Genomic DNA, 57,671 nt, shown 5'->3' with positions numbered 1-57,671 from the left:
ACTGATTCGACAGCGATATAGTAATCTCTGCCTGCGTCTACCGTCACATCAAAATACTTATTTGGGTTATCATACGTAATTGTTGCAACTGTTCCCACTCCATCACCACGTAAAGTCAATTCATAATATTGCGAAGAGGAATGAGAAAAAATAAAACGATATTTTCCAGAGGTCAAGGGAGTAAATTTAAACCAGTCCGCGGCATCATCCCTGCCCAATGATCCAGAAATTTGACTTCCGTCAGCTATAACAAACAGATTAGCGTCTGCTCTTTTGTTGTTCGGCTCCCTATCCAAGAAGATCGCTTGTGGTTTGATAACAGCATTAGTCGTGGACTCACTTGCTGAGGCAACAACGGCTACACTAGAGGCTAATGCCACGCTGAGAAGGCTGAAAACTACTTTTTTCATTCAGGACCCTCCTAAAATTTGGTATACCCTATTATTACCATTTTGTGATTATGCTGTAAACTAAAAAGCTAAATTTCATATAATGTTCATAATTGTTTGGTGTTCTATCTTTACAGACTAGTTAATATTTGGTAGTAAAATGCCAATAAATTCTTAGAATTCAATATAAGTATGGGAGAGAGCTGCTTAGCTGTCTCATACTACAAATGAAAGAAAGTTAAAAAGCCTCCACCTTTAGGTGAAGGCAAGCTATTAATCGGCTGGGTTTTCGTTTTCCGCTGCACGCTCCCCAGGAGCCGAGAACATTTGATTTTGTTCTCGTTCAATTGCAGCAGATTCGTCTGGAGAAGTGCTTTGAATGGCTTCAGATGCTTGATTAATGGTCATAGCTGCAGGTGTTTCTCGTTCATCTCGTTTTACCATGAATTGGTCACCTCCTCAATACCATTAATGTGCACAGGTGTGTGGAGGAGTATCCAAACGGCGGCATCGATCGATCAAGAAAAGCTGGAAAACCTTTATGGGGCGGGCAAGCACAATTTTGAGTGGGATTTCTTTTATCGTCCATGCTCTGCTGCGGCGGAAAATATGGGGAGAGAGGATCTAGTTTGTGAAAGGTCTCGGGTTTTTCTCGTACGCGATAGCCGGAATGGAGGGAGAAAAAAGTGGTGCCAGCGACCAACCTGGATCGGAGGGTAACAGCCTACTGTGGATAACGCTTCCCATGATCTCCAAACAGCTCCCGAACAGCGTTGTAATCTCTCATATGCATATCACTGAATACAATCGCCACTTCACCAGGTGCCAACTGCAATCGAACGGAAGGCTGTTCAATACGAAAAGGCAGTTCCATGGCAATCAAAGCTTCTTTCAAAAAGGCAACGTCACCCCAAGGGACCGGATAGTAAAATGATTTTTCCAACACAATCACTCCTCTAGTACAGAGTACACGAGTGAGCGAACAGAAAAAAGCCGGGAATAGAATCTCAATTACGTTCCATTGACTCTTTTCCATCATGGTGACTCTGTACATGAGGTTTAGCATGTTTGAAGCTATATAAAGGTCGTATCAAGAGTTGGGAAGCTATTAAAGATAAGAAATACGTAATAGATGGATCAGAGGTTGTTAAAGCATTGGTGACGATCCAGTACAAAAAAATAGAGCAAGAAAGGGTAAAGAACAAGTATTCAAGTTTCATGGTTGCCCCCTTTATGGATGTAGTCTTTAATCTTTTCAAACTGCTGATGTAGCAAAAAAGGATTCGTATAAGGATATTTCAGCGGACTTATTACAATGAAGTCATATATGTGCTATGAAGGACACGGTTTACGTACATTATTCGTTTGCCCCTAATGATGTCGTCACAGACATGCTTGTTCGAACAATCTCTATAGTTCCTTAGCAAGTCCCCAAATAAAAGATGCCAACAAGATTGCGAAAATAACAGTTATGGTTACAAAAACAAGTTTGGTCTTAATATAGGAGCTTATAAGCAGGCTACATAATGCTATCCCGATATTTTCACGGTTATATCGAGTAAGCCTGTATTTGTTGAGTCTGTATAGTAAGACGGTAAGCATAAAGCTAACCAACAAGGGTGGAAAAACATCCATAAAATCATCCTTTAACTCAAGATCATTTCGACCAAATTATACCATGTATAGACGATGCCCAGTATCCTATCTTAGGTAAATCAATACAGACGCGTATTATTTCTGTACGATTGGATGTGCATCAATAGGTTCAACTGTTGCAGGAAAAGTTTCCCACAGCACTGGTAGCTGTCATGAAACATAACAATCGATGTACTAGATTGGTCTATAAGGAAGTGAATCATCATTAATCATTGTTCTAATTTTATCGGCAAAGTTGAAATTATGTACTTTTCATAGGTTGAGGTTTTAAAAGTTCCTATATTCCACTTTTTTTCGTTTTGCAATTCCATAGCCAAGCGTCTTATTGACGAGAAACTGAGTATAAAAGTAATAAGAGGCCGTCCAATGGACAACCTCTTACTAACATAATTTTTTATGGAGTGGTAGCAGTCAGTGTGATAGCTGTTTTGCCATATTGTCTACTTGATACCTTCACATAATAGGCTCCGACAGGCAGAGGCTCTCTACTTGTGAATTGGAAAGAACCATTTCCTTCAAATCTAGCTCCTCCCCAAGTAGTAGACCAACCAGCAGCTTCATCTCTTACAATTAAATAAGTAACACTTGAGTCATAACTTTTATTATTCTGAGTTGTATTAAATACTACAGTTCCAGGTGTATTGACATAGAAGTAAACTGATTCAGCAGATGAATCTTTAGTGAGTGAAAATACTTCTAAAATTTTGACAGTAGTAGAGGCGGGAGTCACCGTGTCTGAGGTCGATTGATTGTCGGTTGCAAGTGCATTAGCCGGGATTAATAAAGATGCCGACAGCAAAGCAGTCGCCGTAAACCTTGAAAGTTTCTTCACATTCATTACCTCCTTTTTTACCATAACCTATTATTACCATTAATGTTTATGAAAGTAAACTAATAAGGTTAATTTAACAGAATATTCAAATATTTGTACATAATTGTATTTACATAATAGAGATTATATGGTAGAGGTTATTTTTGGTTGTAAAAAAATCGAGTGTTATACTGATCGGCAAAAATCGGCAGCCCTCTTTGGGTGAAAATGCTTATGTTTGCACCTTTATGAAAGTTTCGCATGTTACAAGAATAGAGGGACTCGACATGATGGAAATCGAATCGTGACACACTATAGCAGGAGGTGTGCCGACAATGGAACAATGTATAGAAGTGAACGGAAGGGAATACCAGTTTGCCGCTACATATGACGGAGACGCCCAGTACAATGTTCAGGTGCTGAGCGGAGACAAGCTGATCACGATGTTTAAAATCGCTGCGGATTCCGAGGAGGATGTATTTAAAGCGGCAAAAGCCCATTTCCAGGCTGACGTGGAACTGGGTCATATCGATATATAGCGTCAAGGTAAAAATGACTGGCAGCCGCTCTTCGTGAGTCAGGCTGTCTTTCTCTGTTTCCACGACCTGTATCAGTACAATTCAGCAGACAATATCAAGGAATAAAGCCTTCCAAAGGTTCCTGTTCTTTTCACTTTGCTCAAAATATGATACAACAGGAGGTGAAACTGATTGTACGGATGGGAGAGGACCTTCGATGCAGCAACAGAACGTACCGGACAGTCTGAAACAAATATGGATGTGGCGGGACCAACCTCATGATACAAAAGAAGTGACAGAGGGTGAGCTTCTGTCCGCGCTGCAATTGGTCGAGGATTTGCGAAAAAACGGTCAATTTGCTCGTACCAGCGAAGCGGAAGCGGTCGTTCTGACATTGCTTGCCTCCAAGCGAATGAAAAAGCCGGGAGGCCATACGCTGGCGGCGGAGTGGCTGGACAGAGCGATCTCGCTGGATCCCTCCTTTGAATTGGCTCTGAAATGCCGTCTTCGGCTGTACGAGCTGCAACTGAAAGAACATCGGTTTCAGCAAGGCTATCCATCTGTGCGCGAGACTGATAACGCTGTCAGCCGACGCAAAAACTTGGAAATTCTCCAGGAAGCAGGCCGAGCAGAGCTGGTGGAGCTGGACGGGTGGCGCAAACTGGCGGCTGAAGCCGGGGAAGCTGCAAGACGGGTCGGGGAAAGCGAAACGGCTGAGAGATTGGCCGTACTAGGGGCTTTGTACGCAGAAAGAAAGCGGCTGCTAGAGGTAATGCTGGAGCGTGCAGAGGAGTACGCTGCTTCCCTGCGCGGGCTGTTTTATTCCGGTGAATCACTTGCGTCTCTGCAGGAAGCGATACGGGCATTGGCTGCTCAGAACGAAAAGAGGGCGGCACTGTTTGATACAAATAACGAGGCTGATGCCGCTGACGAGCCGGTAGGGAAACTTTCTGCGCTGGAAGAGCTGGAAGCTTTGATCGGTTTGCAGGAAATCAAGGATCGGGTCCGCTCGCTGGCAAACTTTCTCCGCTATCGCCAAATGCGGGAGGAGAAAGGTTGGCATATGCGGGACCAAATTCCGCTCCACCTCGTTTTCATGGGCAATCCGGGAACGGGGAAAACGACTTTGGCCAGACTCATCGCCAGACTTTATCACGAGCTTGGCTTGCTGGAGCGCGAAGACGTCGTCGAGGTGGACCGCTCTCATTTGGTGGGGGCATACGTGGGACAGACAGAGCAGAAGGTGATGGATGCCGTAAAACGGGCGGAGGGCGGCGTCTTGTTTATTGATGAAGCTTACAGCCTGAAGCGGCCGGACAGCTCCGGCAGCGATTACGGGCAGGCAGCCATCGATACGCTGGTTGCAGCGATGACCGGCGGCGAGTACGCAGGCCGTTTTGTCGTCATGATGGCCGGCTATCCCGAGGAAATGCGGCAGTTTCTGTACGCTAATCCCGGACTCCGCAGCCGCTTTCCGGAAACAGGACATTTTCTTCTTCCCGATTACAGTACGGAAGAGCTTCTGCTCATTGCCGAGCAAGTCGCGAGCCGCAATGATTTTACGCTGACAACAGAAACTCGCACTGCTCTCCGGGAGCGTATCGAACAGGCTCAGGTAGACCATACCTTTGGCAATGCCCGTACGGTTCAAAACATTGTTCTGGACGCCATTTTTGCCAAAGGACGAGAGGTGGATGGTGAAAAAGAGCTGGATTGGCATGATTTTACCATTCTCAGCCAGGAGGATGTTCTGCCCAAGCGGGGCGAGCAGAAGTCTGATAGTGCCTGGGAAAAGCTATCCAATTTGATCGGCTTGGAGCAAGTAAAGGCGGAGCTGTTGAAGATTTCATCGTTTGTGGACGTTCAGCGCAAGCGCAGTGCGATCGGGCTGCCTGCCTTGCCTATTGAACTCCACGCGGTATTCACGGGGAACCCGGGAACCGGAAAAACGACGGTTGCGGCCTTGTATGCCGAAAGGTTGAAAGAAATCGGCTACTTGAAACGCGGACATCTGGTTACAGTTGGCAGGGCTGATCTGGTTGCCGGATATGTAGGCCAGACGGCGGCATTGACCAGGAGGAAGGTCCGCGAAGCGTTGGGCGGTGTCCTGTTTATCGATGAGGCTTACGCTTTGGCCGAAGGAAGCGAAACGGATTTTGGCCATGAAGCGATCCATACGTTAGTGGAGGAAATGACCAGACACCAAGAAAATCTGGTGGTCATTCTCGCAGGCTATCCTCTGGAAATGCAGCGATTTATGGCAAGCAACCCGGGACTTTACTCGCGTTTCAAAAAGTACATTCCGTTCCCGGATTACACTACGGATGAATTGGTGCAAATGCTCCGGCTGGCGGTATATCAAAGGGGCTATCTGGTTCACGACAAAACGGTGGAAACGATCCGGACTTATTTGGAGCGGGCAGCCGCAAGCCATCAGCTGCACGGGAACGGCAGGCTCGTCCAAAATCTCGTTCAGGAAGCGATGCAAAATCAAGCGGTAAGATTAACGAGCAAGCAGGCAGCGGAATGGACACGCGATACGCTGAGCATGCTGGAATGGGAAGACTTTGCCCCGTTGTTTTTAGCGACAGGGGATGCAAACGAAAACATAGAGTGATTCATTGCGAGGGACTTTCGTCTCTCTTTTTTTTCTATTTTTAGCCCCAAAGGACACATTTCTACAAGACATATTTTTATCAACAAGAATATCCTTTCTGATTTCCAGATTATAGCTTATAATGGAAATGTTATGAGAAAATTCAAAAAGGGGGAAATTAAGTGAAGAAAAGGTCTTTTTCTCTATTCTTGTGCTCCCTGCTTACCGGGGCACTGCTTCTGTCCGCTTGCACCCAGCCTGCAGCACAGCCGACGGAACAAAATCAGCAGCAACCGAACCAATCAGAGCAAAACCAGCAAGAGCAAACGAAAGCCGGTGAAAAGAAAGAGCTGGGCTATATCAAGGCGACAGATCCTTCGAAAGTGCCGGATTCTGCGAAGCAGCGCACAGATACGATGGTGCTCGGCATCACAGACCCGCAAGGCATTTTCAACTACTGGTTTTACAACACAGTCTATGACCGGTATGTGATTGAAGCAGTAACCGAACGATTGCTGTCGGTAGCAAAAGATGCCACTGTGATTCCGGGACTTGCGGAAAAATGGGAGATTTCCGACGACGGATTGACATATACGTTCCATATCGACAAACGAGCAAAATTCTCCGACGGCAAGCCCGTAACGGCAGAGGATGTCGCGTTCGCCTATCACGTCCTGTTGGACCCCAAATACGACGGCAGGTCGAACCTGTCAAAGGCCAAAATCAAAGGCGAAGACGCATACAAAAATGGAAACGCAACCAGCCTCGAGGGCGTAAAAGTAATTGATCCACAGACGATTCAAGTTCAGGTGGAAGAAGCAAACGCAACGACTTTGCTGTTGCTCGGCACTGAGATTTTTGTCCTGCCCAAGCACTATTACGGAAAAGATTTCGCCAAAGGAAATCTGGAGTATATCAAGAGCTTGCATCAGAAGCCTATGGGCAGCGGGCCATATATTCTGAAGGAGTTTATCCCTGGACAGGAAGTCCGTCTCGTAGCGAATGAAAACTACTGGAAGGGCGCTCCGAAAGTCAAAAATCTGATCTTCAAGTCAACGACGGCGGAAACGCAGATTCAAAGCCTGAAAACGGGTGCAACCGACTTTGACGCCTCGATTTCCGTAAATGCAGACAACGTTGAAGCATTGAAGGAACTGGGATTTGTCGATCTTGACATGCTCCTGAACAATGGATATGGCTATATTGCGATCAATCACAAGCTGCCGAAGTTCCAGGACAAACGCGTCAGACAAGCACTGATGTACGGATTGAACCGCGAAGAAGTGGTGTACGCGTATTCGCAAGGGTATGCAGAAGTCATTGACGTGCCGCAATCCAAGCTTTCGTGGGGTTATCCGGACGAGTCCAAGCTGACGAAGTACAGCTACGATCCGGAAAAAGCGAAACAGCTCCTCGATGAGGCAGGCTGGAAGCTGGAGAGCGACGGCTACCGTTACAAGGACGGCCAAAAGTTCACGATCCAGTTCTCCGCATCGACTCCAAATGAAGTGAATGATGCCCTGATTCCGATTGCGGTAGAGAACTACAAGGAACTGGGGATTGAATTTATCGCCGAACAACTGGAATTCAACGCTGTCATCGACAAACGCAACAAGGGAGAGCACGAAATGGCGTTCCTGGCCGTTGGACTTTCCACAGACCCTGATCCATACGGCTTGTTCCACTCCAAAGGCGGATCGAATAAAGACGCCTACTCCAACCCCAAAGTGGATGAACTGCTTGAGGCTGGTCTGAAAGAATTTGACCAGGCCAAGCGCAAAGCGATTTACCAGGAAGCATACGAGATCATCAATGACGATATTCCGGTGCTCTTTATGTACCAACGCTACAATTTGAATACGATCAGCTCCAGACTTTCCGGCTTTGTGATTTCTCCTTATAAATACTTCTCAGAGTCACTAAACGAAGTTCAAATTAACTAAAAATTTTTGATAATTTCACCAATTCGCAATATGCTCGGCGCTATGCTGAGCATATTGCTTGCATAAGAGGGGAGGAAATCATGAAGCAGCTCCTTATCCGCAGACTTATCCAAAGCATCCCGACCCTGATCGGCGCCTCTATTCTCGTCTTTCTCGTCTTTACCTTGGCACCTGGCGACTTTGTCACCCAGATGTCGGCTGACGCCAATATGACCCAGGAGCGGCTCGATGAGATACGCGCCCTGCACGGGCTTGACCAACCTCTCTACAAGCAGTATCTCACCTGGATGGGCAATCTGCTCACGGGAAATTTTGGCGAATCTGTCCTGCATCGCCAGCCCGTGACGAGCGTGATAAACACATTTATGTGGAATTCCTTTCTGATTGCCATCATCGTTCTGGTGCTGCAATGGATCATTGCATCCATCGTCGGCATTATGGCCGCGCTGAGACAATATTCGATTTACGATTCTGCAGTCACGCTGATTGTTTTTATGGCGATGTCTTTTCCATCCTTCTTTTTGGGATTGCTTATGCTGAAGTTCTTCGCCGTCGATTATCAGATATTCCCGCTGGGCGGCATGCGGTCGACAGGGAGCACCCTTACCGGCTGGGCCGATTTTTGGGACGTGATGAAACATCTGGCATTGCCGGTCATTGTTTTGACCTTGCTGAATATCGGCTCGCTGACCAGATACTTTCGGACCAATATGCTGGAAGTCATCAGGCAGGATTACGTTCGTACAGCCCGAGCCAAGGGATTGAAGGAGCGCGTCGTCATTTTCAAACACGCGCTGCGAAATGCATTGCTGCCTTTGATTACCCTGTTTGCCCTCGAAATTCCCGGTTTATTTTCCGGGGCGATCATTACCGAACGCATCTTTAACTGGCCAGGCATCGGCCGGGTTGTGCTGGACGGAATCTTCCAAAGGGATTACCCGCTCTTGATGGGCTTTACGATGCTGCTGGTTGTACTGACGATCGTTGCCAATATCCTGGCTGATCTGATGTACGGCGTAGCAGACCCGCGGGTCCGGAACAGGTAGGGGGGATAGAGATGAGCCACAATATTGCTGACGTCCAAGTCGAACTCAAAGCCAAAAAGATCAAACCCGATTCCCCGTGGCGCAGTGCCTTCCGCCGTCTGTTCAAAAACAAGATGGCTTTGGCCGGGATGATTGTCCTTACGCTGATGTTTCTGTTTTCGTTTATCGGTCCCTATTTTTCTTCTCATCTGGACGCGAAGATTTCGGTCAGAAACGCCAATCTTCCGCCGAACGAAACTCATTGGCTCGGGACGGACAAGCTCGGCCGGGATGTGCTTTTGAGGACAATGGAAGCTGGAAGAGTATCCTTGCTGGTGGGGATCGTCGCCGCTTCGATCATCGTCTTGGTCGGCGGGACGCTGGGAGCCATTGCGGGCTATTACGGCCGTTTTGTCGATTCGGTGATCATGCGCCTGGCAGACATTCTTTATGCGATTCCCACGCTGCCCATCCTCGTGGCGCTTGGCGCTATTCTGTCTGATTTGAAGTTTCCGCCGGACAAGCGGATTTATCTGGTCATGTTCATCGTCGGAATGATCGCCTGGATGAGTCTTTCGCGTCTCGTCAGAAGCCAGGTACTCAGCTTGAAGGAGCAGGAATTCATGCTGGCCAACGAAGTGCTCGGGCTGAGGGACAGACGGAAAATTTTCAGGCATTTGCTGCCCAATACGGTACCCATCATCATCGTTGCGGCGACGCTGGGTGTAGCAAACTCGATCCTTCTCGAATCTACGCTTAGCTTTCTCGGTCTTGGCGTAGTACCGCCTACCCCGTCCTGGGGACAGATGATCTCGGCAGCAAACAATATGATTGACTTCCAGAACAGGCCCTGGCTCTGGGTTCCGCCTGGGGTGTGCATATTGCTTACCGTCGTTTCGATCAACTTCATCGGTGACGGATTGAGGGACGCCTTTGATCCCAAACAGAAAAGGTAGGAGAAGCTGCATATGTCGAGTACACTTGTTGAATTTCGCAATTTGAAAACGTATTTCTACACAGAAGCCGGTGTCGTACAAGCTGTGAATGACGTCAGCTTTTCCATCCGAGCTGGAGAGACGGTTTGCATCGTCGGTGAATCCGGGTGCGGAAAAAGCATCACCGCCATGTCATTGATGCGGTTGATCGCTTCCCCTCCAGGGAAGATCGTGGGCGGAGAAATCTTGTTTGAAGGCCGGGACCTCCTGAAGATCAAGGAAAGCGAAATGAGAATGATCCGCGGCAATGAGATCGCCATGATTTTTCAGGAGCCGATGACGTCGCTGAATCCGGTTCTGACAGTAGGGGACCAGATCATGGAACCGCTGATCGAGCATACGCTTCTATCCAAAAGCGAGGCCCGGAAAAAAGCGATCCAGCTCATCGAACAGGTGGGAATTCCCCGTGCCGACCAGATTATTGACAGCTATCCGCATGAACTGAGCGGGGGGATGAGGCAGCGCATCATGATCGCAATCTCTCTTAGCTGCGATCCGAAGCTGCTGATTGCCGACGAGCCGACGACAGCCTTGGACGTCACGATCCAGGCGCAAATTCTCGATTTGCTCCGGCAATTGAAAAAGGACCGGAACATGTCGCTCATGCTCATCACCCACGATCTTGGAGTTGTTGCGGAAATGGCCGATTACGTGGTTGTGATGTACGCGGGCAAGGTCATCGAGGAAGGGCCGGTAAAGGAGATTTTCAAGAATCCGCGTCATCCTTATACAAAAGGCTTGTTGCTCGCCAAACCGGTAATCGGACAAAGAAAAGAGCGCTTGTTCACGATCCCGGGCCAGGTCCCCAATCCGATCGGTCTGGGTGAAAATTGCCACTACAGCGACCGCTGCGAACATGCGATGGACATTTGCCGTGCAAGTCAGCCTGCCTTACAGAAGGATGGGGCTGACAGCAAAGTGGCTTGCTGGCTGTACGAAGGTGAGGGAGCGAAATGAGCGATGTCATCCTGGAAGTGAAAGACTTGAAAAAGTATTTCCCGATTCGCTCCGGAGTGTTTCAGCGGACGATCGGGCACGTAAAAGCGGTTGACCAGATCAGTTTTACCATGAAAAGAGGAGAAACCTTGGGGCTTGTCGGTGAGTCCGGTTGCGGAAAAAGCACAGCCGGCCGGACGATTATCAGGCTGTACGACAAGACCGAGGGCCATGTCCTGTATAATGGTCGGGATATCCATCAGCTGCCCCCTAAAGAGCTGCGCAAGTTGCGACCCAAAATGCAATATGTGTTCCAAGACCCGTTCAGCTCGTTAAATCCACGGGTGAAAGTCGGGGAGGCGATCGGCGAGGCTGTCGTCGATCACGGGCTGTGCTCGAAGGCAGAAATTCGCGAGAAGGTGTTGGAGGTGCTGAATATTTGCGGCTTGGCACCGTACCACTACGACCGCTACCCGCATGAATTTTCCGGCGGGCAAAGACAACGGATCGGGATTGCCAGAGCGCTCATCCTGCAGCCGGACTTTATTGTGCTGGACGAGCCTGTTTCTGCTCTCGACGTGTCGATTCAAGCGCAAATCATTAATTTGCTCTCTGATTTGCAGCAGCAGCAAAACCTGACCTACCTGTTTATTTCTCACGATTTAAGCGTGGTAGAGCACATCTGCTCATCGGTGGCCGTCATGTATCTGGGCTCGATAGTGGAGATGGCGTCTCGCGACGAGCTGTTCAAAAATCCTCTCCACCCCTATACCAAAGCGCTGCTGTCGGCTGTACCGATTCCAGACCCTACGATAACGAGAGAGCGAATCTTTCTAAAAGGAGATATTCCAAGCCCGGCTAATCCTCCACAAGGCTGCAAGTTTCATACCCGTTGTCCGGTTGCTGCGGATAGGTGCAGGACGGAAGTGCCGGTTTACCGCGAAGTCGGCCCGGAGCATCATGTGGCATGTCATTTGGTATAACCGAGCGAGACTCGCAGTCTTTTTGAGTCTTTCTCAACGCCCACGGTGAAAAGAAAGCAGGAAGCGCACGATCCAGCAGGGATTGCTGCGCTTTTTTGTCCGTCTGAAGCTTGGGACACTTTTACAATTATTACCCTTTTCGTATAATGTTGTTATTCAAAAATCAGACGGGAGAAGGGGGCATTTCATTGCGGGGAAAAAGGCATGCGGCACTGATTGGGGTACTTGTTCTGTCGCTCATGGTCGGCGGGCTGCCGACAGGAGCCAAGCAACAAGGTGAGCGCAGGGGAGATCTGGAGATTGAAGCGCGGGAAGGCTTTTCTCTGGATTCCCGATCCAAAGCGGGAGGAGAAACAGACCTGGTCGTCATTCAATTCGAGGGGCCCATCGAAGAAGAATGGAAAGAAGAAATAGAGGATATCGGTATAGAGCTGGGCGACTATTTGCCTGACTATTCCTTTATAGCCAAATTATCAGAACAGGGCGATGAGAAAAAATTGAAACGGCTCTATTTTGTCAAAAGGGTCGTTCCTTTTTATCCGGTTAACAAGGTAGCGCCGACTCTTCGCAAGTCATTGGGAACAACCGATGAGGTAGAAGTAGCTGTGATCGGCTTTGATCAGCAAGTGGACATGAACCGCACCCTGTATCGGGCGGCGAGTGAAGAAAGCATCGGTGATGTGGACTCGCTGCAGAATGCGAGGCACATCTCGCTTGCACGCATGAGCGGAGAAGGATTGGAGGAGGTCATCCAGTCAGAAGATGTCATTGCCGTGATTCCTATGCCGGAGCGAAAACTGCATAATGATCGGGCTGCAAAAATCATCAAGGCAAACAAGCTGGAATCTGCCGGCTTTACCGGGAAAGGACAGATTATTGGCATCGCCGACAGTGGTTTGGATACAGGCGATCCAGACGATCTCCATCCCGATTTTACGGGGAGGATCAAAAGCTTGTATGCAATTGGCCGCAAAGGCGACGCGAGTGATCTGGATGGACACGGAACGCATGTAGCCGGATCGGCACTTGGCAGCGGAGAGGCTTCTGATGGACAGTATCAGGGAATGGCGCCGGAGGCGGAGCTGGTTTTCCATTCGATGCTGACGGAAAAGGGGTATTTGAAAGGAGAGGTCGAGGACATTCTCGGGGAAGCCTACGAGGACGGCGCACGTATTCACTCGGATTCATGGGGGACTGACGATAACGGCGATTACGGACTCGATTCTTTCTTGTTTGACCAGTTTCTCTGGGAACACAAGGATATGACTGCCCTGGTAGCTGCGGGCAATCAGGGAGAGTATGGCTACAAGACGATCGGCAGCCCGGCCACAGCCAAAAATGTCATCGCCGTAGGGGCTACCGAGAACGACCGACCGGATGTAGGCGGGGATGAGGCGGATGATCCGGATACTGTAGCGGGATTCAGCAGCCGCGGAACGACGAAGGATGGAAGGCTGAAGCCCGATATTGTCGCACCCGGGAGCTATATTCTTTCCGCTCGCTCATCGGTCGCTCCTGAAGAGGAGTTTGAAGAGCTCTTCGACCAATACTATGCATACAACAGCGGGACAAGCATGGCCGCACCAATTCTGGCCGGAGGAGCGGCCCAGCTTCGCCAGTTTTTGCTCGAAGAAAAAGAACTGGATGAACCGAGTGCCGCCCTGATCAAAGCGATGCTGATCAGCGGAGCCGATGATCTCGATGAGGACATGCGCCTTCAGGGATTCGGGCGGGCCAACCTCCTGCAGGCGATCGAGACAGATTTCGTAGATGAAACAGATGGTCTGGTGACAGGAGAAGAGGCGATGTTTGCCGTCGAGGTGTACGACCGCTCCAAGCCGCTTGCCATCACATTGGCTTGGACAGACTATCCGGCTTCTCTGGCAGCGAAAAGAACCTTGGTGAACAACCTTGATCTGACTGTAACCGCTCCCAGCGGAGAGAAGTTCAACGGAAACGACTTTTTCCGTTACCCGTATGACGATGAAGTGGACAATTTGAACAATGTGGAACAAGTATGGATTTCCCGACCGGAAAAAGGCTTGTACACGGTGAGCGTAAAAGGCTTCAATGTCCCAAAAGGTCCACAGCCATTTGCGCTCGCCACAACGGGCAAAATCAAGGAAAAAGGCGGCGGACAGCATATCGAGCAAGGGAAGCTGCATGATGACAAAAGGTCGGACAGGTATGCCGATTACTCATTTCGGGCCAAGAGCGAAGGCCGGTTGAGAGTATATGTTGACTGGAACAATCATGCGTCGTTAAGCTTGACGTTGTATGACTCCCAAGGCGATATACTGGCAATCAAGGAGATAAAAAAGAGGAAAAGCCTCGTTCTGCCGCTCCCGGAGAAGGGGCGATACAAAATACGACTGGAGCTTGAAGACGGCCCGAAGGTATCCTATAAACTCTCGATGAGCTATCCTGAATAAACCGGAATGATCATACGGATGGAAACGGCGCAGCCCATCACGCTAACGTGGCGGACGCGCCGTTTTGTCTTGAGCCTTGTTCGGGGGCGTGTGGTATTTCAACCCGTGCTTCCACTCGTGAGCCCGCAAGGCTATTTCCAGACAGAGCCGTTCATTGGGGTGCGTAAAGTCTACCGGGAGATGCTCCTGGATTTTTTCCAGCCGGTGGTACAAGGTCTGGCGGTGGATGAATAAATGATCAGCCGTTTCCTGCTTGGACAAGTTGTGATCCAGGTAGACACGCAATGTCTGGGCCAGTTGGGTCCCGTTCTCCGCATCGTATCGCAGGAGCGGCCCCAGGTAATCATCGATAAAATGCGTGAGCACGGGCTCCTGGGGGACATGAAACAGCAGACGGAACAAGCCCAGCTCGGCAAAATAGGGGCTGTGGGCGTCTTGCTGGAAGATCAGGGCCTGCTCGGATTCTGCCAGGTGCCGGCCCGCCTCTGAAAGCCTCTCGCCAGGCCGGCTTACACCAAACAGGACCTCGGTATCCGGTCCCATGGCCTGGCGGCACATCCGTTTCATCTCGGACATGGCCTTGTCCAGAGTTCGGCGAATATCCGTTTGATTGGTTGGTGCGATCAGGAGAAGGTAAAAGCGGTTTCCTTTGCAGCGGATGAAGGGACGAAAGCCGAGCCTCGTCAGCAAAGAACGGAATACGCCGGTAAGCTCATGCGGTGCGAGTGGCGAGGAAAGGTCCTCCGTACTCCGATGGAGAGACAATAAGAGCGTATAGTAGGCCGGTGTTTTGTTCTTGCCGGACAAACCGAGGAGAGAGCGTATTTGTTCTTCCGGCAAAGGTCTGTTGGCGATCAGATCGTCGAACAGCCGATTCTCTGCTGCGAGCATCTGCTCTTTGGCAAACATTTTTCGCATCAGAATTTGGGCCATCGAGCTAACGGTGTAATCGAGCGTCAATAGCAGGTATTCGTCGGCTTCCCGATCATACAGAATCAAGCCGACATAAGCGAGCAGATGTCCCATGACGATAATGGGCTGGTAGACCAGCTTCTTTTTGTCCGAGAGCGCGATGATCCCGCTGCTCGAGACGGAATCGTCCCCTTGCGGCAGGGCCGTACGCATCAAACCGGACAGCTCCGATTGAACAACCTGCGGCAGGGGAGGGACGTAGAGAGGATTTCCATCCAAGGGGAAAAAAAACACCTGTGTGTGTACACTTGCCTGAAAATGCTGCAAGAGTTTCGGAATTCCCTGTGTCTGCAGACTGAGCTGCTGCAAGCTGCGGGAATACGTCTCCAGGTTGCGAAGCGCCTGCATTTGACGGTTGATCAAATGCTCGTGCAGATCCAGTGTAATGTCAACGAAGCGAACAGGCTTATGAAAGACAATCAGTGGAAAGTCATGATGGTCAGCGAGCTCAAGCATGTCCTGTGGCACTTGCGGGATGTAGTCGCCAAGCTCGATACATAACCCGACCGCCTTCCGTGAAATGAGCTCGGAGAGATAAGCCAGCCGCTTTTCTTTTGCCTCGCCAAATCCGAGTCCGGTCGAAAGGATCAGCTCATCGCCGTTCAGGTATTGAACAGTGTGAGCCGCTTCCAATACATGCACCCATCGCACCGAGCGGGACAAGCCCCGACTGCCTGCGACCACTTCCGCGTGCTGAAACAAAGGACGTTTGACGACATCTGCCACGGTCAGGCGCCATTCATTGGTCATTCTTCTCCTCCTATAGACAGTCTGTAACATGAATACTACCGAACTCCTGTCAGTTTGTCTAGTGATGGCGCGTTGAATGTTCAGATAAGATAGAATTATCAATCATGCATGTGCGCAAAGGAGTTGAAAGGATGAGTACAACAACAGTTGGTCCTACTTTGAAAAACTACATCGCCGGAGAATGGGTGGAGTCCCAGACGGAGCGCTATGAGGATATCCCCAACCCGGCAACAGGCGAAGTGCTGTCGCGCGTACCACTCTCGACGAAGGATGACGTGGACAAGGCTGTGCAAGCGGCCAAGGCTGCCTTTCCGGCCTGGAGTCAGACCCCTGCGGTAGATCGTGCCCGGATCATGTTCCGCTTCCAAAACCTGCTCTGGGAGCACCAGGATGAGCTGGCGCAAATGATTACGCTGGAGAACGGGAAAAACCTGCCTGAGGCACACGCGGAATTGCTCCGCGGCATTGAAATGGTGGAGTTTGCGGCAGGAATGCCGACGCTGCTCATGGGTGAGACGCTCCCGAATATCGCCAGGAACATCGACTGCCAGGTAATTCGGTTTCCGCTTGGCGTCGTTGGCGGAATTACGCCGTTCAATTTCCCCCTGATGGTGCCGATGTGGATGTACCCGATCGCGATTACGGCAGGCAATACATTTGTCTTGAAGCCGTCCGAGCGCACGCCGCTGTCCTGCATTCGGATCGCCGAGCTGTTAAAGGAAGCGGGATTGCCCGATGGCGTATTCAACGTCGTCAACGGCGCTCACGATGTGGTGAACGGGCTATTGGAGCACCCGGATGTGAAAGCGATCTCCTTCGTCGGTTCGCAGCCAGTCGCCGAGTACGTCTACAAGACAGCCGCAGCGCATGGAAAACGCGTCCAGGCGTTGGCCGGGGCCAAAAACCACCACCTCGTCATGCCGGACACGAATCTGCAGCGAGCAGCCAAAACCATCGTCAGCTCCGCCTTTGGCTGTGCAGGCGAGCGCTGTATGGCGGCGAGCGCGGTCGTGGCAGTAGAGGAGATCGCAGACGAGCTGATCCGCCATCTGATCGAAGAGTCCAACGCCTTGAAAATGGGGAATGGGCTAGAGCCGGGAGTTGACCTGGGACCGGTCATTCGCGCTTCGCATTTGGAAAAAGTGCACGGTTTCATCGAGCAGGGACTTTCCGCAGGCGCCGAGCTCGTTCGGGATGGACGGGAGGATGCGAAAGCAAACCCGGAGGGCTATTTCCTCGGGCCTACGATTTTTGACAAGGCGGATGCCGAGATGGTGATCGTCCGAGACGAGATTTTTGCGCCTGTGCTAAGCGTCATGCGGGTCAAGAATTTCGAGGAAGGACTTGAAACGATCAGCAAATCCCGCTTTGGAAACGGAGCCACCATTTACACAGAAAACGGCAAGTGGGGACGGGAGTTTGTACAGCGCGTGGAAGCCGGCATGGTCGGGGTCAACGTAGGCGTCCCTGCGCCAATGGGCTTCTTCGCCTTCACCGGATGGAAGAACTCGTTTTACGGAGACCTGCATGCCAACGGCAAAGACGGCGTCGACTTTTTCACGAAGAAAAAGACGATTACGTCGCGCTGGTTTGACGACGGCGATACCAGTATCGGTTCCCAAAAAGTATTCGTGAAATAACGAAAGGGAGGATCGAAAATGAGCCAGGAGCAACAAACTCATACGCTGGAAAAGGAATCCCTGCTGGAAAAAGACAGGGCGCACATGTGGCATCACATGTCGCCCTACAATCCCAATCCGATGATCGTCACGGAAGCGAGCGGCTCGTGGGTGACGGACATTGACGGAAACAAATACCTGGACGGCATGTCTGGCCTGTGGTGCGTCAATATCGGCTACGGCCGGCAAGAGCTTGCTGAGGCTGCCTATGAGCAATTGAAAACGATGGCCTACTTCCCGCTGACACAAAGCCATGTGCCAGCGATCAAGCTGTCGGAAAAGGTGAGCGAGTGGCTCGGTGAAGAGTATCGGGTCTTTTTCTCCAACAGCGGTTCGGAAGCGAATGAAGTAGCCTTCAAAATCGCCCGTCAATACCACCATCAGAACGGCGAGCCGGGCCGGTACAAGTTCATTTCCCGTCACCGGGCCTATCACGGCAATACGATGGGAGCTTTGGCTGCTACCGGACAATCGATCCGAAAACAAAAATACGAGCCGCTGGCGCCGGGCTTTCTCCACGTTTCCCCGCCGTATTGCTACCGCTGTCCATTCGGAAAGTCCTACGGGAGCTGCAGCCTCGAGTGTGCCCAGGTATTCGACGAGGTCATCAACTGGGAGGGAGCAAACAGCGTGGCGGCCGTCATTATGGAGCCGACGATCACAGGCGGCGGCGTCATCGTTCCTCCGCCGGAGTACATGCCGAAGGTGCGGGAAATCTGTGACAAGTACGGCGTCCTTTTGATCGTCGACGAAGTGATTTGTGGATTCGGCCGTTCCGGTCAAAAGTTTGGTCATCAAAACTTTGGCATCAAGCCTGACATTGTGACCATGGCCAAAGGGATCACAAGTGCGTACCTGCCGTTGTCGGCTACCGCGGTGCGGGCAGACATTGCCGACAAGTTTAACGAGCAAGGAGTCAACCTGCACTTCCGTCACGTCAATACGTTCGGCGGAAATCCGGCGGCTTGTGCGCTCGCGCTGAAAAACCTTGAGCTGATGGAAGAAGAGCAGATGATCGAGAGGGCTGGCCGTCTGGGAGAGGAGTTGCGGGAGAAGCTGTCGTTCTTAGAGGAGCATCCGCATGTAGGCGACATTCGGAGCTTCGGTTTTCTGATGGGCATCGAGATGGTGGAAAATCGGGAAACGAAGGAACCGGCAGCGCCTGACAAATTGACCAAAGTCATCGGAGCCTGTAAACAGCGCGGCCTGATCATCGGACGAAATGGCGATACGATACCGGGCTTCAATAACGTTCTCACCCTTTCGCCTCCTTTCTCGACTACAAGCGAAGACATTGACTTCATCGCTCGCGTACTGCGTGAAGCGTTTGCGGAATTAGCCTAAGCAATCAAATAACAAAAACGGCTTCCTATTCCTGACCTGCCCTAAGACGAGCAGAAAGGGAAAGGAGGCCGTTTGGTTTCATGGTTTCAGAATCAAGAATCTTTTCTCATGATGAAATAGACAATCAGACCCATGACCGGAAAAAGCAGTGTTCCAATGAGTACAAGCAAAGCGTATTCGTTGCTTTTGCCGCGTTTGCGAGCGTCCCGATAGGCCCAGATACTGGTGAGGATATTTAGCGCGTATAGAACCAGGAGGATCAGAAACGGGAAAAACATGATCAGTTGAATTGGTAAGTCGAAATGACTTTTGTATTCCACAAGTGTCCCTCCCAAAAGTGTATATCGAAAGGCATGACAAATCATGTCCATGTATGAACAAACAAGACTCTATCGGCAGTTGGTCGGCAGATCCAGGAAGATGTCCCAAGCAAAAGCGAAAGGTATTGACGCGGGTTGGGGATCATGATAAGGTACAACGTAATGAATACTAAGTAAATACATAGGAATTGTATGTTTTAATCATTTCGACAGGGGAGGAAAACCATGAACAAAGGACGTACGATCAAACAGGCAGCCGCGGGGGCAGTTTTACTAACCGCTTTAGCGGTGACCGCTGGCACGCAGGTGTATGCAGCGCCCGCATCCACTTCTTCTTTGGCGGTGCAAGCTACTGCGGTGCAAACATCAGTACCTCAGCCAACATCCGTCAAAGATGCCGCCGCCTACATCACAAAGCGGTACGGAATCACTTTGTCCGGGACTATTACCAAACAGCAGTTTGAAAAGGCTTTGGAAACGCTGCTAGCCTCTTCCAGTATAGCGGTTAACAGCGATGGGGCCAATCATTCTTTCTTCCCGAAAGGCTCGACGAGCAATAAGCTTTTGGCATGGGAGGCAATCAGCGCTTCCGTAAAGGCTGCTGACTTAAAGGAACTGGCGCATACGTATTCGGACGAAAAAATCTCCGCAGCCTGGGATGCAGCCGGCTTGACGTATAAAGCAGGCGAAGGGATTGCCAAGGAAGCGGCACAGGAGGTGGCGGTCGCCTTTGACACCGGGTTCCTTTCTGCAAAGGATTTGTCCGGAATAAAGCTGGAAGCAAATGTATCCGCCGAGCTCGCCTATCAGATCTTGAACAAGGTGGCAGAATTTCACGGAGAGCAGCAAAACTTTCTCGGCACCATCAGCGACGACGACATCTTCGGAAAGCTCGTCCAGGCGTGGAATGAATCCCAGTTGATCAGGAAAGAAGAATTGCAAAAGACCGTAGATGAAGGACTGAAACAAAACCTGATCACCGGTTACAATCTCAAGGACACGCAGTTTGATCCCCACTTTGATCCCGCACGGACGATCACCTACGGGCATAGCGATATCGTCCATGCGGTGCAATTGGTCGGCCTGCTCCGCAGCGAAGGCATTGCTGCGAAAGTACAGTTGGAGCCGAAAACGTCTGCTTTTGTTTATTTGAAAGAATGGGGCGAGCCGGTACAAACGGATGATTATCAAGTAGTCCCGATCGACAACGGCAATCACATTGCCTACGCCAAGGAATACGATCTGAGTCTGGAGTTTGCCACGGTCGAAGAAAAAGAGAAATTCCAACCGCTCGTACTGAAATACGCGAAGCGCAATCAAGAGGATATGACCGGTCTTCTCAAATCGTCCTGGTGGCAGCCTCTCTACTATTCCCTGACAAAGCTGGATGAGTATCCGGTGATCACAAACAATGTGCTGAAAAAAGGCCGCTATCTGGCCCAGACTTTTACCCTGAACGAAGATTCGGCCAAAGTCGTATCCGGATTGAAAAAAATCAACCCTTCTGCCAGCGTGGAAACGTATCAGTTTTGGGTCGATCAACCGTTTTACAACTATTTAAAAGGGGACTATAAATAAGCTCATCCCCGCTCTTTTTTAGTGGTTGCGGGCTGGTCATCCTGTTCGGCTTGGTATGCGCGAAGTCCGCGAACGAACATTTCCAGGATGACGTCGTGCTGGGTCTTGCTCGCCACCTTCAGGCGTATTTGCTCCAGCTCGTTCACCAGTTCCGAATCCAGATGCAAATTAATCGTTTTTCCCTTGCTTCGCGGGTGAATTTCAAGATGATTGCCATTCTTCTTGACCACCCCTTCGACAACCGCTTCTTTTCCGAGTATGTTGCGATCGGGTACGTACAAGCAAGGGGCTTCCAGGATGATATGGGTCAGCTCTTCACTGAAACGGATAGTGAGGGGCTGCCCCTTTTTTTTATGAAAGTCGCGAATTTGGCGAGAATATTCCTGGTTTTCTACAGTATTGCCGAGCGTGATAACAGCTGTTTCCATAACTCCTCCTTACGACCGGGCAAGAGAAGTGGAGGTCTGATTGGCTTTCTGCAAAGCACCCTCCGTGACCCCGTCTATTACTTCGCCGTTTTCCTCGATCTGTACCTGGTAGACAAACAGCTCATCTGCAGGATCAGCCTTGCTTAAGGCGACAGCCGTGATGACCGCACAAACCCATTTCCCGTTCCGCTCCAGACGAACGCGATCCAGGACGTCAAATTTGGGAACGAGCAAACCTTTTCCATGCAAAAAGCGCAGTACTTCTTTTCGCGGATACAGAAAGCGCTTGTTTCCCTGTTTGCCTGCCAGCAAAGGAAATACCTCGCGCTCATCGATGACCGTGCCAAGCAGCCCATCGTCTGCCCACCTTTTAATCGAGGCCATGCTTCCCGTCCTTCCGCTCCGGGAGGCGAGCAGGTCCAAAATCTCGCGCGATGATACATAGTTTTTTCTCTCCGAGCGTTGTGCTTCAAAAGCAATCCGTTCGGCTTCCAATCTCTCCAACCGGTCCATCGCTTCTGCAATTTGCTGCTTGAGTCTGGCAATCAGCTGATCGTAATCCTTCATGCCATCCCCCTCAATTCTTGTTTTGGTATCAGCCTATTCTGCATTGAAATCAATCATGCCTGGGAAGTCGGTTTCATTTCAGGAACCTCCTATTTAAAAAAGGTGATGAAGGAATCATAAAACGCTTTTTTTCCACATTGATAATAGCAAGGAAGCAATTTTCAGAACGCCTGAGGAGGTTGTTGCATAATGAGCGTTCGCCGCGAAGAAACAAAGACCGCATCTATGCTGCAGGCAAACTTTCAAGAAGTAGTTCCTGCCCTGAAGCCGAAAGAAGCGATAGACGAAGCAAACCGGTGCCTTTTCTGTTACGATGCCCCCTGTATCAAGGCCTGTCCCACCTCAATCGACATCCCGTCCTTTATTAAAAAAATTGCGACCGGCAATTTGCTCGGGTCGGCGAGGACGATTATGGAGGCAAACCCGGTCGGAGCTAGCTGTGCCAGGGTCTGTCCGACAGAGGAGCTGTGCGAAGGTGCCTGTGTGCTCAATCACGCCTCCAAGCCGATCATGATCGGGCTGCTTCAGCGTCATGCGACAGACTGGGCAATAAAAAATCAGAAAATTCTGTTTCATGCAGGAGAGCAAAATGGCAAGCGCGTCGCTATCGTCGGCGGCGGTCCAGCCGGTCTTTCGGCAGCGCGAGAGCTTGCCCGTCTCGGTTATGAAGTAACGGTTTTCGAAGCGCGAGAAAAGGCCGGCGGGCTAAACACCTATGGCATCGTTTCCTTCCGTTTGCCGCAGGAGGTTGCACTGTGGGAGGTTGAGCAAATCGAGCAGATGGGCGTGACCATCAAGACTGGAACCCGCGTCGGTGTAGACGTGACACCGGAGGAGCTTCTGCAGAGCTTTGAAGCTGTCTTGCTTGCGGCAGGCATGGGCGCTGTCCCGATGCTGAATATCGAGGGCGAAGACTTGATCGGCGTTCTCGATGCGATTTCCCTCGTGGAGGATACGAAAACGAAACCGCTTACGGATCTGATGCTCGGCAAGAAGGTGGTTGTGATCGGGGCGGGAAACACGGCGATAGACGGAGCCACTGCCTCCAAACGGCTGGGTGCCCAGCTCGTTCAGATTCTTTACAGGCGTACAGAGAAAGAGATGACCTGCTACGAGTTCGAGTATGAATTTGCGAAACAAGATGGCGTGGAATTCCGTTGGCTGGTAGCGCCGACCCGGATTATCGGCGAAAACGGACGGGTGACCGGTATTGAGCTTATGCGGATGGAGCTTGGGGAGCCGGATGCAAAAGGACGAAGGCGTCCGGAGCCGGTCCCGGGCAGCGAGTTTGTAATGGAAGTGGATTTCGTTGTAAAGGCAATCGGGCAAACGCGGCACGTGGACTTGATCGAAATGTTCGGGCTTCAGCACAAAAACGGAATCGTGGAGATCGAGGAAGGCACGTATCGAACCTCTCATCCGCATGTCTACGCCGCGGGCGATGTCATCTTTGGCGGAGGGAATACGGACGCGATGGTCGTGGATGCAGCCAATCACGGAAAGCGGGCGGCTCATGCGATCCACACGGCGCTGGAAGCAAAGTCTCAGCCAGTTTTATAAGAAGGAGGCGTAGAAACAATGGCAGATTTACGCATTAATTTGGCGGGAATCGAGTCGCCCAATCCGTTTTGGCTGGCTTCAGCACCGCCTACCAATTCCGGCTATCAGGTGCAGCGGGCGTTTGATGCGGGGTGGGGAGGAGCAGTCTGGAAGACACTGGGGGAACCGATCATAAACGTGACGTCCCGGTTTGCCGGACTTCACTTCGGAGGACAGCGGGTGCTCGGCTTCAACAACATCGAGCTGATCACGGACAGACCGCTCGAGGAAAACCTGAAGGAAATGCTGGAGACCAAAAAGCTGTTTCCGAAGCACACGTTGATCGCTTCGCTCATGGTCGAGCACAAGCGCGAAGCGTGGCATGAAATCGTGAAGAAAGTGGAGGCCATAGGGGTAGACGGACTGGAGCTGAACTTTGGCTGTCCGCACGGCATGGCGGAACGCGGCATGGGCTCGGCAGTAGGTCAGCACCCCGACCTGATCCGGCAGCAGGTAGAGTGGGTCAAGGAAGTCGCCCAGACGCCTGTCATCGTCAAGCTGACGCCAAACATAACAGATATCCGCTTCACAGCCCGTGCAGCGTCAGAGGGGGGAGCCGATGCCGTCAGCATGATCAATACGATCAACAGCCTGATCGGAGTCGATCTGGACTCGTGGCTGCCGATCCCGCATGTGGATGGAAAAGGAGCGCACGGCGGTTATTGCGGACCAGCGGTGAAGCCGATCGCGCTCAACATGGTAGCGGAATGCGCTCGCGATCCGCAGGTGGGGATTCCGATCTCCGGGATTGGCGGCATTTCCACATGGCAGGATGCAGTCGAATTTTTGCTCATGGGAGCGAGCGGCGTCCAGGTATGCACCGCAGCCATGCATCACGGATTTCGGATTGTCGAGGACATGATCGACGGCCTGAACAACTACCTGGATGAACGGGGAATCGCTTCGGTCATGGACATCGTCGGCAAAGCTGTGCACACCTATTCCGATTGGGGCCATCTCAATTTGAATTACAAGGTCGTTGCCCGCATCCACGAGGAAACGTGCATCAATTGCAACAAGTGCCATATTGCATGCGAGGACACCTCTCACCAGTGCATCGATATTGTGACTGACGAAATGACCGGGAAAGAAAGGCTGGTCGTTCGTGAAGAAGACTGTGTCGGCTGCAATCTCTGCTCCATCGTATGTCCGGTCGAAGGGACGATAGAGATGGTAGAAATCCCGTCTGATCAGCCGCCGCTCTCTTGGAACCAGCGGCAAGCGGCACTGGCAGCAGACCGAAGCTGCGAAGCGGCCCAGGAGTAATGTTTTCACCTCTGAACGCATAGCTTGTACTGGCAAGAGACATACCGCCAGAGCATTTGCCCTGACGGGGCCGGGAAAAGAGGAGGGTATAAGATGAAAAAATGGATTCGCGGAGGTACAGTAGTGACGGCAGCCGATACGTATCAGGCTGACGTATTGATCGAGGGCGAACGGGTAGTCGCGATCGGTCATCAGCTGTCAATTGACGGTGCGGAAGAAATCGACGCCACCGGATGCTATGTCATTCCAGGCGGGATCGATCCGCATACACACCTCGACATGCCGTTTGGAGGCACGGTGACGGCGGACGACTTCTTTACCGGCACCCGGGCAGCGGCATTTGGCGGAACGACCAGCATCGTCGATTTCTGTCTGACCAAAAAAGGAGAGTCGCTGAAATCGGCGATTGCGACCTGGCATGAAAAGGCACGCGGGAAAGCCGTCATTGATTACGGGTTTCACCTGATGATCGCGGAGGCAAACGATCAGGTGCTGGAGGAGCTGGAGAGTGTCATCTCGTCGGAAGGGATTACTTCGCTGAAAGTGTTTATGGCATATAAAAACGTCTTCCAGGCAGACGATGAGACTTTGTTCAAAACCTTGGTCAAGGCCAAGGAGCTGGGGGCGCTCGTACAGGTGCATGCGGAAAACGGCGATGTCCTCGATTATTTGACCAAGAAAGCACTGGCCGAGGGGAACACCGATCCGATCTATCACGCTTATACCAGGCCGCCCGAGGCGGAAGGAGAGGCGACGGGCAGAGCCATTGCTTTGACCGCGTTGGCGGGCTCGCAGCTTTACGTCGTCCATGTCTCTTGTGCATCGGCGGTACAGCGGATAGCGGAGGCGCGGGAGAAAGGCTGGAATGTCTACGGGGAGACATGTCCGCAATATTTGGCTTTGGATGTGAGTATCATGGATCAGCCCGACTTCGAGGGAGCCAAATACGTCTGGTCACCGCCGCTCCGGGAGAAATGGAATCAGGAAGTGCTGTGGAGCGCATTGAAGAACGGCATATTGCAGACCGTCGGCTCCGATCATTGTCCTTTCAACTTTCGGGGTCAAAAAGAACTGGGGAGAGGTGATTTCACCAAGATTCCCAACGGCGGTCCGTTGATAGAAGACCGCTTGACGATCCTCTATTCCGAGGGGGTACGCCAGGGACGCATCAGCCTGAACCAGTTCGTGGACATCTCTTCTACGAAGGCTGCGAAGCTGTTTGGGATGTTCCCGAGAAAAGGAACGATTGCGGTAGGCTCGGATGCCGATATCGTCATTTTTGACCCGCATGTAAAGCGTACGCTTTCCGTCGAAACGCACCATATGAACGTTGACTACAACCCATTTGAAGGAATGGAAGTGTACGGCGAGGTCGTCTCGGTTCTATCGAGGGGCTCGTTCGTGGTGCGCGACAAGCAATTCGTCGGGCAGGCAGGAAGCGGCCAGTATATCAAACGCACTACTTTTGAACAGCCATAACCCCAAACCCATTGAAGGGAGGCAGACTTCCACTATGGCAAACAAGGTAACAATCGGCCTGATCCAGGCGAAAAACGACGTTCACGGCGATGAGCCGGTCCACGTCCATAAAGAAAAGGCAATCGAAAAACACGTCCGGCTGGTTCGCGAGGCAGCGGGCAGAGGCGCTCAAATTATCTGTCTGCAAGAAATCTTTTACGGTCCGTACTTCTGCGCCGAACAAAACACCAAATGGTATGAAGCGGCCGAGGAGGTCCCGGATGGGCCGACCGTCCAGCAATTTCAGTCGCTGGCCAAAGAGCTGGGGACGGTGCTCATTCTGCCGGTCTATGAGCGGGTAGGTATTGGTACCTACTACAATACTGCTGCTGTGATCGATGCGGACGGCCGTTACCTCGGCAAATACCGCAAGCAGCACATCCCCCACGTGGGAGTCGGCGACAACGGCTGCGGTTTTTGGGAGAAATACTATTTCAAACCGGGAAATTTTGGCTATCCCGTCTTTGAGACGGCCTTTGCAAAAGTGGGCGTCTACATCTGCTATGATCGTCATTTTCCGGAAGGGGCCAGGCTGCTTGGGCTGAATGGAGCCGAAATCGTCTTCAATCCGTCGGCGACTGTGGCCGGCCTCTCCGAATATCTCTGGAAGCTCGAACAGCCGGCTCATGCTGTAGCCAATGGATACTATGTCGCTGCGATTAACAGAGTGGGAGTGGAAGCGCCGTGGAACATGGGGGAATTTTACGGTCAATCGTATCTGGTAGACCCCCGGGGACAATTCGTAGCAGTCGGCAGCAGAAATCAGGATGAGGTGATCATCGCGGAAATGGATAAAAATCTGATCCATCAGGTGCGGGATACGTGGCAATTCTACCGCGACCGGCGACCTGAGACCTACGATGATATGGTCAAATTGCTCCCTTAAATCGCATGGCAATGGGAATGGCCCAGCAGCGAAAAGCAGGGTGGCGCGGTGTGGCGCCCCCTCTTTTCCCGTTTGGGATACGCCGCTGGAGTTGAATCGTGAAGAGGAGTTTTCTGCATGAAGAAGATCGTCTATCGGGGAGTTGAATACAGGGAAGCCGAGCGAGTCGTCAAGCTGCAAAGATATGAACGGCACGAACGCAGACAATTTGTCAACGGGGCTATCGCCAAAGCTGTGTTCGGTTCTGGCGTGTATCTTGTCAGCAATATGAAGGTAGCGGCTCAGTATGCCATTTGTCATGCGGAAACGACTTGGGACCAGGCGGCCATCCTCAGGCAGGAGTTGAGAACTGCGGGACTTTTTTCTCTGCATGAACAATACGGAGAGAATCAGCTGCGTCTGGATGCCCTGCAATCCCGGCATTCAGAGGACGACCTGAACCGGTTGTCAGCCGAAATGGACGACCAGGAATGGCTGGACTGGACCGGAGAACAAATCAGACTTTACTTGATCGAACAAGGCTACAACGGGATCTGTTATCGGATAAGCGACGAATTGACCTATTACATTTGTTATAGCCCCGACGAGCAAATTTCCAACATTTCATTGTTTTCAGTATTTGATGTAGGAGTTTCGTCGTAAAACTATCGACTTGTCCATCCTCCTTTGGTAGAATTAGACATTATTCGACCATTTTCAGCAATTATGATTATAAAATAAGGAGATGGCCTCAAGACATGAAACTTTTGCGCAACATGCAGACACGGACAAAGCTAATGAGTCTGGTTATTTTGATGAGTGTTTTCTTGGGAGGAGTAGGGGCTACTGGCTACTACAATTTAATGAAAGCGGAAACACGGATGTCCACGATGTACCAGGATCAGCTGTTGCCGATCAAGTGGGTGAACGAGCTCCGCACAGAGACAAGACAGATCGAGGCAATTATGTATAAAATGATGCTGGAAACGAGCCCTTCCAAACAAAGAGATTACAAACAGCAGTACCAGGACCTGGTGGCGGAGTCTGATGCGTTGCTGGCAAAGCTTCAGGAGTCTGCAACTTCAGAACAGGAGACAGAAATTCTGGAAACGCTGAAGACGCTGTTGGAAAAATACCGGGGCGATCAAAAAGTCGTGATCCATTTGGTAGAAGAAAAAAATCCGGACGAAGCCTTTGCTTTCTTCCGTGCGACGGAATCGACGCTGAACGGGATTAACCAAGAGCTAAAATCCTGGGCAGATTACAATTCCGCAAGAGCAGAAGAAACGAATAACGTAAATACCGCAGAGGCGAAAGCCGTAGAAATTACGATGCTCGGAATCGCGGTGCTTGCGATTGTCCTTGCGCTCAGCGTCGGATTTGCCATCGCCCGGATGATCGCCAACCCGCTTCGCGACGTCGCTTCCAAATTGGAAGAGCTCGCTAGCGGAAATTTGGCAGTGAAGTCAGTTGAGTATACAGGGAAAGACGAAGTCGGGACGCTGGGATTGGCCTTCAACCGACTTGTATCTGAGCTGCGTCTCCTGATCGATCAGGTAAAAGTGGCGAGTGAACAGGTAGCGGCTTCCTCCGAGGAGCTCCATGCGAGCGCAGAGCAGACAGCGAGAGCGTCAGAGCAGGCAGCTGCTGCCATCGAGGAGATCGCTTCCGGGTCAGAGGTACATACACTTCGCTCCCAGGAAGGTGTACGCGTCATGGAGGAGATGGCCCTGGCTGTACAACGTATCGCCGAAACCTCGGGCTCCGTCTCCGAATTCTCCGGACAAGCCGCCCAGGAAGCAGAGCAAGGCAATGAACGCATTCAGTCCGCAGTCGATCAGATGACCGCGATCAATGAAGCAGTAAGCCGCGCTGCCGAAATGGTGCAGCTGCTAGGTGTCCGCTCCGAGGCGATCGGAGAGATCGTTCAGGTCATTACGGGAATCGCTTCCCAAACCAACTTGCTCGCGCTGAACGCTGCCATCGAAGCGGCCCGTGCCGGCGAACAAGGCCGCGGCTTTGCCGTTGTGGCTGACGAGGTGCGAAAATTGGCTGAGCAATCGGAAGAGTCTGCCCGCGAGATTGAGAGATTGATCCAGGATATTCAAAATGAAACGGCACAGGTTGTGAATGCAATTAAACAAGGCACCCGGGAAGCGGAAACGGGCAGTGTGATCGTCCGTGAGGCAGGAGAAGCCTTCCAGCGCATCGTCTCTTCATCGCAAACGATCGCTGAACAGATTCAGGAGGTATCCGCGGCGACCGAACAAATGTCGGCAAGCATACAGCAAGTCGCCTCCTCGATGGATGAAATGAACCGGTTGGCGCAGGAGGCTTCCGACCATACGCGCGGTGTTGCCGCGACATCAGAGGAACAGCTGGCGTCCATGCAGGAAATCACCAACTCCAGTGAAAATCTGAGCAAGCTTTCCCATGAGCTGCAATTGTCCATTAGCCGGTTTAAAATGTAAAGATCAGCAAAAGAGAAGCTCCGCCAAATGAACGGCGGAGCTTTTATTACGTCACTTTTTACGCTAGCGCAGCAGTAGAATGCATTTCATCGGGAAGTATGCACATTTAATTAGGAAGCATGCGCCTCTGCCTTGGCGGTAATCTTCTCGTAATCCGCCTGGCTTATCAGGCTGGAGCTTCGTTTCATAAACCAGGTGTAGAAGATCAGGGAGACGAACAATCCGATCGTCCAGGCATTATCCCAGATGAACCCTAATCCGGGAATGAGCCTGCTGACAAAAGGAACAGCAATCCCGAGCAGCATGGCCCAGATGGCATTCCAGTTATAGCCGCCCCTGTACGAGTAAATTCCGTTTGTGCGATACAGCTCCGTCAAGTGAATTCGCTGTTTGCGGACCAGCCAGTAGTCTGCGATCGCGATGCCGTCTATCGGTCCCAGCAGAGCGGCATAAGTTCCGAGCCACAGGAAAATATAATTGCCGAAATTATCCAAAATATACCATGGCTGCATAACGAGTGCGACGACTCCGGTAATGATTGCGCCAGCCCCAAAGCTCATTTTGCGCGGGGAAAGGTTTTCGATGGCCCGTGCAGGAGCTACGACGTTCGCGGCAACATTGGTCGTCAGCGTGGCCAGGATGATGCCAATTGTTCCAAAGAAGATGGCAAGCGGAGAGAACTTCGCGAGGACGGCCGCAGGGTCCCAGATCGCTTCCCCAAAAATGACGACGGTAGCAGAGGCAACAGCGACCCCGATAAAGGAGAAGCCTCCCATGGTCGTCGGCAGCGCTACGGATTGACCGGCAATTTGAGCTCGCTGGCTCTTGGCGTATCGGCAAAAGTCGGGAATATTCAGCGCCATCGTTGCCCAGAAGGCAATGGCACCGGTAAGGGAAGGAAAGAAGACTTTAAAAAACTCGCCAGCGGTTGTAAATTTGGAGGGAGCCGAGAGCATCGGTCCCCAGCCGCCAGCTTTTGTCAACGCCCAAATCAGCAGGGCGAGGGACATGATGATCAACGTCGGAGCAGCCCAGAACTCCATCTTTTTAATCGCTTCAGGTCCTCTGTAGGCGATCCAGACGTTTAGCGCCCAGAACCCGAAAAAAGCAATCCAGGTATGGCCAGGCACATTGCCCCAACTGCTCATGGACATCAGCAGGGTATCGATAGCGGTCCCGCCAAACCAGCAGTTGATCCCAAACCAGCCCGCGCCGACAAGACCTCTCGCTACGGCAGGAATGTGTGCCCCTTTGGAGCCAAACCAGAGACGGGCGTAGACCGGATACGGAATCCCGAATTTTGTGCCCGCATGGGAATTAAGGAGAATAGGGATAAGGACGATACAGTTGCCCAGGATGATGGTGATGATCGCCTGCCACCAGTTCATGCCGAGGGCGATTAATCCGGCCGCGAGCGAGTAGGCGGGCAAGCAGATCGACATGCCGATCCACAAGCTGGCAAAGTTGTACGAAGTCCAGTTGTGCTCAGCCATCGTGGTTGGCCGCAGCCCATCGTTGAACAGAGGGCTGTCTTTGATCAGATTTTCGCCTTCCTTGGTCAGGGTGACGATGCCGTCCGAATCCACCTGGGTCTTCATGAATAACTCCCTCCTTTATAAAGAAAATAGGAACCGACCAACATAAGCGTTGCTCGGATACAAGATGCTACATTATATTGGACAGTCCGACGAGAAATGACAGAATTTTCTCACATAAAGAAACCAGAAAAGCACCCGGCATGATTGCTCCGGGTGCTGTGGTGCTTGTTATTTCGGAAAGTATTCCTTCCATCTTTGATCGACGAGCTTGGCAATATCCGGGTGAGTCTCCACTTCGTCGGGGTAGAATGGCTTCATTCGCGCATCGACTACCAGCGGACCTTCATAGCGAATCTTGTTGCGGGAAATGGTCGCTTTTGCATATAGATCATGAGCCGGATCAAAGCGGGTGAAGACGGTCCATAAAAACTGGCTTTGGTCATTTGCAATCGAGGCATCATCGACGATGCAGATCATCGGCCACTCTTTGCAATGCTCGTTTACGTACGGCAGAATTTCTTCGCCAAACTGCGGATTCTCCTCAAAGGACGGACCGGAGATGACGAGACATCCGCCGCAGAACAGTTGGATCCGGGAAGTATTCGGGATGCCTTCCCCCTTGTATTCTTTGGGCAGCTCCCGAACAGGGTCTCCGATCCCCAGCATGATCCCTTTTGAACCATGGTTGAATTTCCGGCCGGTATAATCCAGTGTATCGCCGGACGTATCGTTGACGATCAGCAGATCGCGCTCCGGCTGGAAGCGGGCAAGAACGATTTCCATAAAATTCCTAAAATTAGCCAAATCGCAAGGGACATCCGTGACCATCAAAAACTTGGTCAGCGTCAATTGTCCTTCGCCCATGATCCGGAAGGCATGAGCCATCGCTTCCTTATAATAGCTTTCCCGGACGATCGCCCCTGCGAGAGCGTGAACCCCGGTCTCACAGTAAGCCCAGATCGCTTTGACGCCAGGCATGACGACAGGGAACAGCGGAGAGAGCAGGCGCTGCAGGTACTCGCCGATATAGTAGTCCTCCTGACGCGGCTTCCCGACGACTGTAGCCGGGTAGATGGCATCCTTGCGGCGGAACATTTGTTTTACTTGAAATACCGGGAAATCATGCGTCAGCGAGTAATAGCCGAAGTGGTCTCCAAACGGCCCCTCCGGTCTGCGGACATGCGGTGGAACTTCTCCCGCAAAAACAAACTCGGCATCTGCAACGATGCGGTGCGGATGGTTGGGCACCTCCACCATCTTCAATTTATCTCCCATTACTAATGAAGCAAAGACAAGCTCCGGCACCATCTCGGGCAGAGGAGAGATCGCGGACAAAATGAGGGCGGGCGGTCCGCCGATCGTCAGCGAAACAGGCAGCGAGCGATTTTGTTTTTCCGCTTCGTAGTAATGAAAACCGCCGCCCTTGTGGATCTGCCAGTGCATGCCTGTCGTATTTTTGTCGTATATCTGGATGCGGTACATCCCCAGATTGTGCTGCTTTGTCTCTGGATGCTCGGTGTAAACGAGCGGAAGCGTAACGAATGGACCTCCGTCCAGATGCCAGCTCGTCAATGCAGGCAACGCTGTCATATCGACTTCTGTTGTACTTACTTGGGTGACGGGAGCCTGTCCTTGGGATACCGTCTTCGTACCGGTACGCATCACTTCCAGCAGAGGCGACCGCAGCTCCCACAATCCGGAGAGCGAAGGCGGCATCAGCTTGTCCAACCCGTGAACCAGGTCTTTTACAATCGTTTCCGGTTTTGGACCGAATGCCATGTCCACACGCTCGGCTGTGCCGAACAGGTTGGTCACGACCGGGAATGTTTTTCCTTTTACATTGGTGAACAGGAGTGCAGGTCCTTCCTCCTGGATGACCCTCCGGTGTATCTCAGCCAGCTCCAGATTTGGGTCCACTGGCGCGTCAATCTCGATTAACTGCCCGTGCTGGCGCAGTTGTTCCATAAACGAACGCAGATTTGCGTGCATCTTTCCTAACCTCCACATCCCCTTAATTCCTCTTCTAACTGTACACGAACGCCCCGTTTGAATCTACCTTTTTCCCACTTGGGTTGTGACGAATTCTTTTCTGACCGTGTTCTGCTGTGCCGCCCTTTTATTCTCGCATTCTAGCATCGTCTTGACAAAAGTGAGCGTCGCCATTATCCTTGGAAAAATTTAAAAGGACTGTTCTGTTATACGCAAAAGGCAGAACAGCAAAGGAGCGAGTTTGTATGCTGCAAATCAGTCCAATCACCCTCGAAGGAAAGCAGGTTCGTCTGGAACCGCTGGACACCAGGCATTGCGAAGGTGTATTTCAGGCAGGGAATTACGAGGAGATATGGAGCTATATGTCAACAGTGATACGACAGCCCGAAGACGCCCAGCGTTTTATCGAAACGGCGCTGGAGAACCAGGCGAGCGGAACAGAGCTGCCTTTTGCGATCGTCAGGAAGGAAGACGGACAAGTAATCGGCAGCACCCGATTTTTGAAAATCTCGAAAAAAGACCGCGGGCTGGAGATCGGCTATACGTGGCTGACGCCCTCCGTCTGGAAGACGAAAGTAAATACGGAGTGCAAATGGCTGCTATTGCGTCACTGTTTCGAAGAGCTCGGTTGCATTCGCGTCCAGCTGAAAACGGATGCCCGCAATGTAAATTCCCAACGGGCCATCAAAAGAATCGGTGGCGTTTACGAGGGAACCCTGCGCAATCATATGATTGTCCGCGACGGGTATATTCGCGATTCGGTCTATTTCAGCATTTTGGACAGGGAATGGCCGCAGGTGGATCAAAAGCTCCAAATGTTGCTGTTTGGTGAATAACGGGCAAAACGGATTGTGGATGGACGAGAGAGATGTGTACAATGAGCGTGTCACCATCTAAATAGGAAGAGTTGAGGATTGTTCATGAAACGGATACACGCTCCGGCCGGTTACGTCCTGCTCGCAGGCGATCTGGCCGCCTTTTTGCTGTTTACGTATTACGGAAAGCTGGCGCACGGACTTCCGGCCACTGCATCAGGGATCATGGAAACGCTGGCTCCGTTCCTCTTGGCCTGGATATTGGTCGCGCTGTTTTTCCATCCGTATCGGCGCCACTCATTGGAGAAGGCGGGCAAGCAATTGCTTAACGTCCTGCTCATGTGGACGATTGCGGCACCCATCGGTCTGGTCATTCGTACACTCTGGCTGGGAACACCGCTCACCTGGCTGTTCGCCGCCGTTGCGTATTTTATCATGCTCGCCTTTTTGCTGGGCTGGCGGATTCCGTTTGCCATCGTCTACGCCCTCATTCGCCGGCCGTCCCGGACCCTTTGATTAAGCAAGTCCTGCCTCCTGATAAAAGCGCCTTTGACAGGGGACGCTACCAGTTGATGCTTGTAAAGGGAGGTGGGCACATGGGCAAGAACAACAACAGCAAGGATCTGGGCAAACACCGTGGAAAAACGCTGGATGAGCACGATAAAAACACCAACCTGCGTCAGTCCAACCACAACGACCGCAACAAACCGTAAATGAAAACCGTGCGAGCCGAACGAGTGTAAACGGCTCGCATTTTATTTGCTGAAAAGCGACACCGTGAAATTCTGTCTGACGAAAAGAATGTGCTATAATAACCAGAGTTTCGCTTTGTTTTTATGGAGGGGAAAATCGTGACCGAACCGTTGCAGGATGTACAACCTTTTACGCTGTCCACACAGGCCTTCCTCATTTTGTGCCGGTTGATGGACGGATGCTACGATGATCTGCGCGAGCAGGAAAATACGAGAGACTTGATAGAATCCATCGCCGATATACTGCTGGCCGGGGTGCAAAAGCTGGAAGAGCAGGAACAAAAACCGCGGACCGTGACGTTTCCGCTCAGCTTGCCGCAATCGTTCTTTTTGCGCAGACTGGTTGCCGAGATGGTCGCTCGCATGCCTGAAGAGCAAAATGAAAAAACAGCCAAATGGCTGCAGGAGTGTCTGACGGTGCTGTCTGGAGGCGGACATGGGCAAGCTGTACAAACCTGAGCTGCACGTCATAACGAGCGGACGACAGGAGCTCGACGAGGTGCTGCGCATGGCCGAAGCCGCATACAGCGGAGGAATGGATCGGCTCCATATTCGGGAAAAGCACCGTACGGCTCGCGAAATCATGGAGTGGGCGGAGGCCTTGGCGGGAGTCATGCCACGCGAAAGCATCCTGATCAATGACCGCGTCGACGTGGCAGCAGCCGTCCAATGCTGCGGGGCACATCTCGCTTACCACAGCTTGCCGGTCAAAGCGGCCAGAAGAGTACTGTCGCCCGGGCAAAAGGTCGGGTGCTCGGTGCACTCTATGACAGAAGCAATGGAAGCCGCCGAGCAAGGGGCGGACTACGTTTTGTACGGCCATATTTTTCCCAGTCGTTCCAAACCGGGTTTGGCTCCCAGAGGGACGGGGGAATTGAAAACCATCGTCGAAGCGCTCTCTATCCCGGTGATCGGGCTTGGCGGGATCAAGCCCGACAATGCAGGCCAGGTGCTCGCGGCGGGCTGTGCTGGCATTGCGGCGCTTTCAGGAATAACAGATGCAGCAGACGTGAAGCGAGCTGCCCGCTCATACAGGGAAGCGCTTGACAGGTGGAAGGGGGAAACGGGATGAGAAACACAGAGCGATTGCGAGAAAAAATGGGTGTCTATTTTGTCGTAGGAACCCAGGATTGCGGATATTCGGCCGCGCGTACGCTGGAAATCGTCGAGCAAGCCCTGAAAGGGGGCGCGGGTACTTTGCAGCTCCGCGATAAAGGAAGCAAATTGACCCGCGAAGAGAAGGCTCGGCTTGGAGCCGAAATGAAGCGGCTTGCCCATCAATATCAAGCCATTTTCTTCGTCAATGACGATGTTGACCTGGCGATTGACCTGCAAGCAGACGGCGTTCATGTGGGTCAGGATGACATGCATCTAAAAGACGTACGTGCCCTGGTGGGAGAATCGATGTACATTGGCGTATCTGCGGGTACAGTGGAAGAAGCCAGGGAAGCGATGGCAGGTGGAGCAGACTGTATCGGCGTTGGTGCCATGTATGCCACAGCGTCCAAGGCGGATGCAGGAGAACCGATCGGTCCTGCAGGACTGGGGCAAATACGCGAGGCGGTGGGAGGGTCGCTGCCGATCGTAGGAATTGGCGGGATTACGCTGGAAAATGCTGCTGCTGTTCTGGCTGCCGGAGCGGATGGCGTGGCCGTGATCAGTGCGATCAGCAAGGCCGCATCTCCCGAGCAAGCGGCTCGTGAACTGAATGAAGTCGTCAATCGTACGAGGAACGGACAGCCACGCTGACACATAACGTACCATAGACAGACCGGGAACTTGAACCTGGCGAGGGAGGTGGAACAGATGAAACATCGAATTTACCGGATTGGCTATGAATGGGTAAGCAAACGAGAGTTATTGGAGCGCCTCCAGCTGACGGATTGTGCGCTTGTGGAACATAAGCGGCTTGCCCCTGCCGAAGATCACCCCGATACAGAGAGCGTGACGCCTGAAGAAGAACGGCATGCCGCCCTGGTTCGGTATCAAAAGCGTCCTGGCGAGTGGATCACGTTCAACGGATTGTATGAGATTCTGAATCGAGAGCCTATTCCCTGGATTGATTCACCGCTGGAGTACCATCTGTTCGGCACTGAGCTGATCCCCGGCAATATTCGCAGGGAAAAGGCGCCCCAGGCTCGAATACCGGCAAGGACCAAGCTGCAGGTAGCCGCTATTCGTCAGGAGACGGTTTTTGTCACGGTTCCGGGCCATCCTTCGAGGCGCTATGAGATGTCGCTATCCCATGCCCGATTTGCGAAGGATACGCCCACGGAGCTGGAGCTGAAGCTGCAAGTGTTTGCATTTCCGCCCAGACAGGATATCCTCGTTGACTGGCTGCTGAAGGAAGGGCGAAAGTCGGGTATTATTACCAGACCCAATCAGGAGCGTGTTGAACGATCAGCCTTTCAGGTGTGGGATGAGCTACGCCAGGAATACGGAATCAGCGTAAGCGCGGCTCTGCTGGCGATCAAGCAGGCGCTGGTCGTACTTGATCGAGCAGGTGTCGAAACAGATTTTCCCTATCCGATACACGAGCTGTCCGACCTTTCCTTATCCAATGACGACGAGCGGGATGCATTCTACTCTTATCACGCCGTGCGCTGTTCGATTGCTGCGGTCGCATCGCTTTTGACCACAGATCCCAAGGACCCGCTTCAGGATATTCTTTTGGTCGATATCATGCTGGAGCAACAAATAAACCGCAGGCGCCCGTAAGCTGCCTGCGGCTTTTTGGTTCCTGGAGCGCTTTTTTGTATAATAGGTTTGATCAGGTTGGAAAGGGGTGCAAGTACATGTATGTATCGATGAATCGTTTGACCGTACCGTCCGACTATCGGGCTCACCTGGAAAAAGCCTTCAGTGAGGGCGGCGAGCGGATGAAAAATGTCCCGGGATTCCTGGAGTTCCTGTTTCTGGCGCCTACCCAGGGCGATGAGTATACCGTGTTTACCAAATGGGAAAGCGAGCAGGATTTCCTGAATTGGACACAGAGCGAGGCGTTCAAACGCTCGCATGCAGGCAGCAATCCGAACAGCCCGGTCAAGTCCGAGCTGCGCACCTATCAGGTAAAGGCATCTTCGTAAATGTACAGGCATTCGTTTGCGCATAAAGCAGGCGGATGCCTTTTTTCATTCAGATAAGTTTTGCAATAAACATTCTTTGCACAATTTGTAACCTGATCATGATATGATAAGGTGAGTCGAGAAAACGCTTACATGGTTACTATCCTGATAAAGGGGAAGTGAGTATGAGTCGCGTAGAACCTGATTTTTCTCTCGTTCAAGTACCTATTCACCTGAAGGAATTTGTAGTGGAGCAAGATTACGAACAGTACACGCCAATTGACCACGCTGTATGGCGCTATGTCATGCGGCAAAATCATCATTATCTCGGGCAGACTGCACACAGCGCCTACCTGGAGGGGCTGCGGCTCTCTGGAATCAGCGTAGAGCGAATCCCCAACATCCGTGAGATGAATGAATGCCTGGCAAAGATCGGCTGGGGGGCTGTCACGATTGACGGTTTCATTCCGGCTGTCGCTTTCTTTGATTTTCAAGCACATCGCATCCTGCCGATCGCGTGCGATATTCGGCAATACGATCATATTGCGTATACGCCGGCACCGGACATCATTCATGAGGCGGCAGGTCATGCTCCGATTATTTTGGATGAGACGTACCGTTCCTATTTGAAAATATTCGGGGAAATCGGGTCCCGCGCGCTTTCCTCCAAGGAAGATTACGAGTTGTACGAAGCGATCCGCTACCTTTCCATTGTAAAAGAAGACCCGGAATCCACTGAGGAAGTCATCAGACAAGCCGAAGAGGAGCTGGAGCGCAAAGCAAAGGCGGTCCAGAATGTTTCCGAAGCAAATGAGCTGGCGCGTCTGTACTGGTGGACAGTCGAGTACGGCTTGATTGGCGATTGTGAAAATCCTCGCATATACGGTGCCGGTCTGCTTTCCTCTGTCGGTGAGAGCATCAGCTGCTTGCAGGATGATGTAAAGAAAATTCCGTTTTCGCTGCAGGCGTGCATCGAGACCGATTATGACATCACAAAACCGCAGCCGCAGCTTTTTGTATGCCGCGATTTCCAGGAGCTGATTGACGCGATTTTGGAATATTCCAAGCGCATGGCGCTGAATGTCGGCGGGACGGAAAGCTTGATCAAGGCGAGAAACATGCCGCAAACGACGACGGCCGTTTACAGCTCAGGGCTGCAGGTTAGCGGCATCTTGGCGGAGCTGGAATTTGACAGCCAAGGAGAGGCGGTCTACCTGAAAACAACAGGGCCGTCCGCGTTGGCTGTCGGAAATAAAGAGCTGCCAGGCCACGGCAAGCAATACCATGCCGAGGGCTTTGGCTCCCCAATCGGCCGGTTGGCGGGGGAGAGCACACCTTTGGAGTGCTTTACGGATGAACAATTGCAGGAAAAAGGAATCGTGCCCGGAAAACGTTCTATCCTGTCATTTGAGTCCGGTCTCCAAGTGGCGGGAGTAGTCCGTTACATTCTCCGGGAGGGAGGACGGCTTGTGCTCATCGGCTTCGATGAGTGCACTGTGACGTATCAGGACAAAACGCTTTTCCAAGCAGAGTGGGGGACGTTCGACATGGCGGTAGGGGAGCGGATCGTTTCGGTTTTTGCCGGGGCTGCCGACAGGGAAGCCTTTGCTACAGGTACACACAAGCCATCCGTGATATCGGCCAGACAGTCCAGCTACTCACCTGAGCAAATCAGACTGCATCAGCTGTATCAACAGGTCCGAAACATCCGGGAGAAGCAGCAAGCTTTTGATCGCGATACATTGCTCACGATCCTCGATGAGCTCGACGCCGACTATCCGGAAGACTGGCTGATTCGCTTGGAGCTCCTGGAAATCCTTTATCGTCAGGCCGGGACGGAGCATGAACAAAGCAGGCTGCATTCCGTCTTGGAGAAGTTGAAGGATGCAAATCCAGACCAAAAGCAACTCATCGTGAACGGGCTTCAACTGCTCGGATTGTAAGAACCAAAAAAAGCGGCGTGAATTGTCCTGATTGGGTGGTCACGCCGCTTTACATTCCTTCATGTTTATGGAATAAATAGGGTATGAATGTTTTCTCAAATATAGAAACAAAAGACAAAGGAGCCGGTAGAGAGTGAAAAACCGGATAAGAAAGCACTTAACGAGACTGGCCCCTGAGTTGGCGGCCAAAACGTATGGGTTTCTGTCTGATCATAACCGAATCTCTGCATTAGTATTAGAAGACCGTTCGTATACGTTGTCTCGGTTGGAAACGTTCATTCTGAGCTTGATCGAATACATACATACAGGCGATCGCGTGAAGGTGGAAAAAGGAGCAAGAGAAATTGCGATCCATCGTTCCAAACAGGGAATTTCTCTGGCATGTGTATTGGAACGGATACGCATGTGCCGGGATACTTTGCTGGATCAAATGGAGCAAGATGCGCATTATTTCATATTTACAGAGGAAGAGCGACTGGAACTGTATCAGATTCGATTGGATCTCTATCAATTTGTAGACAGCTTGATTGATATGTTTATTCACATTTTTGAAACGGAAGAAAGTCAGCGTGAAAAGGAAATGCAGACCGGCACTGCGACGCGCGAGCGGTTTTCCGAAGTGGCGGAACAGGAATTGGTTCAGCTTGTTCTGCAGTCGACCGATATCGCGGTGCTGATTATCGATCGCAACCTAAGAATTGTTGAAGCCAACTACTCCTTTGCGGAATTGCAGCAAGTGGAACGTCAGCAGATTATCGGTACGCACATAGATGAGACGTTTCGTCCCAGAGAAAATGAAAGGTTTGTTCAATGGGTCATCGAACGCGGCCAATCCGGACATTACGTCGCGGAGATTAACGGTACACTGACAACCGTCAGTACAAGTCCGATTTATCACAGGGGTGAGTTGTGGGGAGCGATTTCAGTCCTTAGAAACATCACCGACGCCAAGCGCTACGAGGAGGAGCTGACCAAGCGGGAAGCACTCGCGGCGGTGGGGCAGCTCGCTGCCGGCATGGCCCATGAAATAAGAAATCCCCTGACATCAATCAAAGGGTTTATCCAGTTATTGCGCGAACAGACGGAGACACGGCAGAACACCTCGTATTTTTCGGTGATATTGACTGAAATTGAGCGAATTGACGGATTATTAAACGATGTCTTGGTTCTTGCACGCTACCGGGACGACAAAATTGCGGCTGAGCGATTTCTGATCATGGATGAGGTTCTCGGCGTCATCCGTTTGCTCGAGCCAGAGTCCAACAGACGGGGGATTCGACTGGAGCTGAATTGGTCCGGTGATGAATGGTACATTTACGGGTATAGGGCACGCATCAAGCAAGCGGTCCTCAACATCCTCAAGAACGCGATGGAGGCAATCGCGACCAAGGGGTCTATCGTGGAAGTCTCGGTGTACGCGTCGATTAATCAGGTCGTCTTGACCGTCGAAGATGACGGTCCCGGTCTGGAAGATAAGGTATTAAAAAATTTATTCGTTCCCTTTTACACGACCAAGCCTGACGGGACCGGACTTGGGCTGTCCACCACACAGCGAATCATCCTCGACCACGGAGGAGAAATTTTCGCGGAGAACTCCCTGCGTTTGGGAGGGGCACGCTTTGAAGTAAGGCTTCCAATTTCAAATGGGTAATAAAGACAAATGATTCATGTACAAATGAGGCATTTGTCTTTTTTTCCTTGCATTTGAAAGGGACAGCACTCATAAGGATTTACGCTTGTCAGTATTATATAGAAAACGAGCATGATTCAAACAGTTATTGTTTACGTAACATTTATTATGTAAAAGAAATGGTAACGTTTTAAGACAAAGTGCCCGTTTTGCTTTTGAGCGATGCCAAGTTTCGGTACAATAGAATTACCATTACCCCACGGAGGTATCTATGAGTGGAGATCTTTCCGTCTTTTTAGCATTTGGTGCGGGCTTTCTTTCTTTTGTTTCCCCTTGCTGTCTGCCCTTGTATCCTTCGTTCATTTCCTATATTACCGGCGTTACGATGGATGAGGTGAAAAAGGGAAGAGCTGTTTTCCAACGGCAGGCGCTATTGCACACCCTGTTCTTTATCTTTGGATTTTCGATTGTTTTCGTCGCCTTGGGACTGTCTACTTCCTGGTTGGGCAGCCTTTTTGCCTCCCAAAAGGATTTGATTCGCCAATTAGGGGGCATATTACTTGTGATCATCGGTTTGGTGATGCTTCAAGTCTTTAAGATGGACTGGATGATGAAGACGTGGAAAGTGGACCTGAAATCCCGGCCGATCGGGTATACCGGCTCCGTCCTGGTTGGAATTACGTACGCTGCTGGCTGGACGCCGTGTGTGGGACCGATTCTCTCCGGTATTATCGTTCTCGGCATGAATGATCCGGGGAGCGCCCTGTCTTATACCCTGGCCTATACTGCGGGCTTTGCGATTCCATTCTTTGTCATGACGTTTTTCATCAGCAAGGTCAAGGGAATCATGAAGTACTCTGACCGGCTGATGAAAGTGGGCGGTGCTCTGATGATCTTGTTTGGCGTGTTGCTGTATACGGACAAGATGACAGACATCACGAAAGTCCTGATTAAGATGTACGGAGGCTTCACCGGATTCTAACCCGGGGTGACCACATGAAAAGACTCATACTGGCAATGGTTATCGCTGTGCTTGTAGGCGCAGCAATCTGGCAGCCTTCTCAACAGACGGGTGCAGTGACGGTGGAACAAAGGCCGGAAGCAGGATTCGAAGCGCCGCATTTTTCGCTGCGAGGGCTTGACGATCAGACGTACGAGGTCGCAGGGAAGCGGGAGAAACCGCTTGTCATCAATTTTTGGGCGTCCTGGTGCGGCCCGTGCAAACTGGAAGCGCCGGACTTGCAAAAAGTTGCGGAGAAATACGGGCAGCAGGTGGACTTTTACGGTGTAAACGTAACTTCCAACGACAGTCTGGAGGGAGCGCAAGCATTTGTAAAGCAGTATAAGCTCACTTTCCCGATTCCGATGGACGTTACCGGTGATGTAGCCAACCGCTACTGGATTCAAGCATTTCCTACCACTTATCTGGTGGATAAGCAAGGGATCATCCGAAAGAAAATCATCGGAATGGTAGAGGGGCACTATCTGGAAACGGAATTGAAAAGATTGCTGGAAGGAAAAACAGGACCGCTGCGGTAGGGGAGGCAGCGGCCCTGTTTTATTTTAGTTCTCCGGATCAGCTTTTCTTTGAACGCTCCCGTCAGGCAAGATTTGCACATCTTTGGATAGCGATTCCATCCGCTGACGAAGCGCCTGGCTGTTTTCCTCATTCATCGGAACAGCTTGTCCCAGCTCGGCATGGTGGGGAAGCATTTTCAGCTGGCAATCGCCCGTTTTTGTACAGGAGGCCTGGAGAACCATCGTCTCCCATGTTTTAGGGTCGTTGGAACGGGTAAAGATAAAATTCCCAAGACTGTAGGCGATCCATTTCTCGTTGTACTGTTCAAAGCCCTGCAGCACATGCGGATGGCCGCCGATCACCAGGTCTGCACCCGCATCTATATATGCCCGGGACAGCTCCATCTGATGATCTACGGGATAGTCTTCCCGCTCTTTTCCCCAATGGGCGATGACAATGACCAGATCTGCTTGTCCTCTGGCCAGTTGAATGGCTTCCACGGCCTTTGCCGGATCATACGAGACCGCGATACCCGGCTTGTTTTTGCCTGCGTACCAGCTTACATTCGGTACGACGCGACTGAAGCCGAAAAACGCCATCCGAATGCCATTGCGCTCGACGTATGCCGGCGCATAGGCACGCTTTGCATCCGGGCCAGCCCCTACATACTCCAGACCGTTGTCTTCCAGCACCTGAAAAGTATCCAAAAGACCGCTTTCCCCCTGATCCATCGAGTGATTGTTAGCCAGATTCACCAGATCGATACCTGCTTCCTTCATAGCTGGAATTGCCTCCGGTGGAGACTTGTAGACGAACTCTTTGTTGGAGGCCGGTGTACCGTTTTTTGTAACAGGCGTCTCCAGATTGGCAACCGTAAAATCATCCTGTTGAAAGTATGGATGTACGTGGACATACGGAAAATCATATCCGTTTTCTTTCAACCTGGTTTCCACATGACCAGTCAAGATCACGTCGCCGACAAAAGTCAGGTTTACGGTAGCGGCTTGTTTGTTTTCACCTGCCTGCTCAGCAGGCTGGTCCGGCTGCTTTTCTTGGGAATGGTTCCAGAAGTTGTGCAGCAAATAAAAAACCAGACAGGCTCCCAGCAGGACAAACGTAAATAGAATCGTTCGCAATACAATCGTCAACAATTTTCTTTTTCTTCTGCGCTTCGCTTTTAAGCGGTCTATCCTTGTTTGATGCATCGCTCTCCCTCATATCAAAGCCTTCTGCCGCAAGGGGCGGCTTTCTTCAAAACATAAAGATAATTATAACATGCTGAAAAGCCAAAAGCCTAATCAAGCGTCCCTGGTTGCGGCTCTAGCAAGGGAGGAGACTGGGCTTCAAAGCCCGGCCCATTTTTGCTACTAGCGGTCTTTTTTTGTACCATTGCCTAAGGAGAACGGATTCCTTTGCCTCATATGATAAACGGACATGAGGCAGAGGAGGGATAGAGGTGTCCAAGCCAAAGAAGGGGAGAGGAAAGAAGGATTCCAAACAGCATCCCAATCAAGTGAATTTAAAGATTGTGACTTCCGGGACCTGCATGGTCTGCAAGGAGCCATGTACACGCGGTATGGAGTATGTAGAGAAGATGGCGCAGCCGGGAGCCGTTGGTTTTGGAGTGCCGTGTATTTTGACCAGGCCCCGTGCCTGATACGAGATCAGTTCCAGAGAAGGGAAACAGAAGTGTGAGGTCGGGGTAATCGCCTGCTTAAAGCTGTCAGGGCCGGGATTATCCCTTTATTTTTTGGTTTGGATATGTTTATTCGTTTGCTTATCAAGATTTTCATAACTGTATGGACTGAAGGAGGTTGACACGCCAAGTGCAATTCTAAGTGGAAAACGAGGAAACAGGGAAGCAGAGTAGAGAACAGAGAAGAATATTCCATAATAATAAAAAAGGGATACCCGATTTGGACATCTCTTAAATGATGGTAATATATGGAAGTTGCGTTTTGGAATCTATTATAAATTCTAATAAATATTGGATAAAAAGTCTATTTCTTTTTTTGGCACTATCAGATAATGACAGTAAGTCGAATCCAAAAAGGGTGCAAATCATGTTTGATCAAGAGCCATTTCTGGTAAAAGTGGAATGGGGAAAACGCGGGGCACGAGAAGCTGCCGAACGGGGGGATATTGCGATTGTCGTCGATGTTCTCAGCTTTTCTTCGACAATCGTTACTGCCATCCATCATCATGCGATTGTTTATCCATACCCCCCGCCGATTAATGAACAGGCTGCCGCCTATGCAGACGAGATCGGGGCAGAATTGCTGCTGGGAAGAGCAGAAGCGGCGAGAGCTGGAAGACCCTCTTTGTCCCCGGTATCGTTTGGGCCCAGGGATGCAGAGAAAAAATATGTCCTCTGCTCACTCAATGGAGCTGCTTGTTCCCGGCTTGCTGCCGGTGCCTCTGCTCTATTGGTCGGCAGTCTGTTGAATGCGACTGCTGCTGCTAAGTATGCGAATAGCCTTCAAAGAAAGACGGGAGCGTCCATCACTGTCGTTCCATGCGGAGAGTATTGGCAAGGCGGACGAGACGGCGAAAATGATCTTCGGCCAGGGATCGAGGATTATTTAGGAGCTGGTGCGATCATATCCGGTTTGGCGGGGAGTAAATCTCCGGAGGCCCTGGTCTGTGAGGGAGCATTTCGCGAGGGCAGGGACCGCATCGCAGATTTAATCTGGGATTGTGGCAGCGGGCGAGAGCTGCGTGAAAAGGGCTTTGCCGAAGACGTTCGCCACTGTGCCCGTCTGGATATGTATCAGGAGGTTCCCATTTTGGACCGGAACCACTTTCGAGATGCTCTTTAATGAAATGTAGTATGGATCATGGAAGACATCGCATCACCGACCTTGCGCGCGGCTCATACCGCGTATCTGGCAAGGCAAGAAGTGCTGTATTATACTAGGTGTACATAACGATGAAGGGAAGTGGTTGTCCATGAGACCACTCGCGATTTCGCCGGAAACGGCTGGGAAGCTGGCGGAAGCATTGCAGGTTCCTTTGGAGCGCCTGATGCACATGCCGCAACATATCTTGCTGCAAAAAATGATGGAGCTGGCAAAAGAAGAAGCGGAGAAAAAAGAGGCCGGGGAGTAAGGAGCTTTCCCTTTGATCTTCCACGAGCAAAGAGGCTTTATCAAAGAAGCTTCTCTTCGTACGACGTTCTCATGCAGATCCAACGCAGCATTTTCCTTTGCCTGCAACCGCCCGTCGATCGAGATGCTGTTGTACCGACAAACATACTCGCCATTGCGGTATCTGCAGCAATCCTCCCGATGTGCAAGCAGGCAAAGGATTTTCATAGGTCCTGGTGAATCATACCTACATAAGAACAAAAATTTGGAGGGGATCATATGGCAGTAAATGTAGCGCATAAATACGGAACTGGTGTAAAACCGCAGGATTTCATCCAGGGAATGACAAAAAATCAGGAAGCGTTCAACGATTGGTTCGAGAAGTTTGCTTGGGCCAGCGAGGAAGACCGCGAGTTTTTCGCATCGCTCCGCCATCGTGACGATCTGCGTTGCCTGATCATCGCAGCCGATTGGTGCGGCGATGTGGTTCGCAATGTGCCGGTTGTGCTCCGGGCTTTGGAAGAAACAGAAATCCCTACAGAAATCATGGTGATGGAAGACCACCTCGACCTCATGGATGAATTCCTCACCATGGGAGGCCGCGCGATTCCTGTCGTCATCTTTGCAGATACTGGCGGACATGTTCTCGCCAAATGGGGCCCGCGCCCGCAGCATGTGCAAGCAGTGATGACTGCTTTTAAACAACAGAATCCGGACCGGAATGCACCCGACTACGAGGAAAAGATTAAAGTCGCTCGTGCCGAGATGCTCGCCCAGTACGGAGAGGGCACCGGTTACCAGCAGGTGATCGTAAAAGAACTGCGGGACGTACTATCGGCTATTTAATTGCAGACAAGGAGCTGGAGCACCACCCGAGACCAGCCGAGATCCAGGGAAGCAGTTCGCTACCCCGGATTCGGGAGAGTGCTCATGTTGACAGAAAATCAGTTGTAAATAGAAGCAGGGATGGGAGCGCGGCTCAACGGTTCGCTCCTGTCCGCTTCTTTTGGAAGGAATGAAAAGCTTGCATTACTACGGAAATGAGACCATCATGTCATTGGAGCAGGTTCTGCGCCTTCGTCCAAATGAAGTCCGGATATTGGAATGGGTTCGTACATACGAGTTTCTTGAAAATCAGTATGGCCTCGATGATGCCGTCCCTCATTTTTTAGAGATAAAATGTGAGGCAGATGCAGTTAGGATCAGACGAAACAGAATCACCGATTTTCCCGAATACATTTGCGAAGAAGAGAAGACGTTTCCTGATGTGGAACAGGCCCTTGCTCTCTTTCATGAGTGGGCAAAGCAAATATTGGACCAGGTAGGGAACGACAAGTAAGAGGGTCTGAAGAAATTGAGTATGTATTGACAATATTAATTCTATTATGTTAGAGTTAAAAGCGTCGATTCGTTTTTCATAAAAGGAAAAACATCGATGTATGCCGGTGTAGCTCAATTGGTAGAGCACCTGACTTGTAATCAGGGGGTTGTGGGTTCAAGTCCTATCGCCGGCACCATTTTTCGGGGAGATAGCGAAGTGGCTAAACGCGGCAGACTGTAAATCTGCTCCCTATGGGTTCGGCGGTTCGAATCCGTCTCTCCCCACCATCTTTTCTGTCAGTTTATAATTCGAGCCGGTGTGGCGGAATTGGCAGACGCGACGGACTCAAAATCCGTTTCCAGCAATGGAGTGGGGGTTCAAGTCCCTTCACCGGCACCATCATAGAGCGACGATATTCTTCGGGTCGAGGCACCTGAAGAATTTTTTTTATGTGGACCATCAGTCCCAACGATTTGCAGACTCTGCGGTCGGTACATCATGGGCATATTTCCTTTTGTTGACAACAGCTCTATAGCTGCTATATACTTTTTTCTTGAGGTGGTAATCAGCATGGACATGAATGAGTTGCGCCAAACTCAACTCAGTTATTACTTTTTGGATGCAGTAACAGCATATATGGATTTCGAGAAGACCACCCATTTTTTAAGAACAAAGGATGGCAAACAAATTTATTATGCGGAAATCCATACCGTATCGGCGATTAAAGAAAACGAAGGGATACATATTACCGCGCTGGCTGAAAAGCTCGGTGTGACCCTTGGTGCTGTGTCCCAGATTCTGATCAAGCTGGAAAAGAAAGGATTGATCAAAAAAGAAAGAGACCCTCGCAACCAGTCTCGATTTCTGCTCACGCTCACTTGCGAAGGGGAAATCGCGCATTTGAACCATCTGAGGTTTCACGAAGCGTTTGATGATCTGGTTTACAGCGTTTTGGAGGGAAAATCCGAGGAGCAGGTACGGTTTTTGAAACAATGTTTGATCGACCTGGCGGCAAAACTGCAGACCGCAACTGAGGAAGAGAAGAAGAAGCAAAAATGAGGAAAATTTTTACATAAAGACTATAGTACCTATAGACATTCAAATTGTGAATTCCACCAGAAATGGTGGAATAAAAAACAATATTAATTGAGAATGATTATCTTGTTCATTCAAAAAACTTGCCGAAACGAGGTGAACATGCCGTGGTGTCCATGATTCGAAGGAGATTGACCGGGCTTGCCGTGGTACTGTTCGGGGTAACCCTCCTCTCTTTCCTGCTGGCCAGCATCTCGCCGGTCGATCCGGCCGAAGCGTATGCGCTCCGGGTCACCCAGCAGCCGACGCCCGAACAGATTGCCGCCATTCGCGTAGAGCTGGGCCTTCATCTGCCGTTACATCAGCAGTATTTCCGTTGGGTCGGCAATCTTCTGCAAGGAGATTTGGGCATCTCTTATTTGACGAAAAAGCCAGTCCTCTCCGACATTGCCGAAAAATTGCCCGTGACGCTGCAACTGGTTGGGCTCGCCCTCGTGTGGGTCGCGTTGGTTACGGTTCCGATCGGCATTCTGACTGCCTTGAAGCCGGGAACTCTATTCGATCAAGCAGTCCGATGGGCGACCATCCTCGGCATCTCACTGCCGAGCTTTTGGCTCGGATTTCTCCTGCTGCTGCTGTTCACTTTGATCCTCCCTGTGTTCCAGGTGGTGAATGCGGGCACGCTCGGCAGTCTGATTCTCCCTTCGCTTACGCTGGCGGTACCGGCGGCGTCCGCCTTTATCCGCCTGTTCCGTGCGACACTGTTGTCCAATTTGAATAAAGATTATGTCGTTTACGCCAGAGCAAGAGGAATCCGCCAGAGCCGGATTGTGTGGGTACATGTGGTCAAAAACTCGTTACCGCCACTCATTACGCTCTTTTGTCAATACGTCGGGCTGCTGGTCACCGGCAGCGCGGTCGTCGAGAGTCTATTCTCGCTGCCAGGCATCGGCATGCATCTGGTTAATGCCAGCATGGCCCGCGATTTGCCGACCGTCAACGGATGCGTGCTTGTCATCGCGCTCATCTTCGTTTTGACCCGAACGGCGGCGGAACTGATCAATGCGCGACTGAACCCGAAGCTGACGGACAAGGAGGAAAGGCTGTATGGGTAAAGCGATCCTGAACAACAAACAGGCCCTTGCCGGCCTTGCGCTGATCGCCATCGTCTCGATCATGGCTGTGCTCGCTCCTGTCATGGCACCCAACGATCCGAACAAGATTGATGTGATGAGCAGGTTTCTGGCTCCCAGCGCCCAATACCCGCTCGGGACCGATCAGTTGGGCCGGTGCGTGCTCTCCCGGCTGCTGTACGGAGCGATCTACTCACTCGGTATTGCCGTGCCGACACTGTTTGTGCTGGGCGGCATCGGGGCGGCGCTTGGAACGGCAGCGGCCTATATCGGCGGGAGATGGGAACGCGGCTTTTTGGTTGTGTGCGATATTGTAATGGCGTTTCCTTCTCTCGTTCTCATGCTGGCGCTGATTGGCTCGCTCGGGCAAGGGCTCGTGAGCATTGTCGCGGCGACTGTCAGCACCATGTGGGCGTGGTTCGCCAAAGTAGTCTGGTCGTACGCCAGCCTGGAAAAAGGCAAGGACTACATTGTCGCTTCCTGTATCGCTGGATGCAGCGGCTGGCGAATCGTGTTTGGCCACATCATGCCAAACCTGCTGCCGCAATTTGCGGTATACCTGAGTACCGGCATCGCCGGGTTCATCCTGATGGTGTCCGGCCTATCGTATCTTGGGCTCGGCTTCGAAGCAGGGACGCCGGAGTGGGGGGCGATGCTCAGCGAGGCGAAAGCGCATTTCTTTTCCCATCCGACGCTGGTCGTCTATCCCGGCTTGTGTATCTTGCTCGCGGCGGCCGGGTTCAACCTGTTCGGCGAGGCGCTCCGGGACATTCTCTCTCCAGAGGAGGCAAGCGAATGAGCGAGTTGTTGCAAGTCGAAAGCCTATGCATCGGGCTGAAGCAAACGGGCAAGCCCATCGTCAAGCAAGTGAGTTTCGCACTTCGCAAAGGGGCCGCGCTGGCCGTGGTCGGGGAGAGCGGCAGTGGGAAGACGCTGACTTGCAAGGCAATCTTGCGGTTGCTTCATGATCGGACATTTACTGTTTCCGGGAGCATCCGCTATCGCGGACAAGAGCTGCTTGCGGCAAGCGAGCGGGATATGCGAGCGCTGCGAGGCAACCGGATTGCGATGATCGTGCAGCATCCGATGATGGCGTTTGATCCGACCGCCACCATCGGCACTCAAATCACGGAGACGATCATGGCCCACCGCCGTATAAGCAAAAGGGACGCTTACTCGTCAGGTGTCCGGGCGCTGGAGCGGATGAATCTGCCCCGCTGCGAGCAACTGATGAACAGCTATCCGTCCGAATTGAGCGGCGGCATGCTGCAACGGATCGTCATCGCCCTGGCAATCATTCACGAGCCGGACGTAATTATTGCCGACGAGCCGACGACCGCTCTGGACGTCCGCAATCAAAGCATGGTCCTGCAGGAACTCAAACAGTTGAAGCAAAGCGGAATCGGGCTGCTGCTCGTCACCCACGACTTCGGCGTCGCCGCGGGTCTGGCGGACGAGATGCTCGTCATGCGGGAAGGGGAGGTGATCGAGCGCGGTACGGTACATGACGTCTTTGCAGCACCCAGAGAAGCATACACAAAGGAGCTTTTGGAGGCCAGAATACTCATGAGGAAGGAAGACCGACATGATCGAGATGAGGGATGTATCCAAACAGTATAGGGGCAAAGGCAGCCGTGGGCGTTCAGTTACGTTCGATGCAGTCAAGCAGGTCTCCCTCACACTTCGTTCGGATGTTCGTTACGCGTTAGTCGGCGAGAGCGGCAGCGGCAAAAGCACGCTTGCCCGACTGTTAATGGCGATCGATCCACCGACGAGCGGAGAGATTTTGTTTGATGGTGCCAGCGTATGGGAGATGCACCCACGGGAGCTTCGCAAGAAACGGGCAGAGTATCAGATGGTGCTGCAAAACGCGAGCGGCTCCCTCGATCCTCGGAGCAGCGTGTACGATTCGATCGCTGAGCCGATCCGCTGCCTAACGAACCTGGACCGGAGCGAAGAGCGCGAGAAAGTGCTGGCGCTGGCCGAACGGATGAAGCTGTCAGCGGCGCAGCTGGAGCGGCTGCCCCACGAACTAAGCGGCGGCCAGCTCAAGCGTGTCTGCATGGCGAGAGCAATGAGCGTGTCGCCGAAATTTATCGTATTCGACGAGGCTGTCAGCGGACTGGACGTGACGGTCCGAAAACAAATTCTCGATCTGATTCTGCAGCTGAAGGACGACGGCTTGGACGGTTACCTGTTCATCACTCACGACATCGATGCGGCGCTCTATTTGGCCGACCATATTTTCGTCATGAAAGACGGGGAAATCGTGGAGCGAATGGAACATGCTGCTTCGTATGCCGATTTCCGACACGACTATTCGCGGCTGCTGATCGAGTCTCTGCCGCCCAAATGGCCGGGTGCCTCCAGCAACGAAACAGGTTTTATCGGGTAATCATTCAGCCTGAGGAGAGGACGCTTCCATGAAAAAAAACATTGGCTGGATCCTGGCTGCATTGATGATGCTTGTAGCTGCCTTGTCCGGTTGCTCCCGCTCATCCGAAGAGCAAGCGCCTGACGAAATAACGCTCAGCGAGAGCTGGGATTTTGCCGGCGGCTTTTATCCGATCGAGACGCTGGTGGTCAATACCAATTTTGGCCCCGAGTTTTACATGTCCAATTTCTACGAAACGCTGGTCAACTACAGAAATGGAGAAATCGTTCCCGGACTCGCGGAATCATGGGACATCTCGGACGACGGGAAAGTGTACACATTCCATTTGCGCCAAAATGTAAAGTTTTCTGACGGGACCCCCTTTGATGCCGAGGCGGTGAAACGGAATCTGGAAGTCATTCCGATCAACCTCGGGAAATACAACGGCTATTTCGGAACGGTATCCACCCGGTTCGAGCAAATTGTCGTTGTCGATGCCAATACAGTCGAAGTACATTTGACCGCTCCTTATTATGGGGGGCTGAAAGATTTTTCGCTGCTCAATCCGATGGCCATGGTGTCGCCGAATGCCTTTCATGAGGATGGTTCCGTCAAGGACACGCTAAAAACTGTCACGCTCGGTACCGGCCCCTACATGTACAGGGGCGACAGGGACGGCAATATCTATACCTTCGTCCGAAACCCCCACTATTGGGGAGAGCCTCCCGAGGTTGAGCGGTTCCATGTGAAAGTGATTCCCGATAATCACGCCAGGCTGCTTGCTTTTCGCAACGGGGAGGTAGATCTCCTCGTGGGGACCCGCCAAATATCTTTTGACGGATTTAATGAGATGAAGGCTGCCGGGTATGGCGCGCTCGTCTCGGAGGGAGAAGCGAATTATACCCGTTTTCTTGCCTTCGATGTATCCAAAGCGCCATTCGACGACTTGAATGTGCGGCTCGCAGTCAGCTATGCCATTGACAAAATGAGTATTGTTCAAAATATCTTTGCGGGGATTGAAACGAAAGCGGACAGCATTTTGGACCCCGCGTTGCCTTACTGCGACGTCCAACTGGTCCCGCGTATTTACGACAGGCAACAAGCAATAGCGCTGCTGGAAAATGCGGGTTGGGTGGATGCAGATGGCGATGGCGTACGGGAAAAAGACGGCGTTATGCTAAAGGGTGAGATTTTGTATATAAAAGGCGACCCCATGATTGACGATTTGATCCTCGTGCTGGCCGCGCAACTGAAAGAAATCGGCATGGAGATGAAAGGAAACGGCATGGAGAAGATGGCGTTTCATGCCGAGTACGCTAAAGGGGTGGCGATTACCCTTTATCAGACGTACGGCAATCCATGGGACCCGCATACCACGATCTCCAATATGAAACCCGATCTGAAGAACGACTATCCGGCCGCTCAGGCGCTCGCTCTTGTGAAAAACGGAAATGACATCATTCAACGGCTGAACGTCACGACGGATGAAAAGGAAATCCGGAAAACCTATCACTTTGTTTTAAGCGAAATTCACGACAAAGCGACTTTGCTTCCCATTTCCTACACGCGGGAGTTGGCACTGCATAACACCGATAAAATAAAAGGATATACGTTCTACGCCGGGCAGCCGTCCCATTTCAATGTTGCGGGGATCAAGTTAAAGTGAATTTTTTTACCCCTGGCCTATAGCTGCTATAGACTTTTAGGGGTACTCGTCTTCTCTATGGCCAGCCGAGCAGGAAGGTAACAGGCATAGCTGCACACGGCATCAGCCGGCAAAGCTATTCCTTATTTTGATATCCAATGAGGTGAATACAATGGTTGAACGAGATGGGGTAAAACATTCGGCCCACATAGAAGAACAGCACATGATCGGCTTCGGGGCACTCGCCCGGCTGTTGCGTCCAGTACGTCTGCATCTAATCGGCTGCGCCCTGCTCTCAGCGCTCGGGGCAGCGGCCGGACTCGCCCCTTATATCGCCGTCGCGGAGATCGCGCGCCACGTGCTCGTCGCCGCCAGTGCTGCAGACGCAGCCAGGGAAGTCTGGATGTGGGTGGGCATCGGAGCGGCCGGCGCAGCGCTCAGGCTCGTGCTCGTTTTCCTGTCATCGCGACTCGGCCACTATGCAGACGCCGAAACGTTGCACGACATCCGCAAGCGGCTCGTCCGCCATCTGGGTGTAGTGCCGCTTGGCTGGTTTCGGGCAACTGGCTCCGGTGCCATCAAGAAGGCGATGACGACCGATCTGGAAGTGATGCATCAGCTAATCGCCCATGCTCTCGGTGAAATGATCGGCGCTGTCGTAGCAATGACGGTCGGTTTCGCCTATTTGGCGATAATTGATTGGCGGATGACGCTGATCACGGCCGCCGTTCTCGCCGTGATGGCCACTTCCTTTCGCATCGCGATGCGTTCGATCACGACGCATATGGCCCGTCTGCAGGCGGCGGAAGAGCGCATCAGCGCCGCCGGTGTCGAATATGCCGATGGGATCACGGTCGTAAAAACGTTCGGTACGGGAGGGCGCATTCTGCAGCGTTTCGCCGAAGCCGTTCGCGATCATACCGAGGCGATGAGCGCGTGGGTGTCGGAGACCCGGTACAGTTCTGCTGTCTCCCGGCTGTTTTCTTCCGAAATGTCGGTACTGGCCGTGGTGATGGCAGCCGGTCTTGGTTTTGTCGCTAAGGATCAGCTCGCAGTCGCTGACTTGTTGCCCTTCCTGATCGTCGGTATTGGGTTGCCAACGTCGATCACCCCGGCGATTCACGGCTCACAAGGTTTGCGCCAGGGACGGATGGCGGCCAGCCATATCGAGCAGCTGCTGTCGCTTCAAGCGCTGTCCGAAGCGGAGCAGCCGCAGAAGCCGCGGGATCATCGCATCGAATTCGACCGTGTCTCCTTCTCTTACGACGGCAAGACCAACGCGCTTTCAGACATAAGTGCAGTATGCGAGCCCGGGACCGTAACCGCAATCGTAGGTCCTTCGGGTGCCGGGAAGACGACGATCGCGAGCCTGCTGCCGCGCTTTTACGACGTCACCGACGGCGCGATCCGCATCGGCGGCATTGACATCCGGTCCATCCCGACGCCGGAGCTGCTAAAGTTGATGTCGCTCGTATTCCAGGACGTCGTGCTGCTGAGGGACACGGTTAGGGAAAACATCCGCATCGGCCGCCCTGACGCTACGGACGAGGAGGTTCGTCGTGCCGCTGTCGCCGCCCAGATCCATCACGTGATTGAACAGCTTCCGAACGGTTACGATACGGTTTTGGGTGCTGGCACAGGCGGGCTGTCTGGCGGCGAGCGGCAGCGGATGACGATTGCGAGGGCGATTCTGTCCGGTGCGCCGATCGTCATTTTGGACGAAGCCACGGCTTCGCTTGACCCGGACAGCGAAGCGGCCGTTCAGGACGCGTTGGCCGAGCTCGCCACCGGCAAAACCGTGATCGTCATCGCACACCGGCTGCACACAATCCGAAACGCCGACCAAATTCTCGTTCTGAACGATGGGCGGCTAACCGAACACGGAACCCATGAGGAACTGCTCGCCCACAGGGGGCTGTATGCCCGCATGTGGAAAGCTCAACAGCAGGGAGAATCTGTATGAGTCGCAGCGTCGGCTCTGACAAACTCCGGCACGGCACCGGAATCAGCTGAGTTGACGCCGTTCGGCTCACGCAGGCTGCCAGCGAGAGATCGGTTGCATCGCCTGTGCTTGCATCGGGGTGGCTGGCCTCGCCGGAGCCTTCGTACACAAGGCTGAATGACTGACTGCCTATCTGCCTGCAAACGAATGAACAAAAACAAACCTAGCCCAACGGATAAACGTGCCAGGAAGCCATGCCTTCACATGTTAAACCTTGTAAAAAGGAGAATGTCTATGATTCCTATGATCCGCAACCTGTATCGGTTATGGCCGGACCCGAAGCTGCTTTTGCGTCTCGGTTCGTTGCAAGTGATTCTGGCAGTATTGCAGGGAGTGCTGCTCGGCATGCTCGTTCCGATCTTGCGGGCGCTGCTGCGCCCGGAGCCGGACTTCGCCGCTGCTGGGCCGTGGCTATTCGCGGGCGGAATCGGCCTTGCCGTCTATGCTGTGCTCACCGTCATCGCCACGCCATTCGGCTTCGCCGCCAGTATGGAGCTCGCCGCTGAGCTCAGACACCATCTGATGCGGCACGTGACAACTCTCCCTCTCGGATGGTTCACGGCCGACCGCAAAGCCCGCCTCGCCCGGGCGGTCACCGCTGACGTCAACACGATCTCTCACCTGACCGTTACGATTGGATTCCCGGCGATCGTTTCCGTCCTTGTGCCGGCTACCGTCATCGTGGTCACGTTTGCGGTCGACTGGCGGATGGCGCTGCTGTTTCTCGCCATTGCCCCCATCGCTTTCCTGACCTTGCGGCGTGCCGGGCACATTGCCAGCATCGCCGAGGTTGAGCTGGAGGAGGCAGCCACGGAGATTGCCGGGCGGGCCATCGAGCTCGGGCAAGCGCAGACGGTGCTGCGAGCGGCCGGTCACGGTACGACCGGTACCGCCCGGCTGCGTGAGGCGCTAGAAGAGCATCGCCGAACCTACCGCCGCGGTTTGCGTCGCTCCATGGTGCCAGATCTGACATTCACCGCCGTTGTAATGATCGGGTTCGCGGCCGTGCTTGCGCTAGGAGCTTGGCTGCTGCTGGAACGATCGCTTCCCATCCCGGATGCGGTCGTGCTGTTCGTGCTGGCCGTCCGCTTTCTGGAGCCGATCGGCAATCTGATCGAACTGATTGGAGCTCTCCGCGCGATGGACAACTCGATCGGGCGCGTTCAGGCGATTCTGCACACCCGTCCGCTTCCGAAAGCACCAAAGCCTGTAACTCGTCTGGAGAATGCTGGCATCGAATTTGAAAGCGTAACCTATCATTATGAGCAGGAAACCGGCAAGGCGCCAGCCTTGTCCGATGTATCATTCCGTTGTCTCCCCGGAACGATGACAGCACTCGTTGGGCCGTCGGGCTCCGGCAAGACGACCGTCATCCGGCTCATCGCCCGATTCTTCGACGTCGACAAAGGCAGCGTACGCATCGGCGGCGTCGACGTCCGAAGCCTGAATGAAGAAGTGTTGATGAGTGATGTCGCTATCGTGTTCCAGGACGTGTATCTGTTCGACACGACGATTGAGGACAACGTCCGGCTTGCCAAGCCGGACGCCACGGATGAGGAGCTTGCCGCCGCCGCGCGCGCTGCCCGCCTCGACGACGTCATCGCCCGTCTCCCGCAAGGCTGGCGCTCGCGTGTCGGCGAGGGAGGCGCCCAACTATCCGGGGGTGAGCGGCAGCGGGTGTCTATTGCCCGGGCGTTCCTGAAGCGTGCACGGATCGTGCTGATCGACGAGGCGAGCTCCGCGCTTGATCCAGAGAACGAGATCGCGGTTAGCCAAGCGATCGCCAATCTGGCCGGCGATCCCGACCGGACAGTCATCGTTATCGCTCATCGTCCGTCGACGCTAGCCGCCGCCGATCAAGTTATCGTACTCGATGCGGGCCGTGTCGCCGAAATCGGGAAGCCGGAGGAACTCCGCCAGGGAGAGGGAATTTTTGCCCGTCTGTTCGACCAATACGAGCGCGCCCGGAGCTGGCACATCGTCAAACGGGCATAGTGCGGGCCGCCGGTACGAATCGATCATGGGAGGGACTTATGCCGTTCGAAGGGGAAAGGTTTCTCTCGATGAAGAACCAAGCATACAATATATCTCAAGGATGATTTGATTCCGGGCGCCTTTTCAAATTGATGACCGAAATAATGCCTGCTACAAAGCGTTTACACAATGTAGCGTAGTGCTTAACA

52 protein-coding genes and 3 tRNA genes (1 of these 55 running past the window's edge) are annotated in these 57,671 nt (G+C 52.2%); 44 read left to right on the top strand and 11 right to left on the bottom strand.

Annotated features, from left to right (window positions below):
* From EDM54_RS13315 to EDM54_RS26225, 4 genes are all read right to left on the bottom strand, one after another.
* Positions 1-410 carry the 5' portion of a hypothetical protein gene (locus EDM54_RS13315; RefSeq protein ID WP_003385664.1) on the bottom strand. It extends 58 nt beyond the left edge of the window, so the window shows 410 of its 468 coding nt (coding positions 1-410); it begins with the start codon at positions 408-410; its stop codon lies off the left edge, out of view.
* A gap of 252 nt (positions 411-662) precedes the next feature.
* The gene (locus EDM54_RS26470) at positions 663-833 is read right to left on the bottom strand and encodes a hypothetical protein (protein ID WP_161785217.1); all 171 of its coding nucleotides are present in this window, start codon (positions 831-833) and stop codon (positions 663-665) included.
* Between the two features lie 280 nt (positions 834-1,113).
* Positions 1,114-1,335, bottom strand: a complete 222-nt coding sequence (locus EDM54_RS13310; RefSeq protein ID WP_232425920.1) for a hypothetical protein — start codon at positions 1,333-1,335, stop codon at positions 1,114-1,116.
* Between the two features lie 1,104 nt (positions 1,336-2,439).
* The gene (locus EDM54_RS26225) at positions 2,440-2,877 is read right to left on the bottom strand and encodes a hypothetical protein (protein WP_141334190.1); all 438 of its coding nucleotides are present in this window, start codon (positions 2,875-2,877) and stop codon (positions 2,440-2,442) included.
* 314 nt (positions 2,878-3,191) lie between these two features.
* Between EDM54_RS26225 and EDM54_RS13295 the strand changes: the two genes are divergently transcribed.
* The 8 genes from EDM54_RS13295 (at position 3,192) to EDM54_RS13260 (ending at position 14,284) form a co-directional block, all read left to right on the top strand.
* Complete coding sequence (locus EDM54_RS13295; RefSeq protein ID WP_122958326.1) at positions 3,192-3,395, top strand: hypothetical protein; 204 nt, start codon at positions 3,192-3,194, stop codon at positions 3,393-3,395.
* A 196-nt stretch (positions 3,396-3,591) separates the two neighbouring features.
* Complete coding sequence (locus EDM54_RS13290) at positions 3,592-5,991, top strand: AAA family ATPase (protein WP_122958325.1); 2,400 nt, start codon at positions 3,592-3,594, stop codon at positions 5,989-5,991.
* A gap of 161 nt (positions 5,992-6,152) precedes the next feature.
* Complete coding sequence (locus EDM54_RS13285) at positions 6,153-7,913, top strand: ABC transporter substrate-binding protein (protein ID WP_003385657.1); 1,761 nt, start codon at positions 6,153-6,155, stop codon at positions 7,911-7,913.
* An 80-nt stretch (positions 7,914-7,993) separates the two neighbouring features.
* The gene (locus tag EDM54_RS13280) at positions 7,994-8,959 is read left to right on the top strand and encodes an ABC transporter permease (RefSeq protein WP_003385656.1); all 966 of its coding nucleotides are present in this window, start codon (positions 7,994-7,996) and stop codon (positions 8,957-8,959) included.
* 11 nt (positions 8,960-8,970) lie between these two features.
* Complete coding sequence (opp4C, locus tag EDM54_RS13275) at positions 8,971-9,894, top strand: oligopeptide ABC transporter permease (protein WP_003385654.1); 924 nt, start codon at positions 8,971-8,973, stop codon at positions 9,892-9,894.
* 12 nt (positions 9,895-9,906) lie between these two features.
* Positions 9,907-10,890: an ABC transporter ATP-binding protein gene (locus tag EDM54_RS13270; protein WP_024984168.1), complete on the top strand. Its 984-nt coding sequence runs from the start codon at positions 9,907-9,909 to the stop codon at positions 10,888-10,890.
* Positions 10,887-11,852, top strand: coding sequence for an ABC transporter ATP-binding protein (locus EDM54_RS13265; RefSeq protein WP_122958324.1), 966 nt, complete (start codon positions 10,887-10,889; stop codon positions 11,850-11,852). Before EDM54_RS13270 ends, EDM54_RS13265 begins: the two co-directional genes overlap by 4 nt.
* 188 nt (positions 11,853-12,040) lie before the next feature.
* Positions 12,041-14,284 (top strand): S8 family serine peptidase, encoded by a 2,244-nt coding sequence (locus EDM54_RS13260; protein WP_122958323.1) that lies wholly within the window; start codon positions 12,041-12,043, stop codon positions 14,282-14,284.
* A gap of 42 nt (positions 14,285-14,326) precedes the next feature.
* Here EDM54_RS13260 and EDM54_RS13255 read toward each other — a convergent pair whose 3' ends face one another.
* On the bottom strand, positions 14,327-16,006 hold the full coding sequence (locus EDM54_RS13255) for a PucR family transcriptional regulator (RefSeq protein WP_024984170.1): 1,680 nt from the start codon (positions 16,004-16,006) through the stop codon (positions 14,327-14,329).
* 131 nt (positions 16,007-16,137) lie between these two features.
* Here EDM54_RS13255 and EDM54_RS13250 point away from each other — a divergent pair, with 131 nt between their 5' ends.
* Positions 16,138-17,646 (top strand): CoA-acylating methylmalonate-semialdehyde dehydrogenase, encoded by a 1,509-nt coding sequence (locus EDM54_RS13250; protein WP_024984171.1) that lies wholly within the window; start codon positions 16,138-16,140, stop codon positions 17,644-17,646.
* 18 nt (positions 17,647-17,664) lie between these two features.
* Positions 17,665-19,029: an aspartate aminotransferase family protein gene (locus tag EDM54_RS13245; RefSeq protein ID WP_024984172.1), complete on the top strand. Its 1,365-nt coding sequence runs from the start codon at positions 17,665-17,667 to the stop codon at positions 19,027-19,029.
* A gap of 92 nt (positions 19,030-19,121) precedes the next feature.
* Here the strand turns inward: EDM54_RS13245 and EDM54_RS13240 are convergent, their stop codons facing one another.
* Complete coding sequence (locus EDM54_RS13240; RefSeq protein ID WP_003385646.1) at positions 19,122-19,349, bottom strand: PLDc N-terminal domain-containing protein; 228 nt, start codon at positions 19,347-19,349, stop codon at positions 19,122-19,124.
* Between the two features lie 225 nt (positions 19,350-19,574).
* Here EDM54_RS13240 and EDM54_RS13235 point away from each other — a divergent pair, with 225 nt between their 5' ends.
* On the top strand, positions 19,575-20,927 hold the full coding sequence (locus EDM54_RS13235; protein ID WP_122958322.1) for a hypothetical protein: 1,353 nt from the start codon (positions 19,575-19,577) through the stop codon (positions 20,925-20,927).
* 2 nt (positions 20,928-20,929) lie between these two features.
* Here EDM54_RS13235 and EDM54_RS13230 read toward each other — a convergent pair whose 3' ends face one another.
* Both EDM54_RS13230 and EDM54_RS13225 read right to left on the bottom strand, forming a co-directional pair.
* Positions 20,930-21,355, bottom strand: a complete 426-nt coding sequence (locus tag EDM54_RS13230) for a hypothetical protein (RefSeq protein ID WP_003385644.1) — start codon at positions 21,353-21,355, stop codon at positions 20,930-20,932.
* Between the two features lie 9 nt (positions 21,356-21,364).
* On the bottom strand, positions 21,365-21,922 hold the full coding sequence (locus EDM54_RS13225; RefSeq protein WP_003385643.1) for a hypothetical protein: 558 nt from the start codon (positions 21,920-21,922) through the stop codon (positions 21,365-21,367).
* A 189-nt stretch (positions 21,923-22,111) separates the two neighbouring features.
* Here EDM54_RS13225 and EDM54_RS13220 point away from each other — a divergent pair, with 189 nt between their 5' ends.
* The 6 genes from EDM54_RS13220 to EDM54_RS13195 all read left to right on the top strand — a co-directional run bounded on the left by EDM54_RS13220 (position 22,112) and on the right by EDM54_RS13195 (position 29,641).
* Positions 22,112-23,482: an NAD(P)-dependent oxidoreductase gene (locus tag EDM54_RS13220; protein WP_172920488.1), complete on the top strand. Its 1,371-nt coding sequence runs from the start codon at positions 22,112-22,114 to the stop codon at positions 23,480-23,482.
* An 18-nt stretch (positions 23,483-23,500) separates the two neighbouring features.
* On the top strand, positions 23,501-24,787 hold the full coding sequence (gene preA, locus EDM54_RS13215) for an NAD-dependent dihydropyrimidine dehydrogenase subunit PreA (RefSeq protein WP_031932857.1): 1,287 nt from the start codon (positions 23,501-23,503) through the stop codon (positions 24,785-24,787).
* 93 nt (positions 24,788-24,880) lie between these two features.
* On the top strand, positions 24,881-26,266 hold the full coding sequence (gene hydA / locus EDM54_RS13210) for a dihydropyrimidinase (protein ID WP_122958321.1): 1,386 nt from the start codon (positions 24,881-24,883) through the stop codon (positions 26,264-26,266).
* Between the two features lie 34 nt (positions 26,267-26,300).
* A complete protein-coding gene (locus tag EDM54_RS13205) occupies positions 26,301-27,191 on the top strand; it encodes a nitrilase-related carbon-nitrogen hydrolase (RefSeq protein WP_122958320.1) in 891 nt (296 codons plus the stop codon).
* Between the two features lie 117 nt (positions 27,192-27,308).
* Positions 27,309-27,833, top strand: a complete 525-nt coding sequence (locus EDM54_RS13200; protein ID WP_024984177.1) for a hypothetical protein — start codon at positions 27,309-27,311, stop codon at positions 27,831-27,833.
* A 95-nt stretch (positions 27,834-27,928) separates the two neighbouring features.
* Positions 27,929-29,641: a methyl-accepting chemotaxis protein gene (locus tag EDM54_RS13195; RefSeq protein ID WP_003385637.1), complete on the top strand. Its 1,713-nt coding sequence runs from the start codon at positions 27,929-27,931 to the stop codon at positions 29,639-29,641.
* A 110-nt stretch (positions 29,642-29,751) separates the two neighbouring features.
* Here EDM54_RS13195 and EDM54_RS13190 read toward each other — a convergent pair whose 3' ends face one another.
* Positions 29,752-31,239, bottom strand: a complete 1,488-nt coding sequence (locus EDM54_RS13190; RefSeq protein ID WP_122958319.1) for an NCS1 family nucleobase:cation symporter-1 — start codon at positions 31,237-31,239, stop codon at positions 29,752-29,754.
* A gap of 168 nt (positions 31,240-31,407) precedes the next feature.
* Positions 31,408-33,168 carry a UbiD family decarboxylase gene (locus tag EDM54_RS13185; protein WP_122958318.1) on the bottom strand — a complete coding sequence of 587 codons (1,761 nt, stop codon included), beginning with the start codon at positions 33,166-33,168 and terminating at the stop codon, positions 31,408-31,410.
* 245 nt (positions 33,169-33,413) lie between these two features.
* On the opposite strand from EDM54_RS13185, the gene EDM54_RS13180 reads away from it, so the two are divergent.
* From EDM54_RS13180 to EDM54_RS13130, 11 genes are all read left to right on the top strand, one after another.
* Complete coding sequence (locus EDM54_RS13180) at positions 33,414-34,004, top strand: GNAT family N-acetyltransferase (protein ID WP_122958317.1); 591 nt, start codon at positions 33,414-33,416, stop codon at positions 34,002-34,004.
* An 84-nt stretch (positions 34,005-34,088) separates the two neighbouring features.
* Entirely contained in the window at positions 34,089-34,499 is a 411-nt protein-coding gene (locus EDM54_RS13175; protein WP_024984181.1) for a DUF3054 domain-containing protein, read from the top strand.
* A gap of 335 nt (positions 34,500-34,834) precedes the next feature.
* Positions 34,835-35,194, top strand: a complete 360-nt coding sequence (locus EDM54_RS13170) for a hypothetical protein (RefSeq protein WP_122958316.1) — start codon at positions 34,835-34,837, stop codon at positions 35,192-35,194.
* Positions 35,172-35,807 (top strand): thiamine phosphate synthase, encoded by a 636-nt coding sequence (locus tag EDM54_RS13165; protein WP_122958315.1) that lies wholly within the window; start codon positions 35,172-35,174, stop codon positions 35,805-35,807. Before EDM54_RS13170 ends, EDM54_RS13165 begins: the two co-directional genes overlap by 23 nt.
* Positions 35,804-36,484 carry a thiamine phosphate synthase gene (gene thiE / locus EDM54_RS13160; protein WP_024984182.1) on the top strand — a complete coding sequence of 227 codons (681 nt, stop codon included), beginning with the start codon at positions 35,804-35,806 and terminating at the stop codon, positions 36,482-36,484. Before EDM54_RS13165 ends, thiE begins: the two co-directional genes overlap by 4 nt.
* Before the next feature lie 57 nt (positions 36,485-36,541).
* Positions 36,542-37,453 (top strand): hypothetical protein, encoded by a 912-nt coding sequence (locus tag EDM54_RS13155; protein ID WP_003385628.1) that lies wholly within the window; start codon positions 36,542-36,544, stop codon positions 37,451-37,453.
* Between the two features lie 77 nt (positions 37,454-37,530).
* Complete coding sequence (locus EDM54_RS13150; RefSeq protein ID WP_003385627.1) at positions 37,531-37,821, top strand: antibiotic biosynthesis monooxygenase family protein; 291 nt, start codon at positions 37,531-37,533, stop codon at positions 37,819-37,821.
* 164 nt (positions 37,822-37,985) lie between these two features.
* Positions 37,986-39,743, top strand: a complete 1,758-nt coding sequence (locus EDM54_RS13145; protein ID WP_122958314.1) for an aromatic amino acid hydroxylase — start codon at positions 37,986-37,988, stop codon at positions 39,741-39,743.
* Between the two features lie 133 nt (positions 39,744-39,876).
* Complete coding sequence (locus EDM54_RS13140; RefSeq protein WP_031932847.1) at positions 39,877-41,394, top strand: two-component system sensor histidine kinase NtrB; 1,518 nt, start codon at positions 39,877-39,879, stop codon at positions 41,392-41,394.
* A gap of 250 nt (positions 41,395-41,644) precedes the next feature.
* Complete coding sequence (locus EDM54_RS13135; RefSeq protein ID WP_003385623.1) at positions 41,645-42,355, top strand: cytochrome c biogenesis CcdA family protein; 711 nt, start codon at positions 41,645-41,647, stop codon at positions 42,353-42,355.
* A 14-nt stretch (positions 42,356-42,369) separates the two neighbouring features.
* Complete coding sequence (locus tag EDM54_RS13130) at positions 42,370-42,912, top strand: TlpA family protein disulfide reductase (RefSeq protein WP_024984185.1); 543 nt, start codon at positions 42,370-42,372, stop codon at positions 42,910-42,912.
* Between the two features lie 24 nt (positions 42,913-42,936).
* On the opposite strand, the gene EDM54_RS13125 is transcribed toward EDM54_RS13130, so the two are convergent.
* Positions 42,937-44,097, bottom strand: a complete 1,161-nt coding sequence (locus tag EDM54_RS13125) for a CapA family protein (protein ID WP_003385620.1) — start codon at positions 44,095-44,097, stop codon at positions 42,937-42,939.
* A gap of 251 nt (positions 44,098-44,348) precedes the next feature.
* Here EDM54_RS13125 and EDM54_RS13120 point away from each other — a divergent pair, with 251 nt between their 5' ends.
* The 16 genes from EDM54_RS13120 to EDM54_RS13045 all read left to right on the top strand — a co-directional run bounded on the left by EDM54_RS13120 (position 44,349) and on the right by EDM54_RS13045 (position 57,483).
* A complete protein-coding gene (locus EDM54_RS13120) occupies positions 44,349-44,549 on the top strand; it encodes a hypothetical protein (RefSeq protein WP_003385619.1) in 201 nt (66 codons plus the stop codon).
* A 406-nt stretch (positions 44,550-44,955) separates the two neighbouring features.
* The gene (locus EDM54_RS13115; RefSeq protein WP_003385618.1) at positions 44,956-45,711 is read left to right on the top strand and encodes a 2-phosphosulfolactate phosphatase; all 756 of its coding nucleotides are present in this window, start codon (positions 44,956-44,958) and stop codon (positions 45,709-45,711) included.
* 130 nt (positions 45,712-45,841) lie between these two features.
* The gene (locus EDM54_RS13110) at positions 45,842-46,000 is read left to right on the top strand and encodes a YycC family protein (RefSeq protein WP_122958313.1); all 159 of its coding nucleotides are present in this window, start codon (positions 45,842-45,844) and stop codon (positions 45,998-46,000) included.
* A 257-nt stretch (positions 46,001-46,257) separates the two neighbouring features.
* Positions 46,258-46,824, top strand: coding sequence for a thioredoxin family protein (locus EDM54_RS13105; RefSeq protein ID WP_003385616.1), 567 nt, complete (start codon positions 46,258-46,260; stop codon positions 46,822-46,824).
* Between the two features lie 178 nt (positions 46,825-47,002).
* The gene (locus EDM54_RS13100; protein ID WP_024984085.1) at positions 47,003-47,317 is read left to right on the top strand and encodes a hypothetical protein; all 315 of its coding nucleotides are present in this window, start codon (positions 47,003-47,005) and stop codon (positions 47,315-47,317) included.
* 102 nt (positions 47,318-47,419) lie between these two features.
* Positions 47,420-47,495 (top strand) — tRNA-Thr (locus EDM54_RS13095).
* Positions 47,496-47,501: 6 nt separating this feature from the next.
* Positions 47,502-47,586, top strand: a tRNA-Tyr gene (locus tag EDM54_RS13090).
* A gap of 25 nt (positions 47,587-47,611) precedes the next feature.
* A tRNA-Leu gene (locus tag EDM54_RS13085) sits at positions 47,612-47,698 on the top strand.
* 171 nt (positions 47,699-47,869) lie between these two features.
* Complete coding sequence (locus tag EDM54_RS13080; RefSeq protein ID WP_003385614.1) at positions 47,870-48,358, top strand: MarR family winged helix-turn-helix transcriptional regulator; 489 nt, start codon at positions 47,870-47,872, stop codon at positions 48,356-48,358.
* Between the two features lie 152 nt (positions 48,359-48,510).
* Entirely contained in the window at positions 48,511-49,449 is a 939-nt protein-coding gene (locus EDM54_RS13075; RefSeq protein ID WP_035979648.1) for an ABC transporter permease, read from the top strand.
* Entirely contained in the window at positions 49,442-50,266 is an 825-nt protein-coding gene (locus EDM54_RS13070) for an ABC transporter permease (protein ID WP_122958310.1), read from the top strand. The genes EDM54_RS13075 and EDM54_RS13070 overlap by 8 nt, the downstream gene beginning before the upstream one ends.
* Positions 50,263-51,087, top strand: coding sequence for an ABC transporter ATP-binding protein (locus EDM54_RS13065; protein WP_003385609.1), 825 nt, complete (start codon positions 50,263-50,265; stop codon positions 51,085-51,087). Before EDM54_RS13070 ends, EDM54_RS13065 begins: the two co-directional genes overlap by 4 nt.
* Complete coding sequence (locus tag EDM54_RS13060; RefSeq protein WP_122958309.1) at positions 51,053-51,862, top strand: ABC transporter ATP-binding protein; 810 nt, start codon at positions 51,053-51,055, stop codon at positions 51,860-51,862. The genes EDM54_RS13065 and EDM54_RS13060 overlap by 35 nt, the downstream gene beginning before the upstream one ends.
* Positions 51,863-51,890: 28 nt before the next feature.
* Complete coding sequence (locus tag EDM54_RS13055; RefSeq protein WP_122958308.1) at positions 51,891-53,507, top strand: ABC transporter substrate-binding protein; 1,617 nt, start codon at positions 51,891-51,893, stop codon at positions 53,505-53,507.
* Positions 53,508-53,658: 151 nt separating this feature from the next.
* Positions 53,659-55,449 carry an ABC transporter ATP-binding protein gene (locus tag EDM54_RS13050; protein ID WP_122958307.1) on the top strand — a complete coding sequence of 597 codons (1,791 nt, stop codon included), beginning with the start codon at positions 53,659-53,661 and terminating at the stop codon, positions 55,447-55,449.
* 273 nt (positions 55,450-55,722) lie between these two features.
* Complete coding sequence (locus EDM54_RS13045) at positions 55,723-57,483, top strand: ABC transporter ATP-binding protein (RefSeq protein WP_122958306.1); 1,761 nt, start codon at positions 55,723-55,725, stop codon at positions 57,481-57,483.
* Positions 57,484-57,671 lie beyond the last annotated feature (188 nt).

Source organism: Brevibacillus borstelensis, from assembly GCF_003710865.1.
Taxonomy (GTDB): domain Bacteria; phylum Bacillota; class Bacilli; order Brevibacillales; family Brevibacillaceae; genus Brevibacillus; species Brevibacillus borstelensis.
The sequence above is the reverse complement of the archived record's forward strand: the minus strand, read 5'-3'. Positions and strand labels throughout refer to the sequence as shown.

Excerpts from the sequence above, each read along its gene's own strand:
- EDM54_RS26470 (WP_161785217.1), bottom strand. The coding sequence starts at position 833 with ATGGTAAAACGAGATGAACGAGAAACACCTGCAGCTATGACCATTAAT.
- EDM54_RS13295 (WP_122958326.1), top strand. The coding sequence starts at position 3,192 with ATGGAACAATGTATAGAAGTGAACGGAAGGGAATACCAGTTTGCCGCT.
- EDM54_RS13290 (WP_122958325.1), top strand. The coding sequence starts at position 3,592 with ATGCAGCAACAGAACGTACCGGACAGTCTGAAACAAATATGGATGTGG.
- EDM54_RS13280 (WP_003385656.1), top strand. The coding sequence starts at position 7,994 with ATGAAGCAGCTCCTTATCCGCAGACTTATCCAAAGCATCCCGACCCTG.
- opp4C (WP_003385654.1), top strand. The coding sequence starts at position 8,971 with ATGAGCCACAATATTGCTGACGTCCAAGTCGAACTCAAAGCCAAAAAG.
- EDM54_RS13270 (WP_024984168.1), top strand. The coding sequence starts at position 9,907 with ATGTCGAGTACACTTGTTGAATTTCGCAATTTGAAAACGTATTTCTAC.
- EDM54_RS13265 (WP_122958324.1), top strand. The coding sequence starts at position 10,887 with ATGAGCGATGTCATCCTGGAAGTGAAAGACTTGAAAAAGTATTTCCCG.
- EDM54_RS13255 (WP_024984170.1), bottom strand. The coding sequence starts at position 16,006 with ATGACCAATGAATGGCGCCTGACCGTGGCAGATGTCGTCAAACGTCCT.
- EDM54_RS13250 (WP_024984171.1), top strand. The coding sequence starts at position 16,138 with ATGAGTACAACAACAGTTGGTCCTACTTTGAAAAACTACATCGCCGGA.
- EDM54_RS13245 (WP_024984172.1), top strand. The coding sequence starts at position 17,665 with ATGAGCCAGGAGCAACAAACTCATACGCTGGAAAAGGAATCCCTGCTG.
- EDM54_RS13235 (WP_122958322.1), top strand. The coding sequence starts at position 19,575 with ATGAACAAAGGACGTACGATCAAACAGGCAGCCGCGGGGGCAGTTTTA.
- EDM54_RS13230 (WP_003385644.1), bottom strand. The coding sequence starts at position 21,355 with ATGGAAACAGCTGTTATCACGCTCGGCAATACTGTAGAAAACCAGGAA.
- EDM54_RS13225 (WP_003385643.1), bottom strand. The coding sequence starts at position 21,922 with ATGAAGGATTACGATCAGCTGATTGCCAGACTCAAGCAGCAAATTGCA.
- EDM54_RS13220 (WP_172920488.1), top strand. The coding sequence starts at position 22,112 with ATGAGCGTTCGCCGCGAAGAAACAAAGACCGCATCTATGCTGCAGGCA.
- preA (WP_031932857.1), top strand. The coding sequence starts at position 23,501 with ATGGCAGATTTACGCATTAATTTGGCGGGAATCGAGTCGCCCAATCCG.
- hydA (WP_122958321.1), top strand. The coding sequence starts at position 24,881 with ATGAAAAAATGGATTCGCGGAGGTACAGTAGTGACGGCAGCCGATACG.
- EDM54_RS13205 (WP_122958320.1), top strand. The coding sequence starts at position 26,301 with ATGGCAAACAAGGTAACAATCGGCCTGATCCAGGCGAAAAACGACGTT.
- EDM54_RS13200 (WP_024984177.1), top strand. The coding sequence starts at position 27,309 with ATGAAGAAGATCGTCTATCGGGGAGTTGAATACAGGGAAGCCGAGCGA.
- EDM54_RS13195 (WP_003385637.1), top strand. The coding sequence starts at position 27,929 with ATGAAACTTTTGCGCAACATGCAGACACGGACAAAGCTAATGAGTCTG.
- EDM54_RS13190 (WP_122958319.1), bottom strand. The coding sequence starts at position 31,239 with ATGAAGACCCAGGTGGATTCGGACGGCATCGTCACCCTGACCAAGGAA.
- EDM54_RS13185 (WP_122958318.1), bottom strand. The coding sequence starts at position 33,168 with ATGCACGCAAATCTGCGTTCGTTTATGGAACAACTGCGCCAGCACGGG.
- EDM54_RS13180 (WP_122958317.1), top strand. The coding sequence starts at position 33,414 with ATGCTGCAAATCAGTCCAATCACCCTCGAAGGAAAGCAGGTTCGTCTG.
- EDM54_RS13175 (WP_024984181.1), top strand. The coding sequence starts at position 34,089 with ATGAAACGGATACACGCTCCGGCCGGTTACGTCCTGCTCGCAGGCGAT.
- EDM54_RS13165 (WP_122958315.1), top strand. The coding sequence starts at position 35,172 with ATGGGCAAGCTGTACAAACCTGAGCTGCACGTCATAACGAGCGGACGA.
- thiE (WP_024984182.1), top strand. The coding sequence starts at position 35,804 with ATGAGAAACACAGAGCGATTGCGAGAAAAAATGGGTGTCTATTTTGTC.
- EDM54_RS13155 (WP_003385628.1), top strand. The coding sequence starts at position 36,542 with ATGAAACATCGAATTTACCGGATTGGCTATGAATGGGTAAGCAAACGA.
- EDM54_RS13150 (WP_003385627.1), top strand. The coding sequence starts at position 37,531 with ATGTATGTATCGATGAATCGTTTGACCGTACCGTCCGACTATCGGGCT.
- EDM54_RS13145 (WP_122958314.1), top strand. The coding sequence starts at position 37,986 with ATGAGTCGCGTAGAACCTGATTTTTCTCTCGTTCAAGTACCTATTCAC.
- EDM54_RS13135 (WP_003385623.1), top strand. The coding sequence starts at position 41,645 with ATGAGTGGAGATCTTTCCGTCTTTTTAGCATTTGGTGCGGGCTTTCTT.
- EDM54_RS13130 (WP_024984185.1), top strand. The coding sequence starts at position 42,370 with ATGAAAAGACTCATACTGGCAATGGTTATCGCTGTGCTTGTAGGCGCA.
- EDM54_RS13125 (WP_003385620.1), bottom strand. The coding sequence starts at position 44,097 with ATGCATCAAACAAGGATAGACCGCTTAAAAGCGAAGCGCAGAAGAAAA.
- EDM54_RS13115 (WP_003385618.1), top strand. The coding sequence starts at position 44,956 with ATGTTTGATCAAGAGCCATTTCTGGTAAAAGTGGAATGGGGAAAACGC.
- EDM54_RS13110 (WP_122958313.1), top strand. The coding sequence starts at position 45,842 with ATGAGACCACTCGCGATTTCGCCGGAAACGGCTGGGAAGCTGGCGGAA.
- EDM54_RS13105 (WP_003385616.1), top strand. The coding sequence starts at position 46,258 with ATGGCAGTAAATGTAGCGCATAAATACGGAACTGGTGTAAAACCGCAG.
- EDM54_RS13080 (WP_003385614.1), top strand. The coding sequence starts at position 47,870 with ATGGACATGAATGAGTTGCGCCAAACTCAACTCAGTTATTACTTTTTG.
- EDM54_RS13075 (WP_035979648.1), top strand. The coding sequence starts at position 48,511 with ATGATTCGAAGGAGATTGACCGGGCTTGCCGTGGTACTGTTCGGGGTA.
- EDM54_RS13070 (WP_122958310.1), top strand. The coding sequence starts at position 49,442 with ATGGGTAAAGCGATCCTGAACAACAAACAGGCCCTTGCCGGCCTTGCG.
- EDM54_RS13065 (WP_003385609.1), top strand. The coding sequence starts at position 50,263 with ATGAGCGAGTTGTTGCAAGTCGAAAGCCTATGCATCGGGCTGAAGCAA.
- EDM54_RS13060 (WP_122958309.1), top strand. The coding sequence starts at position 51,053 with ATGATCGAGATGAGGGATGTATCCAAACAGTATAGGGGCAAAGGCAGC.
- EDM54_RS13055 (WP_122958308.1), top strand. The coding sequence starts at position 51,891 with ATGAAAAAAAACATTGGCTGGATCCTGGCTGCATTGATGATGCTTGTA.
- EDM54_RS13050 (WP_122958307.1), top strand. The coding sequence starts at position 53,659 with ATGGTTGAACGAGATGGGGTAAAACATTCGGCCCACATAGAAGAACAG.
- EDM54_RS13045 (WP_122958306.1), top strand. The coding sequence starts at position 55,723 with ATGATTCCTATGATCCGCAACCTGTATCGGTTATGGCCGGACCCGAAG.